The organism is Rhodococcus sp. 5G237 (assembly GCF_053764735.1).
On the sequence record NZ_JBSNCD010000009.1, the window covers coordinates 56970 to 114461 of the forward strand.

At 68.7% G+C, this 57492-nt stretch carries 51 protein-coding genes (2 of these 51 running past the window's edge); 26 read left to right on the plus strand and 25 right to left on the minus strand.

The window, feature by feature from the left end:
- The 3 genes in view from ACWPOC_RS20725 to ACWPOC_RS20735 are tightly spaced (at most 45 nt apart) and all read right to left on the minus strand, a layout consistent with a single transcriptional unit that may run on beyond the window.
- Positions 1-250, minus strand: partial view of a uracil-DNA glycosylase gene (locus ACWPOC_RS20725; protein ID WP_216850655.1) — the beginning only. Its footprint begins 479 nt before the window's first position; 250 of the gene's 729 nt are visible here — the first part of the coding sequence; its start codon is at positions 248-250; its stop codon lies beyond the left edge, outside the window.
- Positions 251-253: 3 nt separating this feature from the next.
- Entirely contained in the window at positions 254-781 is a 528-nt protein-coding gene (locus ACWPOC_RS20730) for a gamma carbonic anhydrase family protein (RefSeq protein ID WP_120282228.1), read from the minus strand.
- A 45-nt stretch (positions 782-826) separates the two neighbouring features.
- On the minus strand, positions 827-1798 hold the full coding sequence (locus tag ACWPOC_RS20735) for a thiamine-phosphate kinase (RefSeq protein ID WP_120282227.1): 972 nt from the start codon (positions 1796-1798) through the stop codon (positions 827-829).
- A 96-nt stretch (positions 1799-1894) separates the two neighbouring features.
- Here ACWPOC_RS20735 and ACWPOC_RS20740 point away from each other — a divergent pair, with 96 nt between their 5' ends.
- A complete protein-coding gene (locus tag ACWPOC_RS20740) occupies positions 1895-2509 on the plus strand; it encodes a DUF3515 domain-containing protein (protein WP_120282226.1) in 615 nt (204 codons plus the stop codon).
- Between the two features lie 100 nt (positions 2510-2609).
- On the opposite strand, the gene ACWPOC_RS20745 is transcribed toward ACWPOC_RS20740, so the two are convergent.
- Complete coding sequence (locus ACWPOC_RS20745) at positions 2610-4151, minus strand: acetyl-CoA hydrolase/transferase family protein (RefSeq protein WP_120284166.1); 1542 nt, start codon at positions 4149-4151, stop codon at positions 2610-2612.
- A 349-nt stretch (positions 4152-4500) separates the two neighbouring features.
- Between ACWPOC_RS20745 and ACWPOC_RS20750 the strand changes: the two genes are divergently transcribed.
- From ACWPOC_RS20750 to ACWPOC_RS20770, 5 genes are all read left to right on the plus strand, one after another.
- Complete coding sequence (locus tag ACWPOC_RS20750) at positions 4501-6633, plus strand: RecQ family ATP-dependent DNA helicase (protein WP_455409252.1); 2133 nt, start codon at positions 4501-4503, stop codon at positions 6631-6633.
- Between the two features lie 216 nt (positions 6634-6849).
- Positions 6850-7356, plus strand: a complete 507-nt coding sequence (gene ectA / locus ACWPOC_RS20755) for a diaminobutyrate acetyltransferase (RefSeq protein ID WP_006551193.1) — start codon at positions 6850-6852, stop codon at positions 7354-7356.
- 60 nt (positions 7357-7416) lie between these two features.
- Positions 7417-8706 (plus strand): diaminobutyrate--2-oxoglutarate transaminase, encoded by a 1290-nt coding sequence (gene ectB, locus ACWPOC_RS20760; protein ID WP_120282224.1) that lies wholly within the window; start codon positions 7417-7419, stop codon positions 8704-8706.
- 57 nt (positions 8707-8763) lie between these two features.
- Positions 8764-9162, plus strand: coding sequence for an ectoine synthase (locus ACWPOC_RS20765; protein ID WP_120282223.1), 399 nt, complete (start codon positions 8764-8766; stop codon positions 9160-9162).
- Positions 9163-9211: 49 nt separating this feature from the next.
- Positions 9212-10147, plus strand: a complete 936-nt coding sequence (locus tag ACWPOC_RS20770) for a D-isomer specific 2-hydroxyacid dehydrogenase family protein (RefSeq protein ID WP_455409253.1) — start codon at positions 9212-9214, stop codon at positions 10145-10147.
- Positions 10148-10185: 38 nt separating this feature from the next.
- Here ACWPOC_RS20770 and ligD read toward each other — a convergent pair whose 3' ends face one another.
- Positions 10186-11133: a non-homologous end-joining DNA ligase gene (ligD, locus tag ACWPOC_RS20775; protein WP_455409254.1), complete on the minus strand. Its 948-nt coding sequence runs from the start codon at positions 11131-11133 to the stop codon at positions 10186-10188.
- 136 nt (positions 11134-11269) lie between these two features.
- On the opposite strand from ligD, the gene ACWPOC_RS20780 reads away from it, so the two are divergent.
- Entirely contained in the window at positions 11270-12808 is a 1539-nt protein-coding gene (locus tag ACWPOC_RS20780) for an ATP-dependent DNA ligase (RefSeq protein WP_455409255.1), read from the plus strand.
- Between the two features lie 5 nt (positions 12809-12813).
- Positions 12814-13659, plus strand: coding sequence for an NAD-dependent protein deacetylase (locus ACWPOC_RS20785; RefSeq protein ID WP_455409256.1), 846 nt, complete (start codon positions 12814-12816; stop codon positions 13657-13659).
- 5 nt (positions 13660-13664) lie between these two features.
- Here ACWPOC_RS20785 and proB read toward each other — a convergent pair whose 3' ends face one another.
- The 9 genes from proB to ACWPOC_RS20830 form a co-directional block, all read right to left on the minus strand.
- On the minus strand, positions 13665-14768 hold the full coding sequence (gene proB / locus ACWPOC_RS20790; RefSeq protein WP_455409257.1) for a glutamate 5-kinase: 1104 nt from the start codon (positions 14766-14768) through the stop codon (positions 13665-13667).
- 50 nt (positions 14769-14818) lie between these two features.
- Positions 14819-16276 (minus strand): GTPase ObgE, encoded by a 1458-nt coding sequence (gene obgE / locus ACWPOC_RS20795; protein ID WP_455409258.1) that lies wholly within the window; start codon positions 16274-16276, stop codon positions 14819-14821.
- A 140-nt stretch (positions 16277-16416) separates the two neighbouring features.
- The gene (gene rpmA, locus ACWPOC_RS20800; RefSeq protein ID WP_006551184.1) at positions 16417-16680 is read right to left on the minus strand and encodes a 50S ribosomal protein L27; all 264 of its coding nucleotides are present in this window, start codon (positions 16678-16680) and stop codon (positions 16417-16419) included.
- A gap of 36 nt (positions 16681-16716) precedes the next feature.
- Positions 16717-17028 carry a 50S ribosomal protein L21 gene (rplU, locus tag ACWPOC_RS20805; RefSeq protein WP_006551183.1) on the minus strand — a complete coding sequence of 104 codons (312 nt, stop codon included), beginning with the start codon at positions 17026-17028 and terminating at the stop codon, positions 16717-16719.
- A 234-nt stretch (positions 17029-17262) separates the two neighbouring features.
- Positions 17263-20541, minus strand: a complete 3279-nt coding sequence (locus ACWPOC_RS20810; RefSeq protein ID WP_455409259.1) for a translation initiation factor IF-2 N-terminal domain-containing protein — start codon at positions 20539-20541, stop codon at positions 17263-17265.
- A gap of 444 nt (positions 20542-20985) precedes the next feature.
- Complete coding sequence (gene ndk, locus ACWPOC_RS20815) at positions 20986-21405, minus strand: nucleoside-diphosphate kinase (RefSeq protein ID WP_006551181.1); 420 nt, start codon at positions 21403-21405, stop codon at positions 20986-20988.
- A gap of 9 nt (positions 21406-21414) precedes the next feature.
- Positions 21415-21825: a DUF4233 domain-containing protein gene (locus ACWPOC_RS20820; RefSeq protein WP_060651102.1), complete on the minus strand. Its 411-nt coding sequence runs from the start codon at positions 21823-21825 to the stop codon at positions 21415-21417.
- Positions 21822-23243, minus strand: coding sequence for a bifunctional tetrahydrofolate synthase/dihydrofolate synthase (gene folC, locus ACWPOC_RS20825; RefSeq protein WP_455409260.1), 1422 nt, complete (start codon positions 23241-23243; stop codon positions 21822-21824). Before folC ends, ACWPOC_RS20820 begins: the two co-directional genes overlap by 4 nt.
- Entirely contained in the window at positions 23240-25900 is a 2661-nt protein-coding gene (locus ACWPOC_RS20830) for a valine--tRNA ligase (protein WP_455409261.1), read from the minus strand. Before ACWPOC_RS20830 ends, folC begins: the two co-directional genes overlap by 4 nt.
- 160 nt (positions 25901-26060) lie before the next feature.
- Here ACWPOC_RS20830 and ACWPOC_RS20835 point away from each other — a divergent pair, with 160 nt between their 5' ends.
- Positions 26061-26426 (plus strand): hypothetical protein, encoded by a 366-nt coding sequence (locus ACWPOC_RS20835; RefSeq protein ID WP_060651104.1) that lies wholly within the window; start codon positions 26061-26063, stop codon positions 26424-26426.
- Positions 26427-26458: 32 nt separating this feature from the next.
- On the opposite strand, the gene ACWPOC_RS20840 is transcribed toward ACWPOC_RS20835, so the two are convergent.
- Positions 26459-28453: a S9 family peptidase gene (locus tag ACWPOC_RS20840; RefSeq protein ID WP_455409262.1), complete on the minus strand. Its 1995-nt coding sequence runs from the start codon at positions 28451-28453 to the stop codon at positions 26459-26461.
- A gap of 124 nt (positions 28454-28577) precedes the next feature.
- On the opposite strand from ACWPOC_RS20840, the gene thiD reads away from it, so the two are divergent.
- Entirely contained in the window at positions 28578-29369 is a 792-nt protein-coding gene (thiD, locus tag ACWPOC_RS20845; RefSeq protein ID WP_120282216.1) for a bifunctional hydroxymethylpyrimidine kinase/phosphomethylpyrimidine kinase, read from the plus strand.
- A 22-nt stretch (positions 29370-29391) separates the two neighbouring features.
- Here thiD and ACWPOC_RS20850 read toward each other — a convergent pair whose 3' ends face one another.
- The 6 genes from ACWPOC_RS20850 to ACWPOC_RS20875 form a co-directional block, all read right to left on the minus strand.
- Positions 29392-29997, minus strand: a complete 606-nt coding sequence (locus ACWPOC_RS20850) for a GNAT family N-acetyltransferase (RefSeq protein WP_455409263.1) — start codon at positions 29995-29997, stop codon at positions 29392-29394.
- 9 nt (positions 29998-30006) lie between these two features.
- A complete protein-coding gene (locus ACWPOC_RS20855; protein ID WP_455409264.1) occupies positions 30007-31218 on the minus strand; it encodes a winged helix DNA-binding domain-containing protein in 1212 nt (403 codons plus the stop codon).
- Positions 31219-31342: 124 nt separating this feature from the next.
- Positions 31343-32368, minus strand: coding sequence for a heme-dependent oxidative N-demethylase family protein (locus ACWPOC_RS20860; protein ID WP_455409265.1), 1026 nt, complete (start codon positions 32366-32368; stop codon positions 31343-31345).
- Positions 32365-33360, minus strand: a complete 996-nt coding sequence (locus tag ACWPOC_RS20865; RefSeq protein ID WP_120282214.1) for a PDR/VanB family oxidoreductase — start codon at positions 33358-33360, stop codon at positions 32365-32367. The genes ACWPOC_RS20860 and ACWPOC_RS20865 overlap by 4 nt, the downstream gene beginning before the upstream one ends.
- A complete protein-coding gene (locus tag ACWPOC_RS20870) occupies positions 33357-33872 on the minus strand; it encodes a dimethylamine monooxygenase subunit DmmA family protein (protein WP_455409266.1) in 516 nt (171 codons plus the stop codon). Before ACWPOC_RS20870 ends, ACWPOC_RS20865 begins: the two co-directional genes overlap by 4 nt.
- A gap of 260 nt (positions 33873-34132) precedes the next feature.
- Positions 34133-34750, minus strand: coding sequence for a TetR/AcrR family transcriptional regulator (locus tag ACWPOC_RS20875; RefSeq protein WP_120282212.1), 618 nt, complete (start codon positions 34748-34750; stop codon positions 34133-34135).
- A 177-nt stretch (positions 34751-34927) separates the two neighbouring features.
- Between ACWPOC_RS20875 and ACWPOC_RS20880 the strand changes: the two genes are divergently transcribed.
- The 15 genes from ACWPOC_RS20880 to ACWPOC_RS20950 all read left to right on the plus strand — a co-directional run bounded on the left by ACWPOC_RS20880 (position 34928) and on the right by ACWPOC_RS20950 (position 52265).
- Positions 34928-37333, plus strand: a complete 2406-nt coding sequence (locus tag ACWPOC_RS20880) for an alpha/beta fold hydrolase (protein ID WP_455409267.1) — start codon at positions 34928-34930, stop codon at positions 37331-37333.
- Between the two features lie 49 nt (positions 37334-37382).
- On the plus strand, positions 37383-38144 hold the full coding sequence (locus ACWPOC_RS20885; RefSeq protein WP_120282210.1) for an SDR family NAD(P)-dependent oxidoreductase: 762 nt from the start codon (positions 37383-37385) through the stop codon (positions 38142-38144).
- The gene (locus ACWPOC_RS20890) at positions 38137-39528 is read left to right on the plus strand and encodes an amidase (protein WP_120282209.1); all 1392 of its coding nucleotides are present in this window, start codon (positions 38137-38139) and stop codon (positions 39526-39528) included. Before ACWPOC_RS20885 ends, ACWPOC_RS20890 begins: the two co-directional genes overlap by 8 nt.
- Positions 39525-40274, plus strand: a complete 750-nt coding sequence (locus ACWPOC_RS20895; protein WP_059383884.1) for an enoyl-CoA hydratase/isomerase family protein — start codon at positions 39525-39527, stop codon at positions 40272-40274. Before ACWPOC_RS20890 ends, ACWPOC_RS20895 begins: the two co-directional genes overlap by 4 nt.
- Positions 40275-40300: 26 nt before the next feature.
- Complete coding sequence (locus ACWPOC_RS20900) at positions 40301-41095, plus strand: MaoC/PaaZ C-terminal domain-containing protein (RefSeq protein WP_059383885.1); 795 nt, start codon at positions 40301-40303, stop codon at positions 41093-41095.
- Between the two features lie 79 nt (positions 41096-41174).
- Positions 41175-42533: an MFS transporter gene (locus ACWPOC_RS20905; protein ID WP_080968373.1), complete on the plus strand. Its 1359-nt coding sequence runs from the start codon at positions 41175-41177 to the stop codon at positions 42531-42533.
- Positions 42534-42565: 32 nt separating this feature from the next.
- Entirely contained in the window at positions 42566-43714 is a 1149-nt protein-coding gene (locus ACWPOC_RS20910; protein WP_059383886.1) for an acyl-CoA dehydrogenase family protein, read from the plus strand.
- A 250-nt stretch (positions 43715-43964) separates the two neighbouring features.
- Complete coding sequence (glnT, locus tag ACWPOC_RS20915; RefSeq protein WP_120282207.1) at positions 43965-45344, plus strand: type III glutamate--ammonia ligase; 1380 nt, start codon at positions 43965-43967, stop codon at positions 45342-45344.
- Between the two features lie 45 nt (positions 45345-45389).
- Complete coding sequence (locus tag ACWPOC_RS20920; protein ID WP_120282206.1) at positions 45390-46277, plus strand: class II glutamine amidotransferase domain-containing protein; 888 nt, start codon at positions 45390-45392, stop codon at positions 46275-46277.
- Positions 46278-46330: 53 nt separating this feature from the next.
- Positions 46331-47029 (plus strand): GltB/FmdC/FwdC-like GXGXG domain-containing protein, encoded by a 699-nt coding sequence (locus tag ACWPOC_RS20925; RefSeq protein WP_455409268.1) that lies wholly within the window; start codon positions 46331-46333, stop codon positions 47027-47029.
- 47 nt (positions 47030-47076) lie between these two features.
- Positions 47077-48405: an FMN-binding glutamate synthase family protein gene (locus tag ACWPOC_RS20930; RefSeq protein WP_059383889.1), complete on the plus strand. Its 1329-nt coding sequence runs from the start codon at positions 47077-47079 to the stop codon at positions 48403-48405.
- A gap of 46 nt (positions 48406-48451) precedes the next feature.
- The gene (locus ACWPOC_RS20935; RefSeq protein ID WP_455409269.1) at positions 48452-49681 is read left to right on the plus strand and encodes an allantoate amidohydrolase; all 1230 of its coding nucleotides are present in this window, start codon (positions 48452-48454) and stop codon (positions 49679-49681) included.
- Positions 49682-50242, plus strand: a complete 561-nt coding sequence (locus ACWPOC_RS20940) for a HutD family protein (RefSeq protein WP_455409270.1) — start codon at positions 49682-49684, stop codon at positions 50240-50242.
- A 58-nt stretch (positions 50243-50300) separates the two neighbouring features.
- Positions 50301-51491: an NAD(P)/FAD-dependent oxidoreductase gene (locus tag ACWPOC_RS20945; RefSeq protein ID WP_120282203.1), complete on the plus strand. Its 1191-nt coding sequence runs from the start codon at positions 50301-50303 to the stop codon at positions 51489-51491.
- A 126-nt stretch (positions 51492-51617) separates the two neighbouring features.
- Positions 51618-52265, plus strand: coding sequence for a helix-turn-helix domain-containing protein (locus ACWPOC_RS20950; RefSeq protein ID WP_120282202.1), 648 nt, complete (start codon positions 51618-51620; stop codon positions 52263-52265).
- A 67-nt stretch (positions 52266-52332) separates the two neighbouring features.
- Here ACWPOC_RS20950 and ACWPOC_RS20955 read toward each other — a convergent pair whose 3' ends face one another.
- Positions 52333-53670, minus strand: a complete 1338-nt coding sequence (locus tag ACWPOC_RS20955; RefSeq protein ID WP_159418627.1) for an ammonium transporter — start codon at positions 53668-53670, stop codon at positions 52333-52335.
- 300 nt (positions 53671-53970) lie between these two features.
- On the opposite strand from ACWPOC_RS20955, the gene fdhD reads away from it, so the two are divergent.
- Positions 53971-54801, plus strand: coding sequence for a formate dehydrogenase accessory sulfurtransferase FdhD (gene fdhD, locus ACWPOC_RS20960; RefSeq protein WP_016691878.1), 831 nt, complete (start codon positions 53971-53973; stop codon positions 54799-54801).
- Between the two features lie 9 nt (positions 54802-54810).
- Here fdhD and ACWPOC_RS20965 read toward each other — a convergent pair whose 3' ends face one another.
- From ACWPOC_RS20965 to ACWPOC_RS20975, 3 genes are all read right to left on the minus strand, one after another.
- Positions 54811-55941, minus strand: a complete 1131-nt coding sequence (locus ACWPOC_RS20965) for a lipase family protein (RefSeq protein ID WP_436839535.1) — start codon at positions 55939-55941, stop codon at positions 54811-54813.
- 69 nt (positions 55942-56010) lie between these two features.
- Complete coding sequence (locus ACWPOC_RS20970; protein WP_159418629.1) at positions 56011-56799, minus strand: SDR family NAD(P)-dependent oxidoreductase; 789 nt, start codon at positions 56797-56799, stop codon at positions 56011-56013.
- 41 nt (positions 56800-56840) lie between these two features.
- Positions 56841-57492, minus strand: the 3' portion of a protein-coding gene (locus ACWPOC_RS20975; RefSeq protein ID WP_016691875.1) for a PaaI family thioesterase. It continues 5 nt past the right edge of the window; only the last 652 of its 657 coding nucleotides appear in the window; its start codon lies beyond the right edge, outside the window; it ends in the stop codon at positions 56841-56843.

A 57492-nucleotide genomic window follows, 5' to 3' on the forward strand; every position in this document is an offset into this window, starting at 1 on the left:
GCCCGACGATCAGGACGCGGACGGATTCGAACGGCTGCGTGAAGGCACGCAGCACGTTCGGACCGGACGGCAGATAACTGCGGCCCGCGGCGAGTTCGGCGCGGAGGAACTGCCCCATCGCGGTGATGTCACCTGCGACGGGTTCGAGTGCTCGCGCCCAACCCGCCTCGACGAGTTCGGACAGGGGCCGACCGGAACGGGGCTCGTCCGCTCCCCCGGCCGCGGACTGTGTGTCGACGGTGTCGGCCACCTGTCACTCCTGGTCGATGCGGCGGAGGGCGGTCCGGTAGTAGGCGGCGTTCGCCGCATACATCTCGGCGTTGGCGTCGAAGTTGTTCTCGGGGATCTCGTAGCCCTCGCGGACCTTCGCGGGGATACCCATCGCCATGCGGCGGGGCGGCAGTTCGAAGCGCGGCGGGATCAGGGCGCCGGCGGCGACCTGCGCGCCGGCACCGATGACCGATCCGTTGAGGACGAGCGAACCCGAGCCGATCAGCGCGCCGTCACCGATCGTGGAGCCCTCGATGTGCGCGTTGTGCCCGACGACGCACCGCGCGCCGATGACGGTGGCCTCGATCGCGGTGCAGTGGATGATCGTGCCGTCCTGGATGTTGGTCTTCTCCCCCACGGTGATCGTGCCGTAGTCCCCGCGCAGCACCGCCGAGGGCCACACGGAGGCACCGGCACCGAGGGTGACGTTGCCGATCACGACCGCGTCGGGATGAACCCACGCGTCGGGATGGATATCGGGGACACGCTCGCCGAGTGCGTAGACAGCCATGACTGCAGAACCTATCTCGAGCGAACCCCACCCGGAGTGAGCGGCCTAGAGACCAGCGCCCGCCGCGAAGCTCTCCCAGCCTCCGGATCCGTCGTGGCGCTGCCCGTCGACCGTGACGCCGGAGCCTTCCAGGACCACGCCGATCGGCCGCCATCCGTCCGGCAGGACGACCTCGCGAGGGAAGCAGGCCGCGAGGGCATGATCCTCGCCGCCGGTGAGGATCCATTCCCACGGGTCGGCCGCCAGTACCCGACCGGCCTCGCGGAGTTGCGTGTCGGGAGCGAGCGCACCGGAGTCGAGGTCGATCGCGACCTCCGAGGCCGTGCAGATGTGCCCGAGATCGGCGACGAGACCGTCGGAGATGTCGGTGCAGGCGTGGGCGCCGGCTGCGGCCGCTGCAGGACCTGCTGCATAGGGCGGAGTGGGCACACGATGCGCCGCGACGAGTTCGGGGAAGTCCCGGTTGCCGGCCAGCAGCAGGGCCAGACCCGCCGCGGAGCGACCGGTGCGACCGGCGAGGGCGACGACGTCGCCGGGGCAGGCGGTGGAGCGGAGCAGCGGTGGCCGTCCGTCGAGTTCGCCGAGCACGGTGACCGAGACGATCACCTGACCCGCCTGCACGAGATCGCCTCCCACGACTCCGGCGCCGACCTCCTCCGCAGCCTCCCCGATGCCCGCCGAGATGCCGTCGAGCACGGCGACGGGAGTCTCGGGCGGACAACCGAGGCCGACGACGAAGGCCGTGGGGCGTGCGCCGACCGCGGCGACATCGGCTCCGTTCTGGGCGACCGCCTTGCGTCCCACCTCTTCCGGGCTCGACCAGTCGAACCGGAAGTGACGTCCTTCGACCAGCATGTCGGTCGAGATCGCGATGCGCCCGTCGGCCGCTGTCACGACCGCCGCATCGTGGCCCGGCCCGACGAGTGTGCTGTCGGGTTGCCGCCGTGCTCTCACCGCGCGCTCGATCACGGGGAATTCGCCGATGTCGGCGACGGTGGGTCCGGTCGGGTTCGTCACGGTGACGGTCGCCTCTTTCTCGGTCGCCGGTGGGAGAGAGCCGGCACGTGCCCTGCTACGTTCGATCACGCTACCGCCCCCTGTCCCCGAGCCCGGATGCTGGACACGATGACCGACACCTCTGCTTCCGATCGCGAACCTTCCGACGACGCCCCCGCCGAGGCACCCGGATCGGACGGGACGCGACGCAGTCCCGCTCTGATCGCCACGGCGATCGCACTGCCCGTCGCTCTGCTGGTCGGCGTGGTGGTGGCGGCCGTGATCGTGTCGCAGTCACCTGTGAACACGCCTGTCGGCCTCGGTCCCGTGCCTGCTCCGGAAGCAGAATCCGAATCCTGCTCGCAGTTGCTCGACGCGCTGCCGGAGGAGCTCGGCGACTACACGCGCGCCGAACTGGCCGATCCGGCACCGGTGGGTGCGGCGGCCTGGCAGTCGGACGACGGCGAGGAGGTCGTCCTGCGCTGCGGTCTCGACCGGCCCGACCAGTTCGACCAGGCGGCGGCGCTGCAGGTGATCGACGACGTGCAGTGGTTCGAGGTGTCGGGAGCCGAGCAGGGTATCCCGGCGAGCACGTGGTTCGCCGTCGACCGGCCGGTCTACGTGGCATTGACCGTGCCCGACGGATCCGGGCCGACCCCGCTGCAGGACATCACAGCGACGATCTCGGCCACACTCCCGCAGCAGCAGATCGATCCGGCGCCGATCCGCTGAGCGGGATCTACCCCTCCGTCTTCACTACGACCCACGAACGAAGGTCGGCCCCGGCACCGTGGTGTGGTGCCGGGGCCGACCGTGTTCGTCGCCGCGCCGATCAGGACGCGTGCATGGTCCCCGTGCGCTGGTAGCGCTCGTGGAAGGAGAACGCCTCACCGAGCAGGTGCGGGGTGTGACCTGCTCCGGGGGCGGCTTCTGCGCGCTCGATGTAGTCGAGCAGTTCGGCGCGGTAGTCGGGATGCGCGCAGCGCTCCACGACGACCCGCGACCGACGACGGGGAGACAGGGCGCGTAGATCGGCGAGACCCTGTTCGGTCACGATGACCTGCACGTCGTGCTCGGTGTGATCGACGTGCGGCACCATCGGGACGATCGACGAGATCGCGCCGTCGCGGGCCGTCGACGGGCTCAGGAACATCGACAGGTAGCCGTTGCGCGCGAAGTCGCCGGAGCCACCGATGCCGTTCATGATGCGGGTGCCCATCACGTGGGTGGAGTTGACGTTGCCGTAGACGTCGGCCTCGAGCATGCCGTTCATGGCGATGATGCCGAGTCGGCGCACGATCTCGGGGTGGTTGCTGATCTCCTGCGGCCGCAACATGATGTGGTCGCGGTAGAAGTCGATGTTCTCGACGAAGTCGTTCAGCCCCGCTTCGGACAGTGCAAGGGCGGTGGCCGAGGCGAACCGGACGGTGCCGTGCTTGACGAGGTCGAGCATGCCGTCCTGGATGACCTCCGAGTAGCAGGTCAGCCCCCGGTACGGTCCGCTGTCGAGACCGGCGAGCACGGCGTTGGCGACATTGCCGACACCCGACTGCAGCGGAAGCAGCGTGTCGGCGGGCAGCCGTCCCGCGGCGACCTCGTGCGCGAAGAAGTCGAGGACGTGGTCGGCGATGGCCCGGCTGGTGGCGTCGGGCGCCGTGAGCGCGGTCGCACTGTCGGGACGGTCGGTCTCGACGACCGCGACGACGCGTTCCGGATCGATCCGGAAGTAGGGCTGGCCGATGCGGTCCTCGACGTCGGTGAGGTCGATCGGACGGCGGTTCGGGGGAAGCGCGGTGCCGTAGTAGACGTCGTGCACGCCGTCCATGGCGGCGGGGATCCACGTGTTGACCTCGAGGATCACCTTCTCGGCGACGTCGAGCCAGGTCTTGTTGTTGCCGATGGACGTGGCGGGGATCAGCTCGCCCGTCTCCGTGATGCCGGAGATCTCGACGACGGCGACGTCGACGTGTCCGTAGTAGCCTTCCCAGACCTGCTGGGCGACGTGCGACAGGTGGATGTCGACGTAGTCCATGCGGCCTTCGTTGATCCGCCCTCGGGCGGTGGGCTCTGCCTGGTACGGCATACGCAGCGCGATCCCGTCGACATCGGCGAGCATGCGCTCGGTGTCGGAGGCCACCGACGCTCCGGTGAGCAGGTTGATCCGGAAGTCGCCGCCGGTCGCCCGCGTGCGCCGGATGTGTTCGGCGAGGGCCGGGGTCACGGCCTTCGGGGTACCTGCACTGGCGAAGCCGCTGATGGCGACCGTGTCGCCGGGGCGGATCCACTGGACGGCGTCCTGCGCCGACACGATCTTCTTGCGGTAGGTCTCATGACGTACCCGAGCCTCGGCCGGGGTCACGACGACCGACTCCACAGACGGCGCTGCGGGGGATGAAAGGGCTGCGTACATGACGACGACCATAGCGGCGCGGATGATCCGCTCGTCACACTCGGGCCGGGCCGGCGATCGCCGTCACCAATTTGGACACAGAGTGTCACGAGTCGCACTCCAAGATCGATGTAATCGGAAGTTGTTGTTTCGCAAGATTTTACATGATGATTTCCGCCACGCGGACTGACACTGGGTGCCACCACCTTTCGCGAGAGCCACTCCGCCGCCATCTCTACGGTATCCCCGTTCGCCGCCGCATCAGTACCGTTCGCCGCCCCCGGAGAACCGTTCACCGCCGCCGTGACGGAACGCCGTCGGGCACGATTGCAGCATGACGAACTCCACCGACCTGTTGCGCGACGATGCCGAGCACCTTCTCCGCGAGCTGGCAGGCCCCGATGCCCGGCTCCGCGACGACCAATGGGTCGCGATCGAGGCACTGGTGGTGCACCGTCGCCGCGCCCTCGTCGTCCAGCGCACGGGCTGGGGGAAGTCGGCCGTCTACTTCATCTCCGCCAAGCTGCTGCGCCGGCAGGGCCGCGGTCCCACGGTGATCGTCTCGCCGTTGCTCGCCCTGATGCGCAACCAGGTCGCGGCCGCCGAACAGGCCGGGGTCCACGCCGCGACCATCAATTCCGGCAACGTCACCGAATGGGCGGAGATCCACGAGCGGATCGCGGCGGGCGAGGTCGACGTCCTCCTCGTCAGCCCCGAACGCCTGAACAACCCCGACTTCCGCGATCAGGTGCTGCCCTCCCTCGCCCGCGACGCCGGGCTGGTGGTCGTCGACGAGGCGCACTGCGTGTCGGACTGGGGTCACGACTTCCGGCCCGACTACCGCCGCATCCGCACCCTCGTCGCCGAGCTCGGCGACGACATCCCCGTGCTGGCGACGACGGCGACCGCCAACGACCGGGTGGTCGCCGACATCGCCGCCCAGCTCGGTGTCGGCGGCAACAGCGATGTCGGCGGGAGCAACGATGCCGCCTCCGGTGGCACGCTCGTGCTGCGCGGTGGCCTCGACCGTCCGTCGCTGCACCTGTCGGTGGTGCGGATCGACGAGCCGGCGCGACGCGCGGCGTGGCTCGCGCAGCATCTGAAGGATCTGCCGGGCTCGGGCATCGTGTACGCGCTGACGGTCTCCGCCGCCCGCGACCTCGCGGCGCTGCTCACCGACCACGGCTATGCAGTGGCGGCATACACCGGTCAGACCGAACCGACCGAGCGTGAACAGCTCGAGGCGGATCTCCTCGACAACAAGGTCAAGGCGCTCGTCGCGACCTCGGCGCTCGGCATGGGCTTCGACAAGCCCGACCTCGGCTTCGTGGTGCACCTCGGCGCTCCCTCGTCCCCGATCTCCTACTACCAGCAGGTCGGGCGCGCGGGTCGCTCCACCGAGCGCGCCGAGGTGGTTCTGCTCCCCGGTCCGGAGGACCGCCGGATCTGGCAGTGGTTCGCCTCGGTCGCCTTCCCGGACGAGGCGCTCGTACGACGCGTGATCGCAGCGCTCGATACCGAACGGCCGGTATCTACACCCGCCCTCGAACCGCGGGTCGACCTCACACGCTCCCGCCTGGAGATGGTCCTCAAGGTCCTCGACGTCGACGGAGCGGTGAAGAGGGTCAAGGGCGGCTGGATCGCCACCGGGCAGCCCTGGACGTACGACGAGGAGCGCTACGGGCGCCTCGAGGAGGCTCGCGCCGCGGAACAGGAGGCGATGCTCGAATACGAGCGCACCACCGAATGCCGCATGGTCTTCCTTCGTCGTCAGCTCGACGATCCCGATCTCGACACCCGGAGCCCCGGTTGCGGCCGGTGTGACAACTGCATCGGGTCCCGGTGGGAGACGTCCGTCGGCGACGACGAGGTCGCCCGGACCCGCGCCCGCCTCGAACGCCCCGGCGTCGATCTGCCACCGCGACGGCAGTGGCCCACGGGGATGTCGACACTCGGGATCGCGCTGTCGGGCCGGATCACGGACGGTCCGCGCCCCGGGCGCGTGCTGGGCCGGCTGTCGGATCTGGGATGGGGACCGCGACTGCGCGAACTGCTCGACGGACCGGACCGCGAAGTGCCGAAGGCGGTGGTCGACGCGTCGATCGCGGTGCTCGCGGCGTGGGATTGGGAGAACCGGCCCACCGCCGTCATGGCCATGGACTCCCCTACACATCCGCTGCTCGTCGAGTCACTCGCGTCCCGATTGGCACAAATCGGACGATTACGAGATCTAGGTGTATTGCGACGCCGAAGCGGGAATACGGAGCCGACGGCAGCGAACTCGGCATATCGGGTCGCCGCACTGATCGACGCGTGGGAGCGACCCGACAACCTCGGGTCGAGTGGTCCGATCCTTCTCGTCGATGCGGTGACCGACACCGGCTGGACGTTCACGATGGCGGCGAGAACTCTCGTCGCCGCGGGAGCCGACGCGGTGTTGCCGTACGCACTCGCGAGCCCGAAGTAATCGCCACGAGGAGGACCGACGTAACATGTTTGTGACCGGCATCACAACATGCGCTCGACCTGCACGGACCACAGGGTTCCGATCCCGATTCCGGACACGGGCGTGATCTCGACACCGGAAGTTGTTAGGTTGAAAGGACATATGAGGCCCGTCAAGGAAAGAAGTACCCCGACCCCCGACTCGGCTGAAACGAATATCGCGACCACATCTTCGGACGTGGCCGCAACCGAGTCCGGTAGTGAGCCGGCTGCAATCGAATTCCGGCGTCCGCGTATCGCCGACGGTAGACGACTCTGGCAGATCGCGCGTGATTCGCAGGTTCTCGACGTCAATTCCGGTTACGCATATGTGCTGTGGTGTCGCGATTTCGCCGACACATCGGTCGTCGCAACGGACGACACCGATCGCCCCGTGGGATTCGTGACCGGCTACCGCCGCCCCGACTCCCCGAACACCCTGTTCGTCTGGCAGGTGGCAGTCGACGCAGACCAGCGTGGACGTGGAGTGGCCGGCCGTATGCTCGACGCTCTGCTCGACCGACTCGAGCCGCTCGGCGTGACCCGTCTGGAAACGACGGTGAGTCCCGACAACGAAGCGTCGATCGCAATGTTCACCGCTCTCGCGCGTCGCCGCGGAACGCATATCACTCGCACCGAGTTGTTCGCGCCCGACGATTTCCCTGATTCACATCTGGCCGAGGATCTCTACACCATCGGCGAATGATCGCAGCGCATGTGCGCGCGACATCTCATAATTCTCGAATAATCACAGGAGGACCACGACATGACCATCCTGGAAAACAAGCCCGAGACCACCGGTAAGCCCGATACCTCGATTTTCTCGCACCTCGAATCCGAGGTTCGGAGTTACAGCCGCGGCTGGCCCGCCGTTTTCGACAAGGCATCGGGATCCTGGCTGCGCAGCGAGGACGGCAAGGACTACCTCGACTTCTTCGCCGGCGCCGGAGCCCTGAACTACGGCCACAACAACCCGGTGCTCAAGTCGGCCCTGGTCGACTACATCATGAGCGACGGCGTCACCCACGGCCTCGACATGTACACCGTCGCCAAGCGCAAGCTGCTCGAGACCTTCGAGTCGCACGTGCTCGCGCCGCGTGGCCTGGACTACAAGGTCCAGTTCCCCGGCCCGACCGGCACGAACGCCGTCGAGGCGGCTCTGAAGCTCGCCCGTAAGGTGACCGGTCGCGAGTCGATCATCAACTTCACCAACGCTTTCCACGGCATGACCCTGGGTGCGCTGTCGGTGACCGGCAACTCGATGAAGCGCGCCGGCGCGGGTGTGCCTCTCGTCCACGCGACGCCGATGCCGTTCGACAACTACTTCAACGGTGTCACCGAGGACTTCCAGTGGTTCTCGCGCGTCCTCGACGACGCGGGCAGCGGCCTGAACCGTCCGGCCGCGGTCATCGTCGAGACCGTGCAGGGTGAAGGCGGCGTGAATGTTGCTCGCCCCGAGTGGCTTCGTGCTCTGGCCGACCTGTGCAAGGAACGCGACATCCTGCTGATCGTCGACGACGTGCAGATGGGCTGCGGCCGCACCGGCCCGTTCTTCTCGTTCGAGATCGCCGGCATCACGCCCGACATCGTGACCCTGTCGAAGTCGATCGGCGGATACGGAATGCCGCTGGCGCTCACCCTGTTCAAGCGTGAGCTCGACGTGTGGGGTCCGGGCGAGCACAACGGCACCTTCCGCGGCAACAACCCGGCCTTCGTGACGGCGGCTGCCGCCCTCGAGCACTACTGGGCCGACGACAAGCTCGAGCGCGACACCCTGCGCAAGGGCGAGCGCATCCGCCAGACCTTCATGAACCTGTCGGACATGTTCGACGGCGTCTCGACCCGCGGCCGCGGCCTGGTCCAGGGCCTGGTCTTCGACAAGGCGGAGGACGCCGACAAGGTCTGCGCCCTGGCCTTCGAAGAGGGTCTGCTCGCCGAGACCTCCGGTCCGTCGGACGAGGTCGTCAAGCTGCTGCCGCCGCTGACCATCACCGACGACGAACTCGAGTTCGGGCTGAACATTTTGGCGGAAGCGACCGCGAAGGTCCGTTCCTGAGCGGTCCCCGCTCCGCCCGTTCCGAACCCACTTGCAGAAGAAGGACTTTCGACCCCCATGATCGTTCGTACGACAGAAGAGATCACCGGCACCGAGCGCGACGTCGTCTCGGAGGACGGCCAGTGGCGCAGCAAGCGCATCGTCCTCGCCGGCGACAAGGTGGGCTTCTCGTTCCACGAGACCACCATCGAGCCCGGCACCGTCAACGAGTTCCACTACGCCAACCACGTCGAGGCCGTGTGGCTCGTCGAGGGCACCGGCAAGCTGCAGGACCTCGACAACGACGTGGAGTACGACCTCGCTCCGGGCACGATGTACCTGCTCAACGGACACGAGCGTCACCGCGTGCTCCCCGACACGCGCATGCGCATGCTGTGCGTCTTCAATCCCCCGGTCACCGGCCGTGAGGTGCACGACGAGAACGGTGTGTACCCGTTGATCGTCGAACCCGCCTGAGTGCGGTAACCACGTGACCGATGCGGGGCGGACGCTTAGAGTCGAGACCATGACTCCCGAGCGTGCGCCCCGCATCGCTGTCGGCCCCGAGCGCGACCCCCGTTTCGAACGGGCGGTCACGGGCGGGGGCGGCGTGCCTTGCGGACTCGAGGACACCCCCGACGCGCTCGTCTGGACGGCCGGGCCGCAGGACTTCCCCGAGGTCCTCCCCGCCTCCGTCCGCTGGGTACAGCTACCGTCCGCCGGTGTCGAGTACTGGCTGTCGCAGGGTGTCGTCAAGGCCCACCCGCGCGTCACCTGGACGTCGGCGGCCGCGGCGTACTCCACGACCGTCGCCGAACACGCGCTCCTGCTCCTGCTCGCCGGGGTCCGGGCCCTGCCGGCCCATCTGGCGGCCACCTCGTGGACACCCGAGAGTCTCGCGCCGGTCGTCGGCGCCCTCCGCGGCGCGACGGTCGGGATCATCGGCGCCGGCGGTGTCGGCCGGGCGCTGATCCCGATGCTGGCCGCGCTGGGGGCGCGCGCACTCGCCGTCACCCGCAGCGGCCGTCCCGTGCCGGGGGCAATCGAGACGTTCCCCGTCGAACGCATCGACGAGATATGGCCTCTGGCAGATCATTTCGTCATCTCCGCGACAGCCACCCTCGACGTCGAGCAGCTCGTCGGTGCAACCGAGCTCGCAGCGATGAAATCCACGGCGTGGGTCGTCAACGTCGCCCGGGGCGATCTCGTCGACACCGACGCCCTCGTCGCCGCTCTCCGATCCGGCGCGATCGGCGGCGCGGGGCTCGACGTCACCGATCCCGAACCGCTCCCCGACGATCATCCTTTGTGGACGCTCCCCAACGCCGTGATCACTCCCCACGACGCCAATCCACCCCCGCTGCGCATCCCGGCCTATCTCGAGCACGTGACCGAGAACGTGACACGGTTCGCGTCCGGCCTCGTGCCGATCGGGGTCGTCGATCCCAGCGCCGGATACTAGGCCACGACTACCGGGTCACCGTTACCGGGCCACAGGGCTCACTCGGACGCCTTCTCCTGCTTCTCGTCGCGTTCCGCCCATTCCAGGAGCGGATCGAGGGAGAAGACCGCCTCGTCGATGCCCGCGTGCAGGTCGCCGAGTTCCTCGAACCGCTTCGGCACGGTCCGGATCGTGAAATCCCGCGGTTCGAGATCGTCGATCTCGTCCCACCGCACCGGAGTGGAGACCGTCGCCTCCGGCACACCGCGGACCGAATAGGCACTGGCGATCGTGTGGTCGCGCGAGTTCTGGTTGTAGTCGACGAAGACCGCCGACGGGTCGCGTTCCTTGCGCCACCACGCCGTCGTCACGTCGCCGGGCGCGCGCCGCTCCACCTCCCGCGCGAAAGCCCATGCGGCCCTTCGGACGTCGTCGAACTCCCATTCCGGCGCGATCCGGACGTAGACATGCAGGCCGTCGCCTCCCGAGGTCTTCGGCCAACCCACGGCACCGAGTTCGTCGAGCACCTCGTGCGCCACCGACGCCACGCGCCGCACCCGATCGAAATCGCAGTCGGGCATCGGATCGAGGTCGATCCGCCACTCGTCGGGCCGCTCCACGTCGCTGCGCCGAGAGTTCCACGGATGGAACTCCACGGTGGACATCTGCACGGCCCACACGACGTCCGCGAGACGGGTCACGCACAGTTCGTCGGCGTCGCGGTCGTAGCGCGGGAAGTGCACCCGCACGGTCTCGACCCAGTCCGGAGCCCCGCGCGGCAGCCGCTTCTGGTGCACCTTCTGCCCTTCGAGACCGTCGGGGAACCGGTGCAGCATGCAGGGCCGCTCACGGAGTGCCCGGACGATCCCCTCCCCCACGCTCAGGTAGTAGTTCGCGAGATCGAGCTTGGTCGCCCCGATCTCGGGGAAGTACACACGATCGGGATGCGTGATGCGCACCGTGCGACCGTCCACGTCGAGTTCGACTGCATCGGCGTCCTTGCTCATCCGCGTCTCCCGTCCCTCCCCCTCGTGCACACGTCCTGTGCACCATCCTGGCCTCTCGATTCCCACCGGCGTGCGGAAATACACCCCGACGCACGATTTCCTCCGCGTGGCACGTCCGGGCGCTAACGTCGAAGCGATGCTGCTGCACTCAGTTGTCGACACCTCCGTTGCCGTCGCCGCCACACGGTCACGACGCACCAAGATCGATCTGCTGCGGGAATTACTCGGGCGCGCCGAACCCCACGAGGTCGAAGCGGTGGTCTCATGGTTGTCCGGAGAGATGACCCAGGGCCGCGTGGGTGTCGGCTTCCGCACCCTCGCCGGCCTCTCCGCACCGGTCGCCGACGATCCGACGCTCTCCGTCGACGAGGTGTCCGGCTTCCTCGACCGCCTCGCCGGCATCGCCGGTTCCGGATCCACCGCCGCGCGGCAGCAACTGCTCCTGGAGCTGTTCGGCCGGGCCACCGAGTCCGAGCAGCGTTTCCTCGTCGCGCTCCTCGGTGGTGAGCTGCGGCAGGGTGCTCTCGAAGGGGTGATGACCGATGCGGTCGCAGCGGCAGCCGGTCTCCCCGTCGAACCGGTCCGCCGGGCGGTGATGCTCTCGGGCCGACTCGCGCAGGCCGCAGCGGCGGCCTTTGACGGTGGCGTCGACGCGCTCGCGGAATTCGGCCTGGAACTCGGCCGACCGGTCCGACCGATGCTGGCCTCGCCCGCCGAGTCGCTCGAGGCGGCACTCACCGAGTTCGACGGGGCCGTGAGCGTGGAATACAAACTCGACGGTGCACGCATCCAGGTGCACCGCCACGAGGACGCCGTGTGGATCTTCACTCGCACGCTGCGCGATATCACCGCATCGGTCCCCGAACTGGTCGAACTCGTCCGGGCACTGCCGTGCCGCAGTGTCGTGCTCGACGGCGAGACACTCGCGCTCACCGATGCCGGCCGTCCCCGACCGTTCCAGGAGACCATGAGCCGGTTCGGTGCCCGCTCCGAACGCGAACTGCTCCTTTACCCGTACTTCTTCGACTGCCTGCACCTCGACGGCGCCGACCTGCTCGACGAGCCACTGTCGGTGCGTCTCGACCAGCTCGCCCGTGTCGCGGGTGAGCACCGTATCCCCGCGCTCGTCGCTCCGGACGCCGACAGCGCCGAGGCGCATCTCGGTGACTCGCTCGGCAACGGTCACGAGGGCGTCATGGTGAAGTCGCTCACGTCGACCTACACCGCCGGACGCCGGGGCCGAGCCTGGCAGAAGGTCAAACCCGAGCACACCCTGGATCTCGTGGTGCTCGCCGCCGAGTGGGGTTACGGGCGCCGCACCGGCTTCCTGTCCAATCTGCACCTCGGTGCCCGCGACCCGGACGGTGGTCCGCCGATCATGGTCGGGAAGACGTTCAAGGGACTCACCGACGCGCTGCTGCAGTGGCAGACAGAGGAATTCCCGCGCCACGAGACGCATCGCGACGAGCACACCGTCCACCTGCGACCCGCGATCGTCGTCGAGATCGAACTCGACGGAGTGCAGACCAGCAGCCGCTATCCGGGCGGGGTGGCGCTGCGCTTCGCACGGGTGCTGCGGTACCGGCCCGACAAGTCGGCCGCCGACGCCGACACCATCGATGCGGTCCGCGCGCTCCTGCCCGCAGCGCCGGTTCCCGGAAGCGGCCTACCGTAGATGGAGTGATCGACGTTCCACTCCGTTCCGACGACCTGCCCACTCTCCTGCACGGCCGTCGGATCGCTTTTCTCACCGGCGCCGGGCTGTCGACGGACTCCGGTATCCCCGACTATCGCGGACCGGACTCGCCGCCCCGCAACCCGATGACCTACCAGCAGTTCGTCGGCGACGCGGAGTTCCGGCAACGCTACTGGGCGCGCAACCACGTCGGCTGGAAGCACATGGACGCCGCCCGCCCGAATGCCGGGCACCGGGCGCTCGCGGCCCTCGAACGCGCCGGTTCCGTCGTCGGCGTGATCACCCAGAACGTCGACCTGCTGCACACGAAGGCCGGCAGCCGGCGGGTCGTCGACCTGCACGGCACCTACGCGCAGGTCCGATGCCTGTCGTGCGAACACCGCATCTCGCGGTTCACGCTGCACGAGCGGCTGTGCGCGGCCAATCCGGGATTCGACGACCGGATGCGCGCGACGACCGGTCTCGAGGTCGCCCCCGACGCGGACGCGGTGGTCACCGACACCGAGGACTTCGTCGTAGTGGACTGCGAGCGCTGCGGCGGGATGCTCAAACCCGACATCGTGTACTTCGGGGAGACGGTGCCGCGCCCGCGCGTCGATCTCGCATTCTCGGTGGTGGACGGTGCCGACGCCCTGCTGGTCGCCGGGAGTTCGCTGACGGTGCAGTCGGGGCTGCGTTTCGTGCGTCGCGCCGCGCAGCGGAACATCCCGGTGGTGGTGGTCAATCGCGGCCCCACCCGCGGGGATGCGCTGGCGACCCTCAAGCTCGAAGCGGGTACCTCGGAGACCCTCGCCTTCCTGGCCGACGCGGTGACCGCACCGACTTCGTGAGGTTCTCAGACCACCCGGACGAGATCGTCGGCGTGCACGACGGGTCGCTGGAGATCCGGCGGCAGCTGCCCGGTCGAGAAGCCGATCATGAAATCGAGTTCGGACGCGTCGTAGGCCACCACACCGCGCGCAACCGTGCGGCCGTCGGGCGCGACGATGCCCACGACGTCGCCGGCGTGGAAACCGCCACTGGTGCCGGTGATTCCGGCGGCGAGCAGCGAGCGTCGCCGCTCCATCACGGCGCGCACGGCACCCTCGTCGAGATACAGCGAACCGTGGACGTCGGCAGCATGCCGCACCCAGAAACGCCGCGCCGACAGACGCTGCGGACGGGCCGCGAAGGCCGTGCCGACGTCGGCGGCGCCCAGCGCGCGATCGGCCTGGGCGGCCGCGGCGAGCAGCACCGGCACGCCGGAGTCCGCCGCGAGACGGGCCGCGGACAGTTTCGACGCCATGCCACCGGTGCCCAGCGCGCCGCCCGAGCCGGCGACCACGCCGTCGAGATCCTCGGGGGTGCGGACCTCGGGGATGAGGTTCGCGGAGCCCTTGCGGGGATCCCCGTCGTACAGGCCGTCGACGTCGGACAGCAGGATCAGCGCGTCGGCGCCGATGAGATGCGCGACGAGAGCGGCGAGCCGGTCGTTGTCGCCGAAGCGCAGTTCGACGGTCGCGACGGTGTCGTTCTCGTTGACCACCGGGACCGCCCCGAGCGAACGCAGCCGGTCGAGGGTGCGTTGCGCGTTGCGGTGCTGGGTGCGCCGGCCGATGTCGTCGGCGGTGAGCAGCACCTGGCCCACGGTGCGGTCGTAGCGGGCGAAGGAGGTGCCCCAGGCGTGAGCGAGGGTGAGTTGCCCGACGCTGGCCGCAGCCTGCTTCGTCGCGAGATCACGCGGCCGACTCGTGAGACCGAGCGGTGCGAGCCCGGCACCGACCGCACCCGAGGAGACCACGACGACACTCGAACCCGTGCGGATCCGGGCCTCGATGGCATCGACGAGACGATCGAGCCGGCCACGGTCGAGCCCACCCACCAGGCTCGTGATCGCCGACGAGCCGATCTTGACCACTACGCTGCGGGCGTGGGAGACGACCTCCCGGGTGTCGCTCATGTTCTCCTCGGTACGCTTCGGGCTTCCTTGACGCTGGGAACGCGGGCCTGTTACTCGAACTCGTCGTCGGTGGCCAGACCGCGGCGCACCTTCTTCGCGTGGCGACGCTCGGCGGCGCCGACGCGGTCGACCTGGTCGAGACGGGCATCGGTGCCGCGACCGGTGGGCACGACGTCCACGCCGGCCTGCGTCTGCGGTTCCCACTCGAAACCGACCTCGCCGATGGTGACCCAGCATCCGGGTTCCGCGCCGAGCTTCACGAGCTTGTCCTCGACGCCGAGACGGGCGAGGCGGTCGGCGAGGTAACCGACGGCCTCGTCGTTGTCGAAGGCCGTCTGGCGCACCCACCGCTCGGGACGGGTGCCCCGCACGATGAATCCGCCGGGCACCTCGGGATCGCGGACCACGGTGAAGGCCTCCTCGTCGCGGGCGACAGGACGGATCACCGGGCGGGTCGGCGCGGCCGGCGGATGTGCCTCGCGGTACTCGTCGACCATCTTCGCGAGGGCGAACGTCAGCGGACGCAGGCCGTCGCGGCTCACGGCCGAGATCGTGAAGACCGGCCAGCCGCGGGCCTCGAGTTCGGGGGTGACGAACTCGGCGAGTTCCTTCGCGTCGGGCACGTCGGCCTTGTTGAGGATCACGATGCGGGGGCGCTCGGCGAGGTCGCCGAGTCCGTTGTCGCCCGACAGCGCGGGCTGGTAGGCGGCGAGTTCGGCCTCGAGCGCGTCGATGTCGGAGATCGGGTCGCGGCCGGGTTCGAGGGTCGCGCAGTCGACGACGTGCGCGAGCACGGCGCAACGCTCGAGATGCCGGAGGAAGTCGAGGCCGAGACCGCGGCCCTCACTGGCGCCGGGGATCAGGCCGGGCACGTCGGCGACGGTGAAGGTCGTGTCGCCCGACTGCACCACACCGAGATTCGGCACGAGGGTGGTGAACGGGTAGTCGGCGATCTTCGGCTTCGCGGCCGAGAGCACCGACACGAGCGACGACTTGCCGGCCGAGGGGAAGCCCACGAGACCGACGTCGGCGACGGACTTCAGTTCGAGGACGAGATCGAGTTCCTCACCCTCCTCACCGAGCAGCGCGAAGCCGGGGGCCTTGCGTGCCTTCGACGCGAGTGCGGCATTGCCGAGACCACCGCGACCGCCGTGCGCGGCGACGAAACGCGTGCCGGTGCCCACGAGGTCGGCGAGGATCCGTCCATCGCGGTCGAGCACGACGGTGCCGTCGGGAACCTTCAGGACGAGGTCGCCGCCGTTGGCACCGTTGCGGTGGCCGCCGGCGCCCTGGGCACCGTTGGTCGCCTTGGCGTGCTGGTGGAAGTGGAAGTCGAGCAGGGTGTGGACGTTGCGGTCGACTTCGAGGACGACGTCGCCGCCGTTGCCTCCGTTACCGCCGTCGGGGCCGCCGAGCGGCTTGAACTTCTCGCGGTGGACGGAGGCGCAGCCATTGCCGCCCTTACCGGCGCTGACGTGCAGCACCACCCGGTCGATGAAGCGGGACATGGGTGGACCTTCTCTCGTCCGAAAAAACAAACCTGGTGATCAACGCAACAAGGGCGGGTCAGGGTGTGCGACCCTGGCCCGCCCCTATCGGGAGTATGTCGCGGGAGTTGGTCCCGCGGTGTCCGTTACCGGACGGCAGATCAGGCGTCTGCCGCAGCCGGAACGATGTTGACGGTCTTGCGACCGCGCTTGGTACCGAACTCGACGGCACCGGCCGCGAGGGCGAACAGCGTGTCGTCGCCGCCGCGTCCCACGTTCACGCCGGGGTGGAAGTGGGTGCCGCGCTGGCGCACGATGATCTCGCCGGCGTTGACGGCCTGGCCACCGAAGCGCTTGACGCCGAGTCGCTGTGCGTTCGAATCGCGACCGTTACGGGAGCTGGATGCGCCCTTCTTGTGTGCCATGACGAACCCTCCTGGGGTTGAAGCTCGAAGCTCGGTTTACTTGATGCCGGTGACCTTGACGACCGTCAGCTTCTGACGGTGGCCCTGGCGCTTGTGGTATCCGGTCTTGTTCTTGAACTTGTGGATGCGGATCTTCGGGCCCTTGGTGTGCTCGACGATCTCGCCGGTGACCGAGACCTTGGCCAGCTTGTCGGCGTCGGTGGTCAGTTCGGATCCGTCGACGACGAGGACCGGGGCAAGCGAGACAGCAGCGCCGGGCTCACCCTCGATCTTCTCGACCTTGACGAGGTCGCCTTCAGCGACCTTGTACTGCTTACCGCCGGTCTTGACGATCGCGTACGTTGCCATCGGACGGCTACCCCTTGCTTCTTCGAACGTGCTCGCGCCACAGTGCTGCGGACGCGACTGGTCTGGTGTGGTTGCTGACTCGGGTCCCGCCGGCATCCTGAATCCGGACGCGGCTGGGCACTATCGCCGAGTAGCGACTGAACAAGATTACGGGAAGGTGACTCCCAGGGTCAAACCGGGTGGCACGGTAGTGCCTGCTTCCGGGCCGGTCGTGACCGGCCCGGAAGCGGAGGGTCACGCTTCGGCGTCCACCGGAGGTCCGGCGGGGCGCCCTGCGGCACGCCGCGAACGCGGCCGCCGCACGATCTCCACCGGCGTCTCGACCGGTGTGCTCGGCCGGGAATCCGACTCGGCCTCCGTCGACGTACCGGTCGGCGCAGGGACGACGAACACCTTGGCTGCAGGCCCACCGTCCCCGGCGGGCGCTGCGGCCGCCCGGGCGACCCTGCGTGCCCGGCGGCGACGCGGAGCCGGTTCTGCGGCCTCGACGGAAGCCGCTCCGTCGGTGCTCTCCCCTGCTCCGGAGACGGCAGCCTCGGGAACAGCGGTCCCCGCGACTGCGGCTTCGGCTGCTGCGATCTCTGCCTCGACCTCGGCGGGTTCGTCGGAGGCGGTCGTCACCGTGGTGGCGTCCTCCCCGGCGACGGACTCCTTCGTCGGCGCGGCGACCTTCTCGGGCTCGACGGCCTGCAGCGGCTCGGTGACCTTGACCGGGTCGACGTCGCCCGCGGGTGCGGACACTGCCTCGGATGCGGTCTCGGTCGCTGCCGGCTCTGCCGCCGGAGCGTCCGCGGCCGGTGTCGAGTTGTGCGCGGCCATCGCGAGCGCGACGGGGTGAGCCGCACGCTTGACGACCTCTTCGGGCGACGGCGTCGTGTGCGTCTCGGCGGCGGGCTCCTGCGAGCTCTTGTCGCGTCCACGCTTGCGCCGCGAACCACCGCCGGACGAACGACCGGAGTCGTCCGACGACTTCGACTCGATCGGCTCCGAGTGCACGATGAGGCCGCGGCCACTGCAGTGCTCACAGGTGGTGGAGAACGCCTCGACGAGACCGGTCCCGAGCCGCTTGCGCGTCATCTGGACCAGGCCGAGCGAGGTGACCTCCGAGACCTGGTGGCGGGTGCGGTCCCGGCCGAGAGCCTCGGTCAGGCGACGCAGCACGAGGTCGCGGTTCGATTCGAGCACCATGTCGATGAAGTCGACGACGATCATGCCGCCGATGTCGCGCAGGCGCATCTGGCGGACGATCTCCTCGGCCGCCTCGAGATTGTTACGGGTGACCGTCTCCTCGAGGTTGCCGCCGGAACCGGTGAACTTGCCGGTGTTGACGTCGATGACGGTCATCGCCTCGGTGCGGTCGATGACGAGCGTGCCGCCGGACGGCAGCCACACCTTGCGGTCGAGAGCCTTCGCGAGCTGCTCGTCGATGCGGTGCGCACCGAAGACGTCCACCGAGTTCTCCGAGCGGTAGCGCTCGACGCGCGGCAGCAGGTCGGGTGCGACCGTCCGGATGTAGCTCTCGACGGTGTTCCACGCCGAGTCGCCCTCGATGACGAGCTTGGAGAAGTCCTCGTTGAACAGGTCGCGCACGACCTTCACGAGCAGATCCGGCTCCTCGTAGAGCGTCTTCGGCTGGCCCGATGCGTCGGCCTGCAGCTTCTCGGACTGCTCGCGGATCGACTCCCACTGCGTCTGCAGGCGGGTGACGTCGCGGGAGAGTTCCTCCTCGCTCACGCCCTCGGCGGCGGTACGGATGATCACGCCCGCCTCGGAGGGGACGATCTCACGGAGGATGTCCTTGAGTCGCTTGCGCTCGGTGTCGGGCAGCTTGCGGCTGATGCCCGTGGACGATCCGCCCGGCACGTACACCAGGAAGCGTCCGGCGAGGCTGATCTGGGTGGTCAGACGCGCGCCCTTGTGACCGACCGGGTCCTTGCTGACCTGCACGACCACCTGGTCGCCGGGCTTGAGGGCCTGCTCGATCTTGCGGGAGTTGCCTCCGAGGCCGGCGGCCTCCCAGTTCACCTCACCGGCGTAGAGCACGCCGTTGCGGCCACGGCCGATGTCGATGAACGCGGCCTCCATGGACGGGAGGACGTTCTGCACGCGGCCGAGGTAGATGTTGCCGACCATCGACGCCGACCCGGAGGTCGTGACGAAGTGCTCGACGAGGATGCCGTCCTCGAGCACCGCGACCTGCGTCATGCCCGCGTGGGAACCACCCGTGCGTTCGCGCACGACCATGACCCGGTCGACGGCCTCGCGGCGGGCGAGGAACTCGGATTCGGTGAGGATCGGGGGCCGGCGGCGACCGGCCTCGCGACCGTCGCGGCGACGCTGACGCTTCGCCTCGAGACGCGTCGAACCGCTGATGCCCTGGACCTCGTCCTTGGCGCGGCTCTTCGGACGCGGCTCCCGCTCGTGGACGACCGTGGGAACCGAGTCGTCGTCGGTGCTCGCGGTGTCGGTGTCGGAACCGCGACGACGACGGCGACGGCGGCGGCGACGGGACGTCCCCCCGCCCTGCTCGTCGTCGGTGTCGTGCTCGTCGCTGCTCTGCTCGTCGCCCGAGGCGGCCTCGTCGGAGGTGCTCTCCTCGGTGCCGGCGGTCTCCTCGGCGGGAGTCTCCGCTGCGGTGGACTCCCCTGCGGTGGACTCTGCTTCGGCGGACTTCTCCGTCTCCGCGGCGGCGGACTCGGAGTCCTCGCCGGTCGCGGTGGTCTCGTCCTGCTGGTCGGTGTCGGTGCCGTCCCCGCGGCCACGTCCACGACCGCGACGTCCGCGGCGGCGGCGACGCGGCTGGTCGTCCTGGTCTTCGTCCGCCTGCTGCGACGGTGCTTCCTCGGTGGACTCGGCGGCGGCCGGCTCGGCGGTCTGCTGCTCGTCCTCGGCCGGTGCCTGCTCGGTGTCCTTGCCGCGGCGTGCGCGCCGGCGACGCGGGCGGGTCTCCTCCTCCTCGGCAGGCGAGGGCACCTCGGGCTGGAGGAACAGCGGTGCAGCGACGATCGGCTCGGCCGTGGTGGACGGCTCGGGCATCTCGAACAGCGGCGTGCTCTGCTCCACCGAGGTGAACAGCCCGGTGGGTCCTCCGACGGAGGGGATGTCGAGTGCCTGCGGTGCGGTCTCGTCCGCGGTCTTCTCGGCGGGTCGCAGCTCGTCACCCTCGACCGGCACGGCCTCGGCCTCGGGAGCCGTCTCCGCCACAGCTTCGGGAGCCGTCTCGGCTGCAGCTTCGGGAGCCGTCTCGGCTTCCTGCACGGCGGGCTCGGCCGTGCCCGTGTCGTCGCTCAACGCAGCGTGCAGGTCCTCCGCGACATCGCGTGGGAGGGTCGAGTGCGCACTGCGCAGCTCGGTGCCGCGCTCGGCGGCTTTCGCGATCACCTGCTTACTGGTCAGCCCCAGCAGCTTGGCGAGGGCATGGACGCGGATCTTGGCAGGCAGACCGAGGAGGTTCCGTCCCCCTGTGTCCGACGCTTCGATCGAGTTGTTCTCCGGCGGCTCTTGATCGGCCACGTAGGTCTCCTAAGGCCCCCGGGCGCGTCCACCACCGACAACAGCGATGTGAGCGGCCACGCGGGGGCGCAGCTTGTGTACTCGCGCCGGGTGGGCGCGAGTCCTTCCGGTCTCGCATCGCGCGGTCGTCCGGTGCCCGTTTTCACTGCACGGCCGAGCAATGCCTGGCTTGATCGCGGGTCGAGCGCCGGAACATCCAGCGTGCCGCCGAGCGAGGTGTCTCCTTCGTCCTCGGCCACAGCGATGTCGGGCATCGATCCGTGATGTCGTTCGGCCGCTCCGCACGCGGTGTGTGCGGGGCAACCTCTGCCAGTATCCCACACGGAGATGCACGGATACGCCAACGGCGCCCCGGAGGGCGCCGTCGGCGGTGTCGGGAGGCGCGAAGCGCGACGCCCGAGAGGTTTCGTGAGCGACACGCCAGGCGCCGCTCGTGCGGGGCTGTTACTTCGCAGCCAGGGCGGGGAACCAGAGAGCGATCTCGCGCTCGGCGGACTCCACCGAGTCGGAGCCGTGGACCAGGTTCTCGCCCGGATCCAGGCCGAGGTCGCCACGGATCGAGCCGGGCACGGCCTTCTCGACCGGATCGGTGCCACCGGCGAGCTGCCGGAACGCCGCGATCGCGCGGGGGCCTTCGAGGACCGCGGCCACGAGGGGGCCGCCGGTGATGAACTCGATCAGCGAGGGGTAGAAGGGCTTGCCCTCGTGCTCGGCGTAGTGCGCTCCGGCGACCTCCTCGGTCGCGGTGCGCAGCTCGAGAGCCACGATGTCCAGCCCCTTGCGCTCGATGCGCGAGAGGATCTCTCCGACGTGACGGCGTGCGACGCCGTCGGGCTTGATCAGTACCAGGGTCCGCTCAGTCACGCGACAAGCCTAGAGGTCGTCCCGCTGGCCCGGCAGCAGACCCCTGGATTCGCGATCCCTGATGTCCTTGCGCAGGTAGAAGATGTACGCCCACACCACGGCGAAGAGCACACCCACCGCACCGAACGCGAGGTCGACGAAGAAGCCGAGCACGGCGAGCACCTGCAACGTGATGTTGAACGGGATCGCCCACGACTTCTTCTGCACCCCGGCTCCGAGGAACATGAGAACGGCGAGGCCCACGACGTAGGTCGTCGACCACGCGCTCAGTCCCCCGCCGACGGTCGCGATCACCGGCAGCACCAGCAGCACCACGATCGCCTCGAGCACGAGCGTTCCCGCCATCACGCCGCGGAAGCCCTTCCAGGGGTCCGTCGTCGGCGGCCGGAACTTCTGTTCCTCCGGCTTGTCGTTGCTCACGCGGGATCCTTTCCGAACAGACTGCGGGCCGCACCTGCGGTCACCACCGAACCGGTGACCACGACCCCGGCGCCCGACACCGCTTCGCCGGGTTCGCCGACCTCCTCCGCGATCGCGATCGCGGTCTCGATCGCATCCGGGAGCGTCGCCGCGGTGACGACCCGTTCGTCGCCGAATCGGGCGACGGCGATGTTCGCGAGATCGTCGACGTCCATCGCCCGCGGCGACCCGTTGTGCGTGACGACGATCTCGTCGAAGACCGGTTCGAGCGCCTCGATCAGACCCGCGACGTCCTTGTCGGACATCACGCTCACGACGCCCACGAGCTTGCGGAAGTCGAACTCCTGGGCGAGCGCGGCCGCGAGGGCCTTCGCGCCGTGCGGGTTGTGCGCGGCGTCGAGGAAGACGGTGGGTGCATTGCGCACCCGTTCGAGCCGGCCCGGCGTGGTCACCGACGCGAACGCGTCGCGCACCGCCTCCACGTCGAGCTGCTTGCCGGGGCCCGCCCCGAAGAACGCCTCGACCGCGGCCAGCGCGACCGACGCGTTGTGCGCCTGGTGCTCGCCGTGGAGCGGCAGGAAGATGTCGGTGTAGAGACCGCCGAGACCCTGCAGGTCGATCTGCTGTCCGCCGACGGCGACCGCGCGTCGCACCACCGCGAACTCGGAGCCCTGGCGGGCCACGGCCGCGTCGGCCTCGACGGCCTGCCGCAGCAGCACGTCCATCGCCTCGGGCTCCTGCTGCGCGATGATCGCCACGGTGTCGCGGGGCACGAGACCGTCGTCGGGTGCCTTCTTGATGATCCCGGCCTTCTCTCCCGCGATCTCCGTGAGGGTGTCGCCGAGATAGCCGGTGTGGTCGATCCCGACGGGCGTGATCACCGCGACCTGCCCGGTGACGACGTTGGTGGCGTCCCACCGTCCGCCGAGACCGACCTCGACGACCGCCACGTCGACGGGTGCGTCGGCGAACGCAGCGAACGCCATGGCCGTGGTGACCTCGAACTTGCTCATCTTCGGGCCACCGGCCGCCTCGGACTGCTCGTCGATCATCCGGACGTACGGTTCGATGTCGCGGTAGGTGTCGACGTAGGTCCGCGGCGAGACCGGCGCACCGTCGATGCTGATCCGCTCGGTGGCGAGCTGCAGGTGCGGGCTCGTCGTCCGGCCGACGCGGTGGTGCATGCGGGTGAGCAGCGCGTCGATCATGCGGGTCGTCGACGTCTTGCCGTTCGTGCCGGCGACGTGGATCGACGGGTAGCTGTTCTGCGGCGACCCGAGGATGTCCATGAGCGCGGCGATCCGCGCCAGGGACGGTTCGATCTTCGTCTCCGGCCAGCGCTTGTCGAGCTCGGCTTCGACGAGCGTCAGTTCGGCCAGGTCCACCGGGGACGGCGCCCCCGGGGTGTCGGTGCTCACGCCGCGCCCAGCTCCTTCAGTCGTGCGGTGATCCGTGCGATCTCCTCTTCCGCGATCTGCTTGCGACCACGGATCTTCTCGACCACCTGGTCGGGTGCCTTCGCGAGGAAGGCATCGTTCGACAGCTTCGCGGAGGTGCCCGTCAGCTCCTTCTCCGCGGCCGCGAGATCCTTGCGCAGGCGAGCGATCTCGGCGCCGACGTCGATGCTGCCGGAGGTGTCGAGCTCGACGGTGACCGTCGCGCGGCTCAGCCGGACCTCGATCGACGCGGTGGCCGAGAACGAGTCCTCCGGCGCGGTCAGGCGCGCGAGCGACTGCACGGCCGGCACCTGCGCGACGAGATCGGCGTCCTCGACACCGACGAGCCGGGCCGCGACCTTCTGCGACGGCTTGAGGCCCTGGTCGCTGCGGAACCGACGGATCTCCGTGACGAGCCTCTGCAGGTCGGCGACACGCTGCGCTGCGGTCTCGTCGGTGGCGACGCCGGATGCCTCGGGCCAGGATGCGACGACGACGGACTCGCCGCCGGTGAGCACCTTCCACAGCGTCTCGGTGACGAACGGGATGACCGGGTGCAGCAGGCGCAGCAGCTGGTCGAGGACGGTGCCGAGCACGATCTTGGTGCCGTCGGCGTGGGCGCTGCCGTCGGCGAGCTGGACCTTGGCGAGCTCGAGATACCAGTCGCAGACCTCGTCCCACGCGAAGTGGTAGAGCGCCTCGCACGCCTTCGAGAACTCGTAGTGATCGAAGGCCGCGTCGACCTCGGTACGCACCTGCTCGAGGCGGTCGAGGATCCACCGGTCGGCATCGGTGAGCTGGTCGCGGGCCGGGAGCTCGCCGACCACCGCGCCGTTCATCAGCGCGAACTTGGTCGCGTTGAACAGCTTGTTCGCGAAGTTGCGCGACGACTGGGCGTGGTCCTCACCGACGGCGAGGTCGCCACCGGGGTTCGCGCCACGTGCCAGCGTGAAGCGCAGGGCATCGGCGCCGAAACGCTCGACCCAGTCGAGCGGGTCGATGCCGTTTCCGCGCGACTTCGACATCTTCTTGCCGAACTGGTCGCGGACGAGGCCGTGCAGGAACAGATCCCGGAACGGAACCTGCGCCTGGTGCACCGCGTCGTCGCCCGACACGTAGGTGCCGAACATCATCATGCGGGCGACCCAGAAGAACAGGATGTCGTAGCCGGTGACGAGAACGCTGGTGGGATAGAACTTGTCGAGCTCGGGGGTCTTCTCCGGCCAGCCCATCGTGGAGAACGGCCACAGGCCGGACGAGAACCACGTGTCGAGCACGTCCGGGTCCTGCTCCCAACCCTCGGGTGCGCTCTCGTCGGGGCCGAAGCACTCGACCTCGCCGTTCGGGCCGTACCAGATCGGGATGCGGTGGCCCCACCACAGCTGACGCGAGATGCACCAGTCGTGCATGTTGTCTACCCAGTCGAACCAGCGCGGTTCCTGGCTCGCGGGATGGATGACGGTGTGGCCGTTGCGCACCGCGTCGCCGGCGGCCTTGGCGAGCTTGTCGACCTTGACCCACCACTGCATGGACAGGCGCGGCTCGATGGTCTCGCCGGACCGCTCGGAGTGGCCGACGCTGTGGAGGTAGGGGCGCTTCTCGGCGACGACGCGGCCCTGCGCGGCGAGTTCCTCGCGGATCGCGACGCGCGCCTCGAAACGGTCCATGCCGTCGAAGCGGGTGCCGGAGTCGGCGATGCGGCCGGCCTTGTCCATGATCGTGGGCATCGGCAGGTCGTGCCGCAGGCCCATCTCGAAGTCGTTGGGGTCGTGCGCAGGCGTGATCTTCACTGCGCCCGTACCGAATTCGGGGTCGACGTATTCGTCGGCGATGATCGGGATCTGCCGCCCGGTGATCGGGTGCTCGAGCGTGGTGCCGATGATGTCCTTGTAGCGCTCGTCCTCGGGGTGGACCGCGACGGCGGTGTCGCCGAGCATCGTCTCCACACGAGTGGTGGCGACGACGACGTGCGGCTCGTCGTCGTTCAGGGAGCCGTAGCGCAGGGAGACGAGCTCGCCCTCGACCTCCTCGAACTTCACCTCGATGTCGGAGATCGCGGTCTGCAGCACGGGCGACCAGTTGACCAGACGCTCGGCGCGGTAGATCAGTCCCTCGTCGTAGAGGCGCTTGAACATCGTCTGCACGGCGCGGGACAGGCCCTCGTCCATGGTGAAGCGGTCGCGCGACCAGTCGACACCGTCGCCGATGCGACGCATCTGGTCCTGGATCATGCCGCCGGACTCGGCCTTCCACTGCCAGACCTTCTCGATGAAGGCCTCGCGACCGAGGTCCTCCTTCTTCTTGCCGTCGGCGGCGAGCTGCTTCTCGACGACGGTCTGGGTGGCGATGCCGGCGTGGTCCATGCCGGGCAGCCACAGCACCTCGTAGCCCTGCATGCGCTTACGGCGGGAGAGCACGTCCATGAGGGTGTGGTCGAGGGCGTGACCCATGTGCAGGCTGCCGGTGACGTTCGGCGGCGGCAGGACGATCGAGTACCCGGGCTTGTCGCTCGTGGGGTCGGCCTCGAAGTAGCCGGCGTCGACCCACTGCTGGTAGAGCTCCGCTTCGACGGCGCTGGGGTCCCAGCTCTTGGGAAGGGCGTCGGCGGGGTTCTGCGAGTTCTCTGGCGCACTGGTCACCCGTCAATCGTAAGCGTCGCGGCGAACCTCCTGGACACGGGCTACGACTGAGCCGGACAGGGGTCGCGACAGAAGAGTGTGGCCCGCTCCCCGACCGGGTATCGCAGTGCCGGGCGGCCGAATGCGCGGACGCCGAACGGACAGGACGGAGGACACCGTCATGATGCGGGCATTGATCTTCGCTGCAGGTGCAGCCGCGGGATTCGTCGCGGGGACCCGGGCGGGACGCGAGACCTACGACAAGATGCGGGGGCGTTCGAACGAGCTGTGGCACAACCCGGCGGTGCAGGAAAAGGTCATTCCTGCGGTACAGGACAAGGTGACGGAAGCGGCCGGCGTCGTGAAGGAGAAGGCGCCACACCTCCAGGAGACGGTCGGTGGTCTCGCCGAGAAGGTCACCCATCGCGGCGGATCGGGTCAGCACTCGGCCGGCTCCGGTTCCGCGACGAGCGAGTCGACACCGGCCACCGACGAGCCCACGCGTCCGCCGGCCTCGCCGGGCGACCAGCCGCGCCCGCCCGAATAGCGAGGCAGTAGACCCCGAGCGGACGTCCTCGGTCAGCCCAGCTCGTCCGGCAGGTCGAGCGGGCGGCCGAGCACGTGCTCGGACAGGAACGCCTCGACGGTCCGGTACCAGATCTTCGAGTGCTGCGGCTTCAGCACCCAGTGGTTCTCGGACGGGAAGTACAGGAAGCGGTGGACGGTGGTGCCGTCGTCCTCGGCGGGCCGCCCCGATTCGTCGAGCAGCTCGTACCACAGGCGCAGGGCTTCGCCGATCGGGACGCGATAGTCCTTGTCGCCGTGGATCACGAGCATGGGCGTGACGATGTCGGCGACGAACAGGTGCGGTGAGTTCTCGACCGCCATCTCCGGGGTCATCTCCCGCTGCCAGTACCAGGCCACGTCGGTGGTCGGCGTGAACTGGTCCAGCGCCCACAGGCCGGCATGGGTGACGACCGCGCGGAACCGGTCGGTGTGCCCCGCGATCCAGTTGGCGAGATATCCGCCGAACGATCCGCCCATCACCGCGGTCCGTTCCTCGTCGATGTCGGCGCGCGCGACCGCAGCATCGGTGACGGCCATCAGATCGGTGTACGGTTCGCTCCCCCACCGTCCCCAGCCACGCCGGACGAAGTCGTCGCCGTATCCCGTGGACAGTGCGGGATCGGGCAGCAGCACCGCATAGCCGCGGGCGACGAGGAGCCACGGGTTCCAGCGCCACGACCACGTGTTCCAGCTGCTCAGCGGACCACCGTGCACCCACAACAGCATCGGCGCGGGGTCGTCGGGGGACGCGGTATGCGGAAGTGCGAACCACGCCCGCACCGGCGTGCCGTCGGCGGCTTCGGTGGTCAGTTCCTCGAGGCGTCCCGGCAGTTCCGGGAGCGCAGCGGGAGCACGTAGCGGCGTAACGGTGCCGGCGTCGGGTCCGGTGACATCGATACGCACGGGGTGCGGCGGTGCTTCGTAGGAGGCCCGCAGCGCGTATGCCGTGCTGCCGTCGGGTGCGAGGCAGACGTCCGTGTAGGCGGCGTCGTCCGGGGTGACGCGGTCGGGCTGCTCGGACCCGAGTCGCTGCACGAACACCGGCGCGCGTCCGTGATCGTCGGCGGTGAGCACGAGACCGGAACCGTCGGGCAGCCAGGTGACGGAAGTGGGACGTCTGTCCCATTCAGGGGCCTCGATTGTCGTGGTTCCGCTCGCGATGTCCAGGACGCGGACGGTGATCTGCGGCGGGTTCTCCGCGTCGCTCATCGATTCGTGCAGGTAGGCGAGCTTCGTCCCGTCGCGCGAGATCGACGGGTGCGTCACGTCGCCGGTCTCGTCGTCGACGAGCGGGGTGCGCAGGCCGGTGCTGAGATCGACCCGCACGAGCGTGACGCGGCGCGAGGCGAGCGGACCGGGGACCACCCATGTCGCGGCGGCGAACGAACCGTCGGCAGCGATGTCGACGGAGCCATCACGCAGCGACCCTCGGATCCCGGGCGTGAGGTCGGTGAACCCGTCGCCGCTCTTGTCCGGGACGAGCAGGTGCGGCTGGTCGGGCCCGAGATCGTGGTCCCAGTAGCGCACCGGATAGCCCGTGTGCAGCACCGCGGTCACGGCCCCGTCCTTGCGGGCGTCCCGGATCCGTTCGTCGTCGGACTCGCTGTGACCGAGGACGGACGCGACGAGGACGATCCGGTCGGCCTCGGACGCCGCGTGCGCCGATACGAATCCACCCTTGCGAGATCCGACCTGCTCGGCCTCGCCGCCCGCCGCGGGCAGTCGCCACAGCGACACCGGCGGGTCGTCCTTGCCACGTGCGGCGGTGAACAGCAGGTCGCCGGTCGCGGTGAAGGTCGGGTTCGATTCACCCGTGGTGCCGTGGGTGAGGCGTCGCGCCGGAGCGTTGCCTTCGGGATCCACCTCCCACAGGGCCCCGGTGTACGAGGTGGCCTTCTCGTCGAGCGTCGACTGCGTGATCACCAGGCGTTTCCCGTCCGGAGACATCGTGAGGGAGGTGACGCGGGGAAGCGTCAGGTAATCGTCGAGCTCGTGGAAGGCCGTCATGCCTGGACGATATCGGGAGCGACGGTGGGCGGTCCGCAGGTGGCACCGGGTTCGTCTGTAACCTGGTCGTTCGGCGGGTACATCCCGTGGCAACGCCGTCTCCCAGTCCGAACGGAGCACTCACATGGTCGACCTCGCATACGTCATCGCCGGCTCGGAAGCGACCGGTGGCGCCGGTCTGCAGGTCGACCTCAAGACGTTCCAGCAGCTCGGTGTGTACGGGGTGGGCACCACGACGTGCATCGTCTCGTTCGACCCGAAGAACAACTGGGGCCACCGCTTCTTCCCCGTCCCGGCCGACGTGATCGCCGAGCAGATCGAGGCCGCCACCGCCGCCCACGATCTCGACGTGGTGAAGATCGGCATGCTGGGCACGCCCGCGACGATCGACGTCGTCGCCGAGGGTCTCGAGAAGCAGGACTGGCGGCACGTCGTGCTCGACCCGGTCCTGATCTGCAAGGGCCAGGAGGCCGGCGCAGCGCTCGACACCGACAACGCGCTGCGCGCGCAGGTGCTCCCCCACGCCACGGTCGTCACCCCGAACCTGTTCGAGGCACGCACCCTGTCCGGCATGGACGAGATCACCTCCGTCGACCAGCTCATCGAGGCCGCACGTCGCATCCATGATCTCGGCCCGAAGTACGTCGTCGCGAAGGGAGGCGTCGAACTCGACGGTGAGGACGCCGTGGACGTGCTGTTCGACGGCTCCGAGGTCACCCTCCTGACGGCCCCGAAGGTCGGCAACGAGCGCGTCTCCGGTGCCGGCTGCACCCTCGCTGCTGCGATCACCGCCGAACTCGCGAAGGGCGCGTCGGTCGCCGACGCCGCGGCCCGCGCGAAGGATTTCGTCACGGCCGGGATCAAGGGACGCGTGTCCGCCAACACCCCGTTCGACACCGTCTGGCAGGGCGTCTGATCCGAGAGCGGATCGGTACCCGTCAGCGCGGCTGCCGCCACATCCCCCACAGCGTCGGCCCGCCGCCGGGGATGACGATGGCGCGGGTGACCTCGAACCCGAACCGCTCGTAGTAGGGGACGTTCGATTCCTTGCTCGACTCGAGGTAGGCGGGAGCGTGTTCGGCGTCGGCGCGGTCGAGGCCGACCTTCATGAGGGCTGTGCCGAGACCGGTCCCCCGCGCGGCAGGTGAGGTGCCGATCGTCGACAGGTACCAGTGCGGCTCGTCCGGATGCGCCGCGTCGAGGGTTTCGTTGACCTGCCCTCCCCGCTTCATGTATCTGCCGAGCGCCGCGGAGAAGCCGGGCAGAAGGCGGAGCGAGGTCCACACATCGGTGCGCCATCGTCCGGGCGGCGCCCACATCGCCGCCCCTCCGACCGTCCCACCGGACTCGGCGATGTCCGTGGCTCCCAAGGGCACCATGTGATGCCGGGCGTCGACGGCGAAGAATCGGGCCATGCGGCGGATCCGGTGCTCCTCGTCCGGGAACATCCACACGAAGACCGGATCGTCGAAGAACGCCTCGGCGATCACCCGAGCGAAGACCGGAATGTCGCGGCGCGTGGCGGTTCTCGGTTCGACGGCCATGTCGGCAGCCTACGACGAAGACGTGCCCGACGACCTGCCTTCCGTCGCCAGTTCCTTCGCGAGGGGCGTGGGGAACCGCGGCATCACCCGCACCCCACCGAGCCAGTCGTCGAGGCGGGCGGCTTCCTCGCGTAGCACCGCGGTGCCCTCTGCGCCGATGTCCTCGAGCAGGTGCAGGCTCACCGCTCCCGTGTCGGTCTGCCACCACGTGCCGACGATCCGTCCGTCCCACCAGGCGGTGGGACCGGCGTTGCCGTTGGAGTCGAACAGCGCCTCCTTGTACGGACCCAGATACCACCCGCGTTCGGTCCACCCCATGACCGTGGGATCCAGACCGGGCAACAGCACACCCCACGGTTCGACTTCGCCCTGCTGTTCGAGGTCGTCGGGCAACAGGTAGCCGGGACGGCCGTCGAGATCGACCTCCACCACGTCGAGTTCGGCGAGGGCCGCGCGGACGGCAGTGAGGGTGGATCCGAGCCACCACTTCAGGTCCGCCTCGGTGCCGGGACCGAATGCGCGCAGCCACATCCGCACGAGTTCGCGCACACCCGTCGCCTCGTCGACGGGGTCGATGGCCGAGCCCAGCCACGACTCCGTGGTCGTCCAGGTGGGGCGCGACACCCGCCACGACCCCTTGTTCGACGCCCGAACCACTTTTCCCTCGGCGGAGAGCACCGTGAGCACGCGAGGCGCGAAGGTGACCGGCCCACCCCAGGATTTGCCGGCACCGAACTCCAGCGCGCCGTCGAGGAGCGGGATCTCGGTCTCGAGCTCGCTCGATGTCGCCTCCCGCCCGTCGGCCAGGGCGGTGAGGATGTGGCGGCTCACCTCGTCGAGCCAGCTCTCGCCGTCGTCGTGCAATCCGGCCTTCACGACGTCCTTGACGACCGTGCGTCGCTGTGCGGCGGCGACCCGGGCGCTCGCCCCTGCCTGCACCACTGGGAGGGTGTCGCGCGGGACGACGAAGACGGTGCGCCGCATGGCCATGTGTTTGACCAGGGCGCGGTCGTCGTAGAGCGCCCTGTGGAGGTCGGCCACAGTGAAGTCGCCGACCCGCGCCCACGCCGACAGGTAGACGGTCGCTGGGTCGGTGCCGTGCAGGCACACCAGGCTCCTCGCGGCATCGACCGCATCGGACGCGCGGTGCTTCGGGTGCAGGCGGTGCCTGGCGGCAAGTCGTGCTCGGCGTTCGGTTGCGTCGATCCTGCGCACAGCCATGGCCGACATCGTAGAGGTGGTGTCCGACGCAGGAGGGCTACCGACGAGCCGAATCGAGAACTGCGGGGAGGTCGGGTGCGTGTCCGTCAAAAATTCCGCATACAACCTCCCCCTCGTTCTGCGTTCAGGATCGGACGCCGCCGTAGGTACGCAGCCAACGCAGACCCGGTCCGCGGGTACGCGTGATGCCCTTGTAGTCGGCCATGTCGTCGGGAAGTTCGTCGAGGACCGAGTGGAGACGCTCGGACCACTCGGGCACCCGGGCTATGTCCTCGAACGACAGCAGGTGTGTGCGGATGAGGAACATGATCGCGCCGGAGACGCCGAGACGCACGAGGTGCTGGACCTCGACGCGGAGGTGCAGGCGTCGCCCGACGTCCTCGAGCGGTCCCTCGGCGAGCAGTCGGCGGCCGCGGCCCCATTCGGGATAGGTCTCGGTGGACTGGTCGAGTCGCCGGTCGACGCTGAGCGACCAGTTCGTACGCCGGTAGCACTGTCCCGCATGAAGTCCCATGAGGAACTGCTCGGCGCGCGGGATCACTCCTTCGGTGTGGACGCGCGGGACCGGCCCGTGGATCTGGCGGAAACTCATGCCGACGTCGAAGCGCAGCGACCAGTCGGCCGCGAAGGTGACCAGGCCGGCGTCACCCCAGAGGGCACCCTCGCGCTGGTCGAGCAGGACGACGTCCTCCTGGAGGTGCCTGCCGATGAAGCGCAGAGGCGGTTCGGGCAGCGTCGACCGATCACCGAAGACGAAAGACTGTGCGACGCCGAGCGCGCGATTGACGAACAGTCGCGCCTCACCGTCGCGTTCGAGTGCGAAAGTCTCCGGGTACGCGTCGGCGAGCATTCGCATGAGCGTGACCATCGCGTCCCACTGCGCGACCTCCATGTGCGGCAGGGACTGGAACCGGGTCGGGTCGGCACCGAGGATGCGCTCTCGTTCGGTGAGGTCGTCGAGATAGTGGCCGTCGATGTCGACGGGATGCCGGCCCCATCCGCCCGCGGCGGTCTCCACGAGGCTCCCGGCGGGTTCGACGTTGGTGCTGTAGCGATAGGTGTCGCGGACGAACGGGAACGGGAAACGCGCGATCCGATCGGGAAGCCCGAGGTCGTCGTCGCGGACGGCGAGATCGATTGTCGTACTCACAGATCCAGCTCCAATCGTGGGCCGCTCGCTCGGGAGACGCACGGCATCACGCAGTCTCCCGCTTCCTTCTCCGCAGCGCTCAGGTACAGATCACGGTGGTCGATCCCTCCGCTCATGACGGGCAGCCGGCACTCACCGCACACGCCCTGCCTGCACAGATTGGGCACTGCGACGCCACGACTTTCGAGTGCGTCGAGCAGGCCGACACCCGCGTCGACGGCGACGTCGATGCCGCGACGGGTCAGGTGAGCGACGAACGGTTCTCCCGGGTCGAGGTCGCCGACCCCGAATCGCTCGTAGTGCACACGCGCGTCGGGCCACCCCGCACGACCGGCACGTTCGCAGAGTTCGTCGACGAGGCCGGCCGGACCGCACATGTACAGGTGGGTGCCGATGGGCTGCTCCAACAGCGCCTGCCCCATCCGCTCCCGGAAGTCCTCGCGCGCCGTGTAGGTGTGCAGACGCGGTCCGCACAGATCATGCAGTTCGTCGAGGTGGGCATCGTCGCCGTCACGGAAGACGTAATGCACCTCGAACGATCGTCCCCACTGCACGGCGGCGCGGACGTGGGACAGGATCGGAGTGATCCCGATGCCACCCGCGACCAGCAGATGGTGTCGGGCCGTGAGGATCGGAGCGAACGCGCTGCGCGGTGTGCCGACCGGGACTCGGTCACCGATCTGGAGGTCGTGGACCCACTGCGACCCGCCGCGACCGGAGTCCTCCAGCCGCACCGAGATCGCGTAGTGGTCGGGTTCGAAAGCGGGACCGGTCAGGGAGTACGAGTTGCGATGCGGTCGCCCGCCGGGTCCGGTGCCGCAGGTGACGACGACGTGGCTACCGGGCGTGAAGGAGGGAAGCGTGCAGCCGGCAGGGTCCACGAGGCGGACGTGTCGCACGGTGGGGGTCAGCGCGATCGTCGCCGCGACCGTCAACTGGAGTTCCGTTCTGCCGGCCGAGTTGCCCACCGGGACGTCGGATGTCAGCGTCATGGGCGTTCCTCCGCGTCGACGGCGAAGCCCAGATAGGCGGCGTGCAGCCGGGAGACATGGTGGTGAACGACGAGTTCCGAGGCGCAGGTGGGACAAGTGGTGGACTGTCCGACCGCGACGTGGGCGGCGTGCGTCGAATGGCAGTGCGCGCAGTAGACGGTTCGTGTCGCCGAATTCACGGGGAGGGGAAGGATCTCGTCGTCGAGGAGTCCTGCGGCCACGGCGGCCGATCGTGCGGCCAGCACTGCCGCTTCCGGTCCGACCAGTACGAGGCGCCATCCCACGCGTGCTGCGTTCGCCTGCCGCTCCATGATCTGCGCGGCCGTGCCACCCCACTCCTCCGGCAGGCGGATCCAGTCGACCCGACGACCCCCGAAAGACGATACGAGACTGCGTGCCTGGCCCTGGGCGGCGTCACCGAAGGACAGGACGGTCACGTAGCGACCCCCGCCGGCGATGCGCCGCTCCTCGTCCCATCTCGGGACGCTGGTGGTGTCCACACAGACGCTCACGCGATCACCTGCGCCTTCCGGCAGCCCGAAACGACAGGAAAACGGTTGTAGTGGTGTCTGTCTCGGGCATGAGAACTCCTCGGGAGGACCGACGTGGATACGCCGGGTGTGGCAATACCGATCGCTGACGTGAAACAGACGATAATGGGAAGAAACACAGCGATGGGTTGCCACTCGGTTAACGCGTGTAACCGATTCCTCTCGGAGGCACGACGTTCGGGCCGCGGACACCGAGGGCCGCGGCCCGAACGAGGAGTTCGTCAGCTCTCCGGAGCGAAGAACGCGCGGTGCCAGATGCGCGTTACGATCTGCGCGGCATGCTCGAGAGGCATGGGCGTAGCCTGCATCTCCTCCTGGGCGTACCAGACGTAGGCCGACTGCTCCACCATGCACGCCACAGCTTCGACCACGCCCCTGATGTCGACGCCGTCGACCTCGTCCATCCCGCACTTGACCCGCAGAACGGTGGCGAAGCGGTCGATGTGCCGGTTGCGCATCTGCCACCAGAACTGCCGGAACTGCGGATCGACGTTCGCCGCCTCGACCAGCGTGCGCATGATGTCGCGGTTGTCGTAGTAATGCGTCAGATAACCGGTGTTCGCTTCGAGCAGCGCCTGGTAGGGATCGTCCTCGATGCGGTGCTCGGTTGCGCCGCTGGCACGGAACAGGTCGTCGTGCGTGTCGGCGATCAGCGCGGAGAACAGATCTTCCTTGTCGCTGAAGTACCTGTACAACCCGCCGAGCGACATCCCCGCTTCCGTCGCCACGCCACTCATCGTGGCGCCGACGTATCCGTCGCGGGCGAAGACCGCACGGGCGGCTTCCAACAGTTTCGTGCGGGTGCGGCGCCCCTTGGTGGTGTTCGGTAGGTGCGGCATATCCCCCCTTTCCTTGCGGGAATCGTAACCGGTCAACACAATCGTCATCAGAGTTAACAAAAAAGCGATGTCACTCTCTTGACGTGAGCCACGTTACTCCCCCAGAATCGTCACAACAACATCGCGCAGACCCCGCAGCGCCCTTCTTCTTCATCGTTTCCATCGAACGGAGTCCCTGTGAATTCCCGTGCAACCACTCTCGCCACCGCAGTACCGGGCGGTCACGTCGCCGGCGCCCGGACTCCCCTCGATTCGTTCCTCGGGCACCTCGACACCGACCCCCACGCCCTCGCCGTCCGCGACGACCGGGGCCACTCCCTGACCCGCGCCGAACTGTGGGAGCTCGCCGCCGACATCGAGCACGAACTCGCCGCCCACGGTCTGGGCCGGGGCGACATGGTGATCGTCTGCATGCCCAACTGGACCGAATGGATGGGTGCCTATCTCGGAGTGGTCCGCGGCGAGATGGTCGCCGGGACCCTGCCGGTGACCACCGATCCCCGATCCATCGCCTACACCGCGAATCTCGTCGGCGCGAAGGCCGTCGTCCTCCCCCGCTCGCATCGCGGCCGCGACTTCGTCGCCGAATCCGAGGTCCTGGCAGCAGAACTCGGACGCGAGGTGCAGATCCTCCTGGTCGACGGCCAGGATGGAACCCGCACCTGGCGCAGCTTCGACGGTCCGCACGCGACGATCCCCGCCTACCCGGACGATCTCGTGCACGTCCTGTTCTCGTCGAGCACCACCGGGAAGTCGAAGGCGATCGCGCATTCCGAGACGAGTCTGAGTGCCTACAACCGGATGGTCATCGACCGCTACGAGGTCTCCGGTGAGCGTCCGATCTTCATGCCCTCTCCGCTCGGCCACAGCACGGGTTTCTGGCACGGCGCCCGGATGTCGCTGATGACCGGTGCGGCACTGATCCTCCAGGACGCCTGGGACCCGCGCCGCGCCCTCGAACTCGTCGAACAGCACGGCTGCGAGATCACTGTCGCCGCAACTCCTTTCCTCAAGGACATTGTCGACACCGCATGGGATTCCACCACCCCGAAGCTGGCCGGGATGCGGATCTTCCTGTGCGGCGGTGCCCCCGTCGCCCCGAGCCTCATCGAACTGGCGCAGGAGCAGATGCCCGACACCCGTATCGCGGCGATCTGGGCGATGAGCGAGGGTGGAGCGACCTCGAGCCTCCCCGACGACTCCACCGAGCTCGTCGCGTACACCTGCGGCAAGGTGATGCCCGGTGTCACCCTCGAGGTCGTCCGTGAGGACGGCACGCTCGCACCGCGCGGGACCGACGGCGAGATCGTCATGCGCACCCCGTCGCTCTTCCTCGGATACATCGGCCAGGAGCAGCTCTACCGTGACTCGTTCACGACCGACGGCTGGTTCCGCACCGGCGACACCGGAATCGTGGACGACAACGGCTACCTGAGCCTGACCGGGCGACTCAAGGACCTCATCATCCGCGGCGGTGTCAACATCTCCCCCGTCGAGATCGAGAACGCGATTTCCGGACACCCGCAGATCGCGCGCGTGGCGGTCGTCGGCAGCCCCGACGAACGACTCGGCGAACGCATCTGCGCGGTGATCCAGCCGCTCGGCACCGCCCCGACCCTCGACGAACTCGTCGGATGGCTCGCGGAGCGCGACGTGCCCCGGCGGTTGTGGCCGGAGTCGATCCGCATCCTGCCCGCCATGCCCGAGACCCCCGCCGGAAAGATCCGCAAGAACGTTGTCAGAGAACTGATCTCGTCAGGAGACGATATGACCAGCAGCACCGTCGAGCTCACGACGCAGAGCGTCACGCTCCGCGACATCGACGTGACCTACACCCGCGCCGGTGAGGGCCCCGCGGTGGTGCTGATCCACGGCCTCGCCGAGGATCACCGCAGCTGGCGCACCGTCCAGGAGGCCGGCCTGCCGGTGACCACCTACGCCTACGACCTCCGCGGGCACGGACGCACCACCGTCGGTTCCCCCGAAGGCACGCTCGCCCAGCTACGCGACGATCTGATCGCCTTCCTCGAGGAGGTCAGCGGTCCCGCGATCTGCGTCGGCTTCTCCCTCGGTGGCACCGTCGTCCTCTCCGCCGCAGCCGAGCGCCCCGACCTCGTGACCACGGTCGTCGCGCTGGGTACCTCGAGCGTCGTCGGCCGCGGCGCTGCCGGCTTCTACGCCGGTCGCATCGAGCTGTTCCGCGGCGACGACAGCGAAGCACAGCGCTCCGCCCTCCGCGACGACACCGCCGCCGCCCTGCACAATCCCGACTCCGACCTCGACGCCGTCACGGACTTCCGCCTCGAGGCGGTCGGTGCGGCGCAGGGTTACATCAACGCGTCCACCGCGATGGCCGCACTCGTCGACGCGCCGCTGACGCCCGAGCTCTCCCGTATCGCGCCCGACACCGAGGTCGCGATCGTCGGCGCCGACCACGACACCTTCTGCCCGAAGAAGGCCGCGGACATCATCCTCGGCGCGATCGAGCACGCCACCTACCACGAGATCACCGGCGCCGGGCACCTGATGCTCGTCGATCAACCGGAACAGTCGATCGAAATCCTGCGCGGGCTCCTCCCCTGAGAAGCGCTGCGACCGAGAACTTCCAGTACACCGCTCTTCGAAAGGCTCCATGATGCAAGAACGCCCCACCGCCCTCGTCACTGCCGCCGCGGGCGCAGGGATCGGCGCCGCGATCGCCACCCGCCTCGCCGCAGACGGTTTCGATGTCGTCATCACCGACGTCCACGAGCGCCGCAGTCAGGAACTCGCCGCGAAGCTTGCCGCCGAATACGGACGCGACTTCGACAGCTACGTCCTCGACGTCACCGACGAGGCCCGTGTCGAAGCTGTCGTGTCCGAGATCGCCTCGAAGAAGGGCCGACTCGACGTTCTCGTCAACAACGCCGGCTGGAGCAAGATCGAGCCCGTCGCCGAGATGTCCTCGGAGACCTGGAAGCGCTGCCTCGACGTCGACCTCAACGGCACCTTCTACACGATGCGCTACGCGCTTCCGGTGATGCAGAAGAACAACTCCGGCGCCATCGTCAACATCAGCTCGATCGCCGCCTACGAGACCAGCACCGAGCACGGCGCCGCCTACTCCGCCGCCAAGGCCGGTGTCCTCGCACTCACCCGCGTCGCCGCCGCCGAGAACGGCAAGCACGGCATCCGCGTCAACGCCATCACCCCGGGCCTGATCTACAACGACTTCCTCCGCAAGATCTACCCGGACGAGTTCTTCTCCGGCTACGCGGAGAACCGCTCCCTCGTCGGCCGTGTCGGCCGCCCCGAGGACGTTGCCGGTCTCGTCTCGTTCCTCGTCGGACCCGACGCCGGTTACGTCACCGGTGAGGTCTACGGCATCAGTGGTGGGGTGCATCCGCATGGCTGACAACCCGCTGCGCCTGACCGTTCGCGAGCTCACCGACGCCTACGCGCGCGGCGATCTGAACCCGATCGACGTGACCGAGCAGGTTCTCGACCGGATCGACCGGTTCGATCCGGAGGTGCGCGCATACGTGGCGGTCACGGCCGATCTGGCACGGCTGCAGGCCGCCGAGGCGGCCGAACGCTACCGCCGCGGTGAACGCGCACCCCTGCTCGGGGTTCCGGTGTCCATCAAGGACGCCTTCCACCTGGCCGACACGGAGACCGGACTCGGGTCGCTCACCCAGCGCGGGCGCGTCGCCCGATCGGATTCCGGTGCCGTCGCGCGGCTGCGCGCGGCAGGATCGGTGATGCCCGGCAAGACGAGCGTGCCCGAGTTCTGCCAGTCCGCCACCAGCGACAATCTGCTCGGACCCGAGACCGGCAATCCGTGGGACCCGACGCGCACCCCGGGCGGTTCGAGCGGCGGCGCGGCGGCCTCGGTCGGCGCCGGCCTCGCGACGATCGCCCTCGGTTCGGACGGCGGCGGATCCATCCGGATCCCCGCGGCCTTCAGCGGGCTCGTGGGATACAAGCCCACCACCGGCCTGTGCGCCGACGAGCGTGGTTTCCGGGCGATGACGGATTTCGTCACCGCCGGTCCCCTCGCCTGGACGGTGGACGATGCCCGCATCATGACCGAGGTCCTCGCGGAGACGACCTTCGCCCGTGCCTCGGCGCCGAACCGGCGGATCGCCTTCTGTCCCCGCCCGGACGGCCGGCCCGTCGATCCGGCGATCGTCCGCACGCTGGAGTCGGTCGCGGCCACCTTGTCCGATCTCGGGAACGAGGTCGTCGAGACCGACATCCCGATCCAGGGATGGAACGAGATCTTCGGTCCCCTCGTGCTCGACGACGAACTCCGCGAGCGGGCCCACCTGCTCGACCGGCCGGAGTTGCTCACCCCGTACGAGCAGGCAAGTCTGCGCGCCGCGATGCAGTTGAGCAGTGCGGACGTCGCCGTGGCCCGCCGGGCACTACCCGACTTCCGCCGGCGCATCGATGCCTTCCTCCATCGCTTCGATGCGATTCTCACCCCGACGGTGGCGACGGTCGCGTTCCCACACGACCAGCGGCCGAAGACCATCGACGGTGAGAAGGTGGACTGGCTGTGGGGCGCCTTCCCGTTCACGTCCCCATTCAATGTGGCCGCCACTCCGGCGATCTCGCTGCCGGCCGGCGTCCACGACGGTCTCCCGATCGGTGCTCAGCTCGTGGCGGCGCAGGGACGCGACGCGGATCTGCTGAACCTCGCCGAGTCTCTGGAGGCCGCACTCGCGTTCGACTACGCGCCGGTGCGCGAGCGCTGGGCCGACGTGGAATCCCGCGAACCGGAGCCCGTACCGTGAGCGCCGGGCTCGACCGCCGGCGGCACGGATCCGTGCTCGAGGTCGTACTCGACCGCGCGGAACGACGGAATGCGCTCTCGCGCGCTCTGCTGACCGAGATCCGGCAGGTCTTCGCCCATCTTCCGGAGGACGTCCGCGCAGTGGTGCTGACGAGTTCGGACCGGGTGTTCTGTGCCGGTGCGGATTTCGCAGACCTGACCGGGACGTCCGCGGATCTCGACTACGACCGGGACCTCGAGGACGCGTGCTCGGCGATCCGGAGCAGCGCGGTGCCGGTGGTCGCGGTCGTGGACGGAGCGTGCGTTGGCGCCGGCGTCGAGCTGGCGACCTCGTGCGACGTCCGGATCGCGGGTCCGAAGGCGTGGTTCCGTGTCCCGGCGGTCGAGCTCGGCCTGCTCTACAACCCGGCGTCGATCCGCCGGATCCACGCGGTGCTCCCCCGCACGACGATCACCCGGTTACTGGTGCTCGCCGAACGCTTCGACGCCGACGACGCACTCCGCAGCGAACTGGTCACCCACACGGCCGACGGAGATCCCCGCGAACAGGGGCTGACGCTCGCAGAGCGCCTCTCCGGCCTCCCCCGCGACGCTCTCGCCGCGACCCACTCACTGCTCCACCACCTCGACGAGGGTCGTTACGACGACGTCGAATGGCAGGGAACCCGGATCCGATTGATGGACAGCCCCGATCGGAACGCCGCCGTCGCGGCCGCCTCCGAGCGGCACGGCACCCCCGCCTCCTGACCCTCTCTCCACCCGAAGGAAAGTTCATGAACGCAGTTGCCTCCCTGAAGGGCTACGACCTCGGTAGCCGTGTCGTGTCGTACGACGAGTCCGATGCGATCCTCTACGCACTGTGCGTCGGGGCGCAGCCCGGTCAGTTGCCGCTGGTCTACGAACGGGACCTGCACGTGCTGCCGACCTTCGGGCTGGGTCTCGGTCTGTGGGCGGTCGAGGAGGCCGGGGAGCTCGGTGCCTACGACCGCTTGAAGTCGCTCCATGCCGCGCAGCAGTTGACGGTCCACGCACCGTTCCCCCGCTCGGGCAAGATCGAGATGCGCGCCCACGTCACCGATGTCTGGGACAAGGGATCCGCTGCGACCGTCGACATCGCTGTCGAGTGCGAGCAGTTCACCGCGACCTACGCGATCCACCTGCCCGGCTCGGGTGGTTGGGGCGGGGAACGTGCCCCCTCCACGCCTCGGGTCGATCTCGAGGACGCCCCGTTCCGGGCGGACACATACATCGCGGCGAATCTTCCTGCCCTGTACCGCCTGACCGGTGATCTACACCCCGTTCATATCGACCCGGAGGTCTCCTCGGGGTACGGTTTCGAGCGCCCCATCCTGCACGGCCTGTGCACGCTGGGTATCGCCGCCCGCACGGTCGCCGAGGCCGCCGGAGCCCAGCCGTGGGAACTCCGCGAACTCCGCGCCCGCTTCGCAGCCCCCGTCCTGCCCGACGCCACGCTCACCGTCCGCGCGCAGGCGTCCGGCACCGAGGTCGACTTCGACGCCCGGATCGATACGACGGGTGTGCTCTCCGGCGGTCACGCGAGCTTCTGATCGCGTACTGCCAGATGTCCGGTTCAACCCCCAAGGAAATCCTCCGCCCCACAAGCAGTTCCCGCCGAAAGGGACTCCGATGACCGCACACGCCGCTTCCAGCTTCGGAACCAAGCAACAAAAACGAGCGTTTCTCGCCAGCCTCGTGGGCACCACCGTCGAATGGTTCGACTTCTTCATCTACGCGACCGCCGCGACGCTCGTCTTCTCGACGATCTTCTTCCCCGAACTGGGGTCGAACGTCGGCATCCTCGCGTCCTTCGCAACCCTCGGTGTCGCCTTCCTGGCCCGTCCGGTCGGCGCGTTCGTCTTCGGTCATCTCGGGGACCGCCTCGGGCGCCGCACGACGCTGATCACCACGCTGACCGTGATGGGAGCCGCCACCGGCCTCATCGGTCTGCTCCCCACTTGGGATCAGGTCGGTATCTGGGCACCGATCATGCTCACCGCCCTCCGCTTCCTGCAGGGCGTCGCAGTCGGCGGCGAGTGGGGCGGCGCCGTCCTCATGAGTGTCGAGAACGCGCCGAAGACCCGCGAACGCTTCTACGGCTCCGCACCCCAGATCGCGAGTCCGCTCGCGCTCGTGCTCGCCACGGTCGTCATGTACTTCGTGGCCCGCATGCCCAACGACCAGCTGATGTCGTGGGGATGGCGGATCCCGTTCCTCGCCGGCTTCGTCCTCGTCCTGATCGGTCTCGTCATCCGGCTCGGCGTCGAGGAATCGAGTGAATTCACCGAGGTGAAGGAGACGGGCACCGTCACGAAGAACCCGATCGCCACCGTCCTGCGCACGATGCCGAGCCGCGTGCTCGCCGGTATCGGCCTGCAGGCCAGCGTGATCGTGCTGTTCTACCTGATCACCACATACATGCTCACGATGGCGACCAACATTCACGGGTTCACCAAGAGCGACACCCTGATGATCCTGCTCATCGCTGCGACGATCGACCTCTTCGCGATGGTCGGCGTCGGCATCCTCTGCGACCGGTTGTCCGCCTGGACGGTCTTCGTGGGCGGGGTGGTCTTCACCGGCGCCTTCGCATTCCCACTGTTCGCCCTGTTCAACACCGGCAACATGGGGCTGATGATCGTCGCGTTCTCCGCGGCCCTCGTGCTCGGTCACGCCACGACCTACGCGGTGGTCTCGAGCATGACGGCCAACCTGTTCCCGACCGAGGTCCGCTACAGCGGCGTCGCCCTGTGCAGCGCGTTCTCCGGTGTCGCGTGGGCGGCTCCGACCCCGCTCGTCGCCGCCGCTCTCGTGCCGACCGACGGCTCGCAGCACTGGTGGCCGCTCGCCGCGATCCTCGTCGGCACCGCTGTCGTCTCGTTCGTCGCCGCGGCCTCCATGCGGAGCCATTTCACCACCGGGGCGGCGAGCGACGATCGTGACGACCAGTCCCGCGACCTGCGGGTCCGCGTCGGCGACCCCGCCTGAGCACCACCCATCCGAACGACCAGGAGATTCTCATGACTGTGATGCTCAGCGAGGAGCAGCGCGAGTTCGGGGCGGCAGTCCGCGAATTCTGCCGCCGCGAGGTGGGCACGCGTGAACAGCGCGACAAGCTCACCGACTGCGGTCGCGAAGGGCACAGCCTCGAACTGAACCGGCGGATCGCCGAACTCGGATGGGCCGCCATCAACGTCCCCGAGGAGTACGGCGGGGCCGGCGGCAACCATGTCGACCTGTGTGTCCTGCTCGAGGAACTTCACCGCGGTCTCGCCCCGGTCCCGTGGCACGGCACGACCCTGATCACCGCCGGGATCTACACCAAGTTCGCGAGCGAGGAACTCAAGCGATCGGTGCTCGGCCGGCTCGCCGAGGGTGCCGCGCTGGCGATCGCGATGTCCGAACCGGAAGCCGGTTCCGACGTCGCGGCGCTGACCTGCCGCGCCGAGCACACTGCGGACGGCTGGATGATCAACGGTCAGAAGACGTGGATCACCAACGCCCATCAGGCGGACAGCATCCTCCTGGTCGCCCGTACCGAGCGTGGCGAGAAGAAGCACCACGGGCTCACCATGTTCCACGTGCCGGCCGACACGCCGGGACTGACGATCAAGGGCATCGACACACTCAACGGAACCGAGGTCAACGACCTCTACTTCGCCGACTGCGTGCTGCCCGCCGACTCGGTGGTCGGTGAGGTCGGGCAGGGCTGGGCCCAGCTCATGCCCGGCCTGGCCACCGAGCGGCTGATCCTCGCCGCGCAGATGCTCGGCACCGCCGAACGCGCCTTCGACGACGTGCTGGCGTTCGTCTCCGAGCGCACCCAGTTCGGCAACCGGGTCGGCTCGTACCAGGCGATCAAGCACCGCATCGCCGATCTCGCGACGGAGATCGAGTGCACCCGCCTGCTGGTCTACAGCGTCGCGCACCGCGCGGATGCCGGCGACGACCCACAGGGGTTGGCTCGCGCGTCGTCGATGGCGAAGCTCAAGGCAACCGAGGTCGCGAAGAACACTGCCCTCGAGGGCATGCAGATGATGGGTGGCTACGGCTACTCCACAGAGTTCGACATGGCCCAGCACGTACGTGCAGCACTGGGCGCCACCATCTACGGCGGCACCAACGAGATCCAGCGGGACATCATCGGGAACTCGTTCGGGCTTCGGTAGAACACCCTCTCCACCACACTGCAGCGGGGGGAGGGTGCTTCCACCCCACCACCCGGCAGCGGTGGGGTGTTCTTTAGACCGCCCCGCCGCTGTTTTCCGTTCGCATGCAGGCTGTTTCCGGCGAACCGTCACGGCAATCTCACCCTCGCGTAACACTCCTGTCATGGGTACAGTGTTTCCTTCTATTCGACACCGATTCATAAAGTGAAACCCCCGGTCGAATCCGACCAGTCGAATCCGAGGAGCCCCTATGACGCTGGAAGCCACCGACACGTCCGTGCTGCGCCTCCCGTCCGCGAACGGCCGGTCCCCCGAGATCTCCGGATCCCCTTCCCTGACCGAGCTCGCCCATGCCGCCGGCACCCGCTACATCCTCGCCGTCTTCACCACCCTGTCCGGAAAGCCTTGCGCCAAGCTCGTTCCCGTCGAATCCGTCGGGGAGCTCGAGACCGAGGGCGTCGGATTCGCCGGCTACGCCGCCGGGTCGATGGGCCAGGTCCCGAAGGATCCCGACCTCGTCGCCATCCCCGATGCCGCGTCGTTCACGCCCATCCCGTTCGTGCGCGAAGGCCTCGCTCTCGTCCACTGCGACCCGCACGTCGAAGGCAAGCCCTGGCCGTACGCGCCGCGCGTGATCCTCAAGTCCGTACTCGCGCAGGCTGCCGCACTGGGCCTCGAGGTCAACGTGGGCGCCGAGATCGAGTACTTCCTCGTCAACAAGGACGAGAACGGAACGCTGCGCACGGCCGACGCGCTCGACACCTCCCGCCAGCCCTGCTACGACGCCCGCGACGTCACCCGCATGTACGAGCACCTGACGTCGATCTCGTCGGCGATGAACACCCTCGGATGGGGCAACTACGCCAACGACCACGAGGACGGCAACGGTCAGTTCGAGCAGAACTTCCAGTACGCCGACGCCCTGACCACCGCCGACCGGGTCGTGACCCTGCGCTACCTCATCTCCGTGCTCGCCGAGCAGCGTGGCATGACCGCGACCTTCATGCCCAAGCCGTTCGCCGACCGCACGGGTTCGGGCATGCACATGCACCTGTCGCTGTGGAGCGACGGTGCCTCGGCGTTCCCCGACGCAGCGGACCCGCGCGGCCTGGGCCTGTCGAAGACCGCCTACTCGTTCATCGCCGGCATCCTCGAGCACGCCTGTGCTCTGCAGGGCGTCATCGCGCCGACGGTCAACTCCTACAAGCGCACCGGCGCGACCAGCACGTCCTCCGGCGCCACCTGGTCGCCGCGCTACGCGACCTACGGCGGCAACGACCGCACCCACTACCTGCGGGTCCCCGATTCCAACCGCGTCGAACTGCGCGGCGGCGACGGTTCCGCGAACCCCTATCTCGCTACCGCCGCGACCGTCGGTGCAGGCCTCGACGGCATCGAGCGCAATCTCGACCCCGGCGCTCCCGGTACGGGCGGTTCCACGGAGACCCTGCCGATGACGCTGTTGCACGCGATGGACGCCCTCCAGGCCGATCCTGTCGTCTCCGGCGCCCTCGACGCAGCGGGTGCGAGTGTCGCCGACTACTTCGCCTCCCTCAAGCGCGAGGAGTTCTTCCACTGGCACAACACCGTGACGCCGTGGGAGATCGACAGCTACCTGACCGCCTTCTGAGAAATCTTCGCCTACTTCCCACCCCATCGAACAGGAGAGACGACCATGTGCGGAATCGTCGGACTTCATCTGCGGGACACCTCGCTCGAACCCCGGCTGGGCAGCCTGCTCACCGGAATGCTCGGGCAGATGGTGGACCGCGGACCGGATTCGGCGGGCGTCGCCGTCTACGGCAACCCGGTCTTCTCCCCCGCCGGGGAGTCGTCGGTCTCGGTACTCGACGCACCCTCGGACCTCGCCACGATCGTCGGCGACGCACTGGGCGTGACCATCGGGTCGCTCGACCTCGCACCCACCACCGTGCTGCACGCCCCCGTCCCCGCAACCCTGCTCGCCGACACCGTCCGCACACTGGCACCCACGGCGACCGTCATCGGTTTCGGTGACGATGTCACGGTCCTCAAGGGCACCGGTGACCCGCGCGTCCTCGCCGAGAACTTCGGCCTGCCGGCCGCATCCGGATGGCAGGGTGTGGGCCACACCCGCATGGCCACCGAATCCGCCGTCACCGCAGCCGGATCACATCCCTTCGCCGTCGGCCCGGACCAGTGTCTCGTCCACAACGGCTCGTTCTCCAATCACCTGTCGATCAAGCGCGAACTCGAGGACGAGGGCGTGGTGTTCGACAGCGAGAACGACACCGAGGTCGGCGCACGCTTCGTGGCCAAGCACCTGGCGGAGGGCGCAGATCTCGAGAAGGCGTTGCGCCTTCTCGGCGAACGCTTCGACGGTTTCTACACCCTGCTGGTGTCCACCTCCGATTCCTTCGCCGTGGTCCGCGATCCGATCGCCTGCAAGCCCGCGATCGTCGCCGAGTGCGACGCCTACGTCGCCATGGCCTCGGAATTCCGCGCTCTGGCAGGACTTCCCGGCATCGCCGACGCCCGCATCTTCGAACCCGAACCGGACCGGGTCTACGTGTGGCGACGCTGACCGGCCACGCGAATCCCGAACCCGCCGTCCCGATCTCATCCCCGGAGGCAATCATGACCACCGACACCCTGCTCCAGACCGCCACCTACGACCTGGCGACGACCACCACCCGCGAACTCAATGCGGCACTGCACGCGACGGAGGCCCCGGCCTCGGTCGAGGTGGCGAACCCGCAGGGCGCCCACGCACTCGCCTGCGGCCTGAACCGGCCGATCGACGTCCGCATCGACGGCCACGTCGGTTACTACGCCGCCGGGATGAACCAGCACGCCCACGTGACCATCGACGGCAACGCCGGCGTCGGTGTCGCCGAGAACATGATGTCGGGCAGCGTGCGCGTCACCGGCGACGCCTCGCAGTCCGCAGGCGCCACCGCCCACGGCGGGCTGCTGGTGATCGAAGGCAACGCCGCCGCACGCTGCGGCATCTCGATGAAGGGCATCGACATCGTCGTCGGCGGCGACATCGGGCACATGAGCGCCTTCATGGGCCAGGCCGGCCGACTCGTCGTCCTGGGCGATGCCGGCGAGGCCCTGGGCGATTCGCTGTACGAGGTGCGGATCTACGTGCGAGGCACCGTCGCCTCACTCGGTGCGGACTGCGTCAAGAAGGAGATGCGCCCCGAGCACATCGCCGAACTGCAGGAACTGCTCGACGCGGCCGGTTTCGACGCCGACCCGGCCGAGTTCACCCGCTACGGCTCGGCCCGGCAGCTCTACCACTTCCACGTCGACAACGCTTCGGCCTACTGAGAGCCCCGACGTTCTTCCGCCCCGCTCGACCCCCCGAGGAGACTTCCATGACCTTCCAGCCCGGACTGCGTGAGTCGGCCACCTTCGACCGCAACGTCATCCACGAGATCCAGCGCGCCGCCGCGACCGGCATCTACGACATCCGCGGCTGGGGTGCCAAGCGCAAGGTTCCCCACTTCGACGACCTGCTGTTCCTCGGCGCGTCCATGTCGCGTTACCCGCTCGAGGGCTACCGCGAGAAGTGCGAGACCGACGTCGTCCTCGGCGACCGCAACGCGACGTACCCGCTGCACCTCGACATCCCGGTCACGATCGCCGGAATGAGCTTCGGTGCGCTCTCCGGTCGCGCGAAGGAGGCCCTCGGACGTGGCGCCAGCGAGGTCGGCACGTCCACCACCACCGGTGACGGCGGCATGACCCCGGAGGAACGCGGGCAGTCCAAGCACCTGGTCTACCAGTACCTCCCGTCGCGCTACGGCATGAACCCCGACGACCTGCGCAAGGCCGACGCCATCGAGGTCGTGCTCGGCCAGGGCGCCAAGCCCGGTGGCGGCGGCATGCTCCTCGGGCAGAAGATCACCGAGCGGGTCGCGGGGATGCGCACCCTGCCGGTGGGCATCGACCAGCGCAGCGCCTGCCGGCACCCCGACTGGACCGGGCCCGACGACCTCGCCATCAAGATCCTCGAACTGCGCGAGATCACCGGCTGGGAGAAGCCGATCTACGTCAAGGTCGGCGCGACCCGCACCTACTACGACGTCAAGCTCGCCGTGAAGTCCGGCGCGGACGTCGTGGTGGTCGACGGGATGCAGGGTGGCACCGCAGCCACCCAGGACGTCTTCATCGAGCACGTCGGCATCCCCACCCTGGCCGCGCTCCCCCAGGCCGTGCAAGCCCTGCAGGAGATGGGTGTGCACCGCACCCCCGGCGGCGTGCAGCTGATCGTCTCGGGCGGCATCCGCTCGGGCGCCGACGTCGCCAAGGCGATGGCCCTCGGCGCCGACGCTGTCGCCATCGGCACAGCCGCGCTGATCGCTCTCGGCGACAACGATCCGAAGTACCAGGCCGAGTACGAGAAGCTGGGCTCCGCGGCCGGATTCTACGACGACTTCCAGGACGGCAAGGACCCCGCCGGCATCACCACGCAGGATCCCGACCTGCAGGCGCGTTTCGATCCGATCGAGGGTGGCCGTCGCCTCGCGAACTACCTGCGCGTGCTCACCATGGAAGCCCAGACCATCGCCCGGGCGTGCGGCAAGTCGCACCTGCGCAATCTCGAACCGCAGGACCTCGTCGCCGTCACGATGGAAGCCGCCGCCATGGCACGGGTTCCCCTGGCCGGAACCGACTGGATCCCCGGCCGCAGCACCTTCTGACCGTGGCAACAGGCCTGCCACCGTACTTCCCGAGAGGACACAACACATGACCGCCTTCGACACGCTCTGGGCATCGATCCTGGAGGTCGGTAAACATCCGATGACCGGGGGCTATCGCCGATTCGCCTGGAGCGATGCCGATCTCACTCTCCGCGAGTGGTTCCGCGGCTGCGCCGCCGAGCGCGGCATGGACGTCGAAGAGGACCGTAACGGGAACCTGTGGGCGTGGTGGCTCCCCGTCGGCTGGGAAGGCGATCCCACCGACGCCTTCGTCACCGGTTCGCACCTGGACTCGGTGCCCGACGGCGGCGCGTTCGACGGACCACTCGGCGTGGTCTCGGCGTTCGCCGCGGTCGATCTGGTCCGTGAGCGCGGCATCGTCCCGACCGTGCCGATCGCGATCACCGCGTTCTCCGACGAGGAGGGTGCCCGCTTCGGTGTGGCGTGCGTGGGTAGTCAGCTCACCACCGGGGCGCTCGCTCCGCAGCGTGCGCTCGGCCTGCGTGATCGTGACGGAATCACGTTGGCCGAGGCCATGACCCGCGCCGGTCGCGTGCCCGAACACATCGGCGCCGACCCCACCCTCGTCGACCGGGTCGGGGTGTACGTCGAACTTCACGTCGAACAGGGCCGGGCCCTCGATCTCGTCGATGCACCGGTCGCGGTCGCGTCGTCGATCTGGCCGCACGGCCGATGGCAGTTCACCTTCACCGGTGAGGCGAACCACGCCGGAGCCACGCGCCTGGTGGACCGCCGCGACCCGATGCTCGCCTACGCCTCGTCGGTGCACAGCGCCCGCTCGTGTGCCGCGGCGGCCGGTGCGGTCGCCACCTTCGGCAAACTCGAGGTATTGCCCAACGGGGCCAACGCGATCCCCTCCGAGATCAAGGCCTGGCTCGACGCTCGCGCCGCGGACGAGGAGACCCTGACGACGCTGGTCGCCGAGATCGAGGCCGAGGCCCGCAAGCACTGCCTGCCGGACGAGATCGGACTCGACGTCTTCGCCGAATCGATCACCCCGATCGTCGAGTTCCCGGCCGGACCGCGCGAACGGTTGCGCCGCGCGCTGTCGCATCTCGGGGACATCCCGGTACTGCCCACCCAGGCGGGGCACGACGCGGGCATCCTCTCGGAGAAGGTTCCCACCGCAATGTTGTTCGTGCGCAACCCCACCGGCGTCTCGCATTCACCGCACGAGTTCGCCGAGGCCGACGATTGCAACATCGGAGCGCAGGCGCTGGCCGACATCATGACGGACTGGACGGCGGGCAGTTAGGTGGCCGCGCAGGTGATCCGGTCCGGTGAGCGGCGGCGGGTGCCCTGGCGCAACGGCGTCGGGATCACGGAGGAGGTCGCGACCGGACCCGACGGCCCCTCCGGCCGTCCGCTGTGGCGGCTCAGCGTGGCCGATCTGGGCTCCGACCCCAGCGAGTTCTCGGCCTTCCCCGGCAGGGACCGCATCTTCACCGTCATCGGTGAGCACGGCGTCGACCTCGACTGGGGCCACGGACCCCGTTCGCTGGATCCGTGGCATCCACACTCGTTCGCCGGTGAGGACGCGCCCCACTGCGTCCCCCGAGGCGCCACCCGTGCATTCAATGTCATGACCGAGCGCGGGGGCGCCACCGCGGCCGTCGGGTACTTCACGCTCGACACGGCCTTCGACACCGCCGCAGGCGGAGTCACTGCCCTCTACGTGCGATCGGGCTCCGTACAGGCCGGCACGGAACGGGCCGGGCCCGGGGACTGCGTCCTGATCCGCCACGAGGCGATCACGCTACGAGTCTCGTCGGCCACCGGACTGCTGGTCCGCATCGAACCGACTTCCTCCCTCTGACATCGACTCCCCCACCGACCTCCCCGATTCGGAGGCCGACCGAACAAAGGATCCTCAGGTGACGGACACGACCAAGTTTCTGATCGTCGGCGGCGGCCTCGAAGGCCTGGCCATCGCCTACTCCCTCGCTGACCGCGGCGAGACCGACGTCCTCGTCCTCGAGCGCGACACCCTCTGCTCCGGCATGACCGGCAAGTCCAGCGGTGTCGTGCGCTGTCACTACGGCACCCCGTCGTTGGCTGCGATGTCCTGGTACGGCGTCGACATCTTCACCAAGGCGACCGAGATCTTCGGCGACGACATGGCGTTCCGCCAGTGCGGTTACGTCGTCGGTGTGGCGGAGAACAACGTCAAGCCGCTCGAAGCGAACATCGAGATGATGCAGGGCCTGGGTATCGCCACCGAACTCATTACCCACGACAAGATGGCCGAACTGTGGCCGGGCCTGCACCTCGACGACTTCGCCCTGTTCGCCTACGAACCGCTCGGTGGTCGCGGCGAGGCCTACATGGCGGGCATGGCGTTCGGAGCGACAGCCCGCCGGATGGGCGTGAAGATCCGGCAGAGCACCCCGGTGGTGTCGCTACTGCAGAACGCCGCCGGCCGCGTCTACGGCGTCACCCTCGCCGACGGCTCCGAAGTGCACGCCGAACAGGTCATCGTCGCCGCAGGCCCCTGGACTCCGGCACTCGTCGCCGGTGTCGGCGTCGACATCGACGTCCGGGCGCAGCGCGCGCAGTTGGTTCTCGTCGACCAGGGCGTCCCGACCCCGGAGGTGCCCGTGCTGTCCGATCTGGCGGGCCTGCAGTACATCTGCCGCGAGCCGAACGGTGAACTGCTGGTGGGCAATTCCGATCACCAGGCGCCGGAGTACATCGACCCGGACAAGTACGTCAACCGCGCCGACGACTCGACGATCGAGAAGAACATCATGAAGCTCGGCAACCGCCTTCCCGACATGCCGGACCCACGGATCACCAGTTCGTACGTCGGTGCCTACGACGTCACCGAGGACTACAACCCCGTCATCGGTCCGGCACCGGTCGAGGGCCTGTTCCTGGCGACCGGATTCTCCGGGCACGGGTTCAAGATCTCCCCCGCGGTGGGCAAGTTGGTCGCCGACCTGCTGATCGACGGGAAGACCGACCTTCCGAATGTGAACCCGGACGACTTCCGTTTCTCCCGCTTCGAGGAGGGTGATCTGCTCCTGAGCCTCAACCCCTACGAGGGCGCCGGCGAGATGCGCTGATCCCGACCTCCCAGCGCGCGTGCCCTCCACGGACCCGGCCGGATCCCTGTCGTCCGGATCGTGGAGGGCACCGCCGTGTCCGCATTGCGGCGTTCACCACCGGTGGACACACGCTACGCTGATGATATGGCCAGCCCAGATCGTCCCGTCCTGTACGACGATTCCGGACGCGAAGTCCCGCGCGGCACCCCGACGGGTGTGGATCTCGAGCGCGCGATCGCCCACCAGGTGAGGTCGCTGCGGCTGGCCAGCGGTCTGTCCGTCGGCGACATGGCCGCCAAGGTGGGGATCTCCAAGGCGATGCTCTCGAAGATCGAGAACGCCCAGACGTCGTGCAGCCTGTCGACTCTCGCGCGCCTCGCCGCCGGCCTCGACGTCCCCGTCACCTCGCTCTTCCGGGGCGCGGACGCGCACCGCGACGCGGTGTTCACCAAGAACGGGCACGGCGCCGAGATCGTCGGTCGCGGTACGCGGGTCGGCCACCACTACGAATTGCTCGGCGCACTGCGTGGGCAGCACAAGCGGCTCGAACCGGTGCTCGTGACCCTCACCGACGCAAGCGAGGTCTTCCCCCTCTTCCAGCATCCCGGCACCGAGCTGCTGTACATGCTCGAAGGCGAGATGCTCTACGGCCACGGCGATTCCGAGTACCACCTGCAACCGGGCGATGCCCTGCTCCTCGACGGTGAGGGACTACACGGACCGAACGAGCTACTGAAGCTGCCCATCCGGTTCCTCGCCGTGACGGCGTATCCCGACAACCACCAGCCGTGAACACGACGGAGCCCTCACCGCGCGGTGCGGTGAGGGCTCCTGCCGTTCGGTCGGGGAAACTCGTCGGTCAGGACTTGGGCACGATCACGTCGCGGTCCTCGGCGAACACCTCGGGGCGCAGCGTCGACGGGCCGGTCGGCGAGAACGAGTCCATCACGTAGGCCGTCTCCCCGTGGACCGGGACGTCGATGCCCCGCATCTCCGTCTCGGTGTCGACCCGAATGCCCATGATCTTGTCGAGCGCCTTCGCGATCAGGAAGGTCACCGCGAACGAGTAGGCGAACACCGCAGCCATCGCGACGATCTGGCGTCCGAGGAAATCGATCCCACCACCGAAGAACAGACCGTCGACGCCGGCCGGCGCGGCGGCCGTCGCGACGAAGGCGATGAGGGTGGTGCCCACGACGCCGCCCATGAGGTGGATGGCGACGACGTCGAGCGAGTCGTCGTAGCCCATGCGGAATTTCCAGCTCACGGCGAAGCAGCCGACGGCACCGGAGACCACGCCGATCAGCAGGGCACCGAGCGGGGACACGAGGCTCGCGGCGGGCGTGATGCCCACGAGTGCGGCGATCACGCCCGAGATGGCACCGAGCGTCGTCGCGTGCTTCTCCTTGATGCGTTCGACGAGCAGCCAACCGAGCAGGCCGGCCATCGCGGCGACGAGCGTGTTGAGGACGACGACACCGGCCATGTGGTTGGCGCCGCCCGCCGAACCGCCGTTGAATCCGAACCAGCCGAACAGCAGGATTCCGCCGCCGAGGACGACGAGGGGCAGGTTGTGGGGACGGGCGACGTGCGGGAATCCGCGGCGACGACCGAGCGCGATGGCGAGTGCCAGCGCCGCGACACCCGAGTTCATGTGCACGGCGGTGCCGCCGGCGAAGTCGTGGGCGGCGAGCGTGTTGGCGATCCATCCGCCCTTCGTGCCCGCTTCCTCGTCGTCGAAGGCGAAGACCCAGTGCGCGACCGGGAAATAGACGAGGACGACCCAGATGCCCGAGAACACCAGCCACGCCGAGAACTTCATCCGGTCCGCGACTCCACCGGCGATGATCGCCACCGTGATGCCCGCGAAGAGGAGGTGGAAGGCGGCGGTCAGGGCGGCGGGCATCCCTCCGTCCGGGTTCTCCTCGAGCAGCGACCCGAGACCGATGTCGGTGAAGGGATCGCCGATGAGGCCGAGGCCCCCGACGCTGTCACCGAGCACGGCGGCCGGACCGAACAGCACCCACAGGACGGCGGTGACGGCGAATCCACCGAACACCATCATGATCATGTTGAGCGCGCTCTTGACTCCGAGCATGCCGCTGTAGAACAGCGCCAGGCCCGGAACCATCAGTACGACTGCTGTGAACGCCGCCAAAACCCAGGCGGTATCGGCGGCCGCGAGTGCCTGTTCCATATAAGTCCACCCTGTTCGATCCCGGGGTTCACGACCCCTACGTCAGTCGGTGACCCGCATTCATCACCGTCCCCTGAGAGTGGACCCACTCTGTAATGTCCCTGCGAGGTGCGGGTGAACTTCGTGTAACGCCACCGCAGTTCTCAGGACAGGGGTGCCGTTGCATGCGGGCAGGCAGTATGGAGGACGAGGCGCCGCGTCCCCCGGTGTGCACAACCAGCACCGCCGGGGTATCCCTGCCCTGCCGGGGTTCCGTGGGAACGACGGCTCGAACCGCTGCACGCATCTGGGAGGTAGACGATGGGACGGGTCACGACACGTCGTCCGGTACTGCGCATCACTGCGGACAGGGCGACGCGACGTCCCGACACCCTCGCCGTCGAGGAACCGCTCGAGATCAGGGTCGGCGGTGAGTCGCTCACCATCACGATGCGCACCCCCGGGCACGACGTCGACCTCGTCCACGGCTTCCTGCTGGCCGAAGGGATGATCGGCAGTCGCGAGGACATCGCCGCCGTCCGCTACTGCGACGGCGTGGACGAGAGCGGCGCCAACACCTACAACGTCCTCGACGTCGCCCTCGCCCCCGGCGTCACCGTCCCCGAAGGGACGGGGCGACGCGCGTTCACGACGACCTCCGCGTGCGGGGTGTGCGGGAAGAACTCGCTCGACGAGGTGCGCACGCGCACCCGCTATCCGTTGAAGGATGCCGGCACCACCTCGATCGGCACGCACACCCTCACCGAACTGCCCGACACGCTGCGTCGGCACCAGCAGGTCTTCGAGTCGACCGGCGGTCTGCACGCGGCCGCGCTGTTCACCCCCGACGGGGCGCTGCTGGCCCTGCGCGAGGACGTCGGCCGGCACAACGCCGTCGACAAGGTGATCGGCTGGGCCCTGACCGACAACCGGGTTCCGCTCTCGCACAGCGTGCTCATGGTGAGCGGACGCGCCTCGTTCGAACTCGTGCAGAAGGCGGTCATGGCCGGGATCCCCGTGCTCGCGGCGGTCTCGGCGCCGTCGTCGCTGGCCGTCGATCTCGCCGCGGAGTCCGACCTCACCCTCGTGGGCTTCCTCCGCGGCGACACGATGAACATCTACACCGTCCCCGAACGCATCAAGACCGACTGATCGACGGCATCAATCGCACGTGCCGTCCTGCGCCTCGCCCGCGCGTACTCCGTCGACGAACGCCCGCACGTCGCCGAAGGACTCCTCGAGTACCGCGCGGTGGTCGGCCCCCTCGTACACCCGATAGGTCAGGTCGGCTCCGTTGTCGCACAGTGCAGCGGTCACCTGATCGGTGACCGGACGCGACACCAGTGCATCGTCGGTTCCCTGCACGACGAGCGTCGGCACCGTCAGGGTGAGCGGTTCGACCTCCTGGCCGGCGTAGTACTCGCGGAGCGGCTCGAGGTCCGCATCCGGAGCGAACACCTGATCCACCGGGACCGTGCTCGCCACCTCGCGAACGTCGTCCATGCATCCGGTGCGCGCGGCCTCGAGCAGAGGTCGCGACGCGTCGGTGAGCATCGCGTCGGCGTCGATGCTCGGGTCCGCCGCCTGCGCTCCGAGCAGCAGCACCGGGAGGAATCCGAGCGCCGGACCGATCGCGGGACCGGCGGTCGCGTAGTACTCGGCGGTCTCACTGGTGCGGCTACCCGGGGCGAAGGAGACCGCGCCCTGCAGTTCGAGTTCGGGTGCGCGTTCCTCGCCGTGTGCCGCCACATACAGCGCGGCGTGTCCGCCCTGGCTGTGTCCCATCGCGACCCATCGGGTGCCGATGCCGGAATCGAGTTGCCGAGCCGCACGCACGATGTCGACGACAGCGGCAGCCGCGCTGTCTCCGTTCATGTACGGGTGTTCGCCCGGTGTTCCGAGGCCCTCGTAGTCGGTCTGGACCACGGCGTAGCCGTCGGCGACCCACTGGTCGAGCATGGCGGTGGTCCTGCCGACGTAGGAATGGGCCGGACCGCCGGGGGTGTCGGCGGAGGGTGCGCAGGCGTCACCGACCCCGGTGGTGCCGTGTGCCCAGCTGATCACGGGCCAGCCCCCGTCGGGGGCCTCACCGTCGGGGATCGCGACGGTGCCCGACACGAGCGTGGGGCGCCGGTCGGCCCCCTCGGACAGATAGGTGATCAGATGCGTGCGCGATGCGCTGGGAATCGCCGCCGCACCGGTGAGGGTACGTTCGGTGACGAGAGAGCCCGGCCCGCCGGAAGTCTCCTCGGTGTCGTCACCGGAGTCCGCGCAGGATGTGATACCGAGCATCGCCGTTGCGGTGAGTGCTGCCACCAGGCGCCGGGAAGTACGAGAGAGCATGAATCCTCCGTTGGGATTTCAGTCCACGTTCGGCGCCCACTGCACGCCGTTGATGTGGCTACCGCCGTCGACGAACAGCGTGTTGCCTGTGAGATAGCGGGAGTCGTCGCTCGCGAGAAAGGCTGCGACGGTACCGATGTCCTCGAGCGGGTCGCCGATACGGCCCATCGGGTTCGCTGCGGCCTGCGTCGCTGCCATCTGCGGGTCCGCCTCCGCGACCCGCTGATATGCCGCACTCTGCGCGCCGGGACAGATCACGTTGCAGCACACCTGCTTCGGTGCCCACTCTCGGGCCGCCGTGCGAGTCATGCTGCGCAGCGCCTCTTTCGCCGCGTTGTACGACACCGAGTACATGTGCGCATTGACGCCGTTGAGACTGCACATGTTGATGACCCGACCGGTGCCGTGTCGGGCCAGTTCCGGATACGCGCGCTGCATCGCCCAGAACGCGGCCATCACCGCCATGTCGAACCCGGCCTGCATGCTGTGTTCGGGCGTGTTCTCCATACGCGCGAAGCCCAGTGACCGCCAGGCGTTGTTGACCAGGATGTCGAGGCGCCCGAATTCCCGCGCGGCGGTGTCCACCGCGTTGTGCACCTGTTCTCGGTCGGTGACATCGGTCGATACGAAATGTGCCGCCGTCCCCCACTTCTCGGTGATCCACCGTGCGGTGGCCGCCCCGGCTTCCTCGTCGACCTCGGCGACGACGACGCTCGCCCCCTCACGGGCCAGCGCGCCGGCAACGCCGCGGCCGATTCCCATCCCGGCGCCGGTGACGATCGCCACCCGCCCGTCCAATTTCCCCATGCCGTTCCTTTCCGATACGACGGCGTGTGCGGTGCAGGCCGTCAGCGCGGACGGGGAACCGTCCTGTCGATGAACAGCGCCTCGACGGAGACGCACACCGTGCCGTCCGCGGTCCTGATCTCGCCGACCGTGTTGATCTTGCGGCCGTCCTGCTCGACCAGACGACCGGTGATCGTCAGCGGCTCGAACAGCGGGGTCGGGCGGTGGTACCGCACATTGAGCTGTGCGGTGGCGCCGCTGCGCCCGGCCCAGGCGTTCGCCACACCCAGAGTGTGATCGAGCAGGAGGGCGGAGACTCCGCCGTGCACGTGCCCGGGCGGGCCCTGGTACGGGAAGGTCAGTTCGACGACGCCTTCCACCGATCCGTCTTCGCGACCGGCGAGCACCAGCGGCGGAGCGAGCGCGTTCTCCGGCCCGGTGACCGGATCGTGCCGGGTGACACCCTCCCCGTGCCACATGTCGATCAGTCGCTCCCGCACTTCGGGGGCGTGTTCCTCGAGGTGCTCGGCGATATTGTCGAGTTCTTCGGCGACCCGCTCGAGATTCGCGTTGCCACGGTCGGTGCGCAGCAACGCGTCCACCACGCGCCGCGCGGCGGCGGTGGCGCGGTCGACGGCGGTGTCCTGCGGTGCCGAGGTCAGCACCGTACCGTCGGGCGCGTGTCCGACGACGGGGTGGGTGTCCGGGTCGACT

Bases quoted from the DNA above. Each gene is read 5' to 3' on its own strand.
- ACWPOC_RS20875 (WP_120282212.1), bottom strand. From the start codon at position 34,750: ATGCCGCACCTACCGAACACCACCAAGGGGCGCCGCACCCGCACGAAA.
- ACWPOC_RS20765 (WP_120282223.1), top strand. From the start codon at position 8,764: ATGATCGTTCGTACGACAGAAGAGATCACCGGCACCGAGCGCGACGTC.
- ACWPOC_RS20740 (WP_120282226.1), top strand. From the start codon at position 1,895: ATGCTGGACACGATGACCGACACCTCTGCTTCCGATCGCGAACCTTCC.
- obgE (WP_455409258.1), bottom strand. From the start codon at position 16,276: ATGTCCCGCTTCATCGACCGGGTGGTGCTGCACGTCAGCGCCGGTAAG.
- ACWPOC_RS20770 (WP_455409253.1), top strand. From the start codon at position 9,212: ATGACTCCCGAGCGTGCGCCCCGCATCGCTGTCGGCCCCGAGCGCGAC.
- rpmA (WP_006551184.1), bottom strand. From the start codon at position 16,680: ATGGCACACAAGAAGGGCGCATCCAGCTCCCGTAACGGTCGCGATTCG.
- ACWPOC_RS20965 (WP_436839535.1), bottom strand. From the start codon at position 55,941: ATGCTCGGTATCACATCCTGCGCGGACTCCGGTGACGACACCGAGGAG.
- ACWPOC_RS20970 (WP_159418629.1), bottom strand. From the start codon at position 56,799: ATGGGGAAATTGGACGGGCGGGTGGCGATCGTCACCGGCGCCGGGATG.
- ectB (WP_120282224.1), top strand. From the start codon at position 7,417: ATGACCATCCTGGAAAACAAGCCCGAGACCACCGGTAAGCCCGATACC.
- rplU (WP_006551183.1), bottom strand. From the start codon at position 17,028: ATGGCAACGTACGCGATCGTCAAGACCGGCGGTAAGCAGTACAAGGTC.
- ACWPOC_RS20905 (WP_080968373.1), top strand. From the start codon at position 41,175: ATGACCGCACACGCCGCTTCCAGCTTCGGAACCAAGCAACAAAAACGA.
- ACWPOC_RS20955 (WP_159418627.1), bottom strand. From the start codon at position 53,670: ATGGAACAGGCACTCGCGGCCGCCGATACCGCCTGGGTTTTGGCGGCG.
- glnT (WP_120282207.1), top strand. From the start codon at position 43,965: ATGACGCTGGAAGCCACCGACACGTCCGTGCTGCGCCTCCCGTCCGCG.
- ACWPOC_RS20835 (WP_060651104.1), top strand. From the start codon at position 26,061: ATGATGCGGGCATTGATCTTCGCTGCAGGTGCAGCCGCGGGATTCGTC.
- ACWPOC_RS20780 (WP_455409255.1), top strand. From the start codon at position 11,270: ATGCTGCTGCACTCAGTTGTCGACACCTCCGTTGCCGTCGCCGCCACA.
- ACWPOC_RS20840 (WP_455409262.1), bottom strand. From the start codon at position 28,453: ATGACGGCCTTCCACGAGCTCGACGATTACCTGACGCTTCCCCGCGTC.
- ACWPOC_RS20925 (WP_455409268.1), top strand. From the start codon at position 46,331: ATGACCACCGACACCCTGCTCCAGACCGCCACCTACGACCTGGCGACG.
- thiD (WP_120282216.1), top strand. From the start codon at position 28,578: ATGGTCGACCTCGCATACGTCATCGCCGGCTCGGAAGCGACCGGTGGC.
- ACWPOC_RS20950 (WP_120282202.1), top strand. From the start codon at position 51,618: ATGGCCAGCCCAGATCGTCCCGTCCTGTACGACGATTCCGGACGCGAA.
- ACWPOC_RS20920 (WP_120282206.1), top strand. From the start codon at position 45,390: ATGTGCGGAATCGTCGGACTTCATCTGCGGGACACCTCGCTCGAACCC.
- ACWPOC_RS20865 (WP_120282214.1), bottom strand. From the start codon at position 33,360: ATGACGCTGACATCCGACGTCCCGGTGGGCAACTCGGCCGGCAGAACG.
- ACWPOC_RS20730 (WP_120282228.1), bottom strand. From the start codon at position 781: ATGGCTGTCTACGCACTCGGCGAGCGTGTCCCCGATATCCATCCCGAC.
- ACWPOC_RS20935 (WP_455409269.1), top strand. From the start codon at position 48,452: ATGACCGCCTTCGACACGCTCTGGGCATCGATCCTGGAGGTCGGTAAA.
- ACWPOC_RS20850 (WP_455409263.1), bottom strand. From the start codon at position 29,997: ATGGCCGTCGAACCGAGAACCGCCACGCGCCGCGACATTCCGGTCTTC.
- ACWPOC_RS20900 (WP_059383885.1), top strand. From the start codon at position 40,301: ATGAACGCAGTTGCCTCCCTGAAGGGCTACGACCTCGGTAGCCGTGTC.
- proB (WP_455409257.1), bottom strand. From the start codon at position 14,768: ATGAGCGACACCCGGGAGGTCGTCTCCCACGCCCGCAGCGTAGTGGTC.
- ACWPOC_RS20885 (WP_120282210.1), top strand. From the start codon at position 37,383: ATGATGCAAGAACGCCCCACCGCCCTCGTCACTGCCGCCGCGGGCGCA.
- ACWPOC_RS20930 (WP_059383889.1), top strand. From the start codon at position 47,077: ATGACCTTCCAGCCCGGACTGCGTGAGTCGGCCACCTTCGACCGCAAC.
- ACWPOC_RS20890 (WP_120282209.1), top strand. From the start codon at position 38,137: ATGGCTGACAACCCGCTGCGCCTGACCGTTCGCGAGCTCACCGACGCC.
- ligD (WP_455409254.1), bottom strand. From the start codon at position 11,133: ATGAGCAAGGACGCCGATGCAGTCGAACTCGACGTGGACGGTCGCACG.
- ACWPOC_RS20855 (WP_455409264.1), bottom strand. From the start codon at position 31,218: ATGGCTGTGCGCAGGATCGACGCAACCGAACGCCGAGCACGACTTGCC.
- ACWPOC_RS20750 (WP_455409252.1), top strand. From the start codon at position 4,501: ATGACGAACTCCACCGACCTGTTGCGCGACGATGCCGAGCACCTTCTC.
- ACWPOC_RS20910 (WP_059383886.1), top strand. From the start codon at position 42,566: ATGACTGTGATGCTCAGCGAGGAGCAGCGCGAGTTCGGGGCGGCAGTC.
- fdhD (WP_016691878.1), top strand. From the start codon at position 53,971: ATGGGACGGGTCACGACACGTCGTCCGGTACTGCGCATCACTGCGGAC.